Raw genomic sequence first — 57,291 nt, 5'->3', positions numbered from 1 at the left:
ACCGGGGGATCGAGAAGCTCGACGGGCCGCGGCCGATGGGGCACGAGTACGTCGGCGTGGTCGAGGAGGTCGGCCGCGACGTCCGTACGGTGCGGCCGGGGCAGTTCGTGGTCGGCTCGTTCTTCGCCTCCGACAACACCTGCGAGATCTGCCGGTCCGGATACCAGAGCGCGTGTGTCCACCGGGAGGGCGTCGGTGGGGCCCAGGCGCAGTACCTGCGCGTACCCCTGGCCGACGGCACCCTGGTCGCTACCCCGGACATGCCGTCGGACGACCTGGTCCCGAGCCTTCTGACCGCCTCCGACGTCCTGGGGACCGGCTGGTTCGCCGCGGTGGCCGCCGAGGTCGGCCCGGGCCGGACGGTCGCGGTGGTCGGGGACGGCGCCGTCGGGCTGCTCGGCGTCCTGGCGGCCCGGCAGCTCGGCGCCGAGCGGATCATCGCCATGAGCCGGCACGAGCCACGGCAGAAGCTCGCCATCGGGTACGGGGCCACCGACATCGTCACCGAGCGCGGCGCCGACGGGGTGGCGCGGATCAAGGACCTCACCGGCGGCCTGGGAGCGCACTCGGTCATCGAGGCGGTCGGCACCCAGGAGTCGATGATGCAGGCCATCGGCGCCACCCGCCCCGGCGGGCATGTCGGCTACGTCGGCGTCACCCACGACGTGCGGCTGCCCGGCATGGAGCTGTTCTTCTCCCACGTGCACCTGCACGGCGGGCCCGCACCCGTGCGCCGCTTCCTGCCCGAACTGGTCGATCTGATCACGAGCCGGCAGATCGACCCGGGCAAGGTCTTCGACCTCGACCTGCCCCTCGACCGGGCGGCCGAGGCGTACCGGGCCATGGACGAGCGCCGCGCCATCAAGGTGCTGCTACGTCCGTGATCCTTCGCGCCGCCCGACAGCGACGGCGCAACAGCGCGGGAGGGTGCAGGGCGGTCCCACCGTCACCATCGCTGACGCCGGCTGGCACCGCGAGCAGATTCAACACCCGGCTAGAGGGAAGCCAGCCGGTGGCCCCGCAGCTTCCGCACCGGGCTGCGAGGCCATGACGAGCGCCCGCGCCAGCAGGGCGCTGCCTCGCCCCTGGCCGAGCACCACACCGAGGAGCAGTACCTGATCGCGAACCAGCACCACGCCTGACAGCCACCCGCCGGCACCCACGAGGGCACGAGCCGGCGCCACCGACCCCGACGACGAGGAGCAGACCATGACCGCCACGGGCAAGACCGCCGACTACGAGGGCAAGGTCGCCTTCGTCACCGGCGCGGCCAGCGGCATCGGCCGCGCCACCGCACTGGCGTTCGCCCGCGCCGGTGCCAGCGTCACCGCCGCCGACGTCTCCGAGCCAGGCGTCCGGGAAACCGCGCGCATGATCGAGGAACTCGGCGGTCGGGCGCTCGCCGTCCGGTGCGACGTCACCTCGTCCCAGGACGTGACCGCCGCCCTGGCACAGACCGTCGAGACGTTCGGCCGCCTCGACGTCGCCTTCAACAACGCCGGCGTCGAGCAGCCCGTCACGCCCACCGCCGACATCACCGAGGACGACTGGGACCGGACCGTCGCGATCAACCTGCGCGGCGTGTTCCTGTGCATGAAGCACGAGATCCCGCTGCTGCTCCAGCACGGCGGTGGCGCGATCGTGAACACCTCCTCCGGCGCCGGGGTCGTCGGCATCGCGGGACAGGCCGCCTACACCGCCGCCAAGCACGGCGTCGTCGGGCTCACCAGGTCCGCCGCCCTCGACTACGCCCGTTCCGGCGTACGCATCAACGCCGTCTGCCCCGGCATCGTCGCCACCGAGATGATGGACCGCTTCACCGGCGGCACTTCCGAAGGACGCGACCGCGTCATCGCCCAGGAACCGATCGGGCGCATGGGCACCGCCGACGAGATCGCCGCAGCCGTGCTCTGGCTCTGTTCGGACGCCGCGGCCTTCGTCATCGGCCACGCCATGGTCATCGACGGCGGCCAGACCGTCGGACCGGCATGAGCCCGAGGCCATGGCCTTGATGGACCCGCGAGGTGATGACGACCCGCCCCGAGCCGGCGCCGTCCGGCCGCAGCGTTCCCTCCACGGGCGCGGTTCCCGCTCCGTCAGTCATCACCGCCTCGAGCGGCTGGTCCCTAGGAAGCCTGGCGGACGGGCATGTCGGCCCGCCAGACGTCGGCCAGGTCGCTGAGCGGGACGTCGAGCGCCTGACTGAGGCCGACCACGGTGCCGAACGCCGGTGCGGGAAGGCGGCCCGCCTCGATCTTGCGCAGCGTCTCGGGGGAGATGCCGGCTGCCAGGGCCACCTCGACGAGGCTGCGGCCCGCCCGCGCGGCCCGGAGGGCGGCTCCGAGGCGCTGGCCCGCTGCGATCTGTTCGGCGGTGAGTGGTTGGCGAACCATGCCAGCAGGATACCCCCGAAGCATCCCGACCTGGCGTGGTATAAAAATACCGCACAGGGGAGAGGGAGGCTGTCGTGATCGAGCTCAAGTCCGCCGAGGAGATCGACCGGATGGCGGTGACCGGCCAGTTCGTCGGCGAACTGCTCGCCGAACTGCGCGACGTCGCCGCGGTCGGCGTCAACCTGATGGACCTCGAACACCACGCCCGCCGCCGGATCAAGGAACGCGGCGCCGAATCCTGCTACTGGGACTACGCCCCTTCGTTCGGCCGCGGCCCGTTCCGCAACGTGCTGTGTCTGTCGGTCAACGACGCGGTGCTGCACGGCCTGCCGCACGACTATGTCCTGCGCGACGGCGACCTGCTCAGCATCGACATGGCGGTCGGCATCGACGGCTGGGTCGCCGACTCCGCGCTCTCCGTCGTCGTCGGCACCCCCGACCCGGCCGACCTGAAGCTGATCGAGGCCACCGAGGTCGCACTGGAGGCCGCCATCACCGCCGCCCAGCCCGGTGGCCGCCTCGGCGACATCTCCGCCGCGATCGGCGAGGTCGCCCGCTCCTACGGCTACGGCGTCAACGCCGAGTTCGGTGGCCACGGCATCGGCCGCACCATGCACGAGGCCCCGCACGTGTCCAACGACGGCCGCCCCCGCCGCGGCCTGAAGCTCAACCCCGGCCTCACCATCGCCATCGAGCCCTGGTTCTGCCGCTCCACGGACAAGATCAAGTTCGACAAGGACGGCTGGACGATCCGCTCCGCCGACGGCTCCCGCACCGCCCACTCCGAACACACCGTCGCCATCACGGCTTCCGGCCCTCAGGTCCTGACCCGCCGCCTCACTCAGGGTGCCGCCTCGGCCGGCCCCGCCACGAAGTCCGCCACAGCCTCCTGACCCACTGCCCGCCTCGGGCGTGAGCGGATATCGACGGGACGGCGGGCCGGGGCTGCGCCGACGGCTCTCGCGGACGACGGTCCCGCTGACGGCTCTCGCCGACGACGGTCTCGCTGGAAGCTGAGACCTGGTCAGGATTCAGAGCGCCTGACGTTCCGCCGCTCCTGCTGGCCGGCCGGCACCGGGTCGAGCGCTGTCTCATCGGCCCGTCGGGGCGGCTGCCGGTCGTCGGGCGGTTGCGGCGGCGAGATCCAGGTGACCAGCACGACCGAAATGATCATCAAGAGGAACCACGACGTCAGCTTTGTCAGCGAGACCGGATGCCATCCGCCCACTTGGCTCGGGTAGAGCCAGGCGTTCGACCAGGTGGCGATGTTCTCCGCGAGCCAGATAAAGAAGGCGACGAGGAGGAAGGCCAGCAGCAGCGGTATCCGCCACCGCACCCGGAATATGCGGAAGTGCATGACACAGCGCCCGAACACGAGTGCGACGACCGCGACGAGCAGCCACCGCAGGTCCTGCACGTAGTGGTTGGCGAAGAAGTTGAGATAGATCGCAGCCGCCACCACGGCCGTCGACCAGCGCTTCGGGTAGCGCGTGAAGCGCAGGTCGAACAACCGGTTCACCCGGACCATGTAGGAGCCGACCGCGGCGTACATGAAGCCGCTGAACAGGGGCACCCCGCCGAGCCGGAGCACGCCGTCGGGCTCGTAGGTCCACGAACCGATGTGGGTCTTGAACAGCTCCATGAGCGTTCCGACGAGGTGGAACAGGACGATCACTCGTAGCTCGCGCAGGGTCTCGAGGCGCCCGGCCAGCATCGCGACCTGGACGGCGATGGCGGCGACCGTGAGGGCATCGTTGCGGGCGAACGCTGCTTCGTCCGGATACCACAGGTGCGCCGCGCAGATGACCGCGAGCATGGCGGCACCGAACACACATGCCCACGCCTGTTTGAGCCCGAAGGCCAGGAACTCGGTCAGCCAGCCGGCCGGCCCGTGCCGCGGCAGCTGGGCCAGCGCGACGCGCAAGCGGGCATCGATCGCGCGTTCGGCCGAGGTGAGCGAGGCCGGTTCGACGGGGACGTGTCGCATCGCCCGAGGTTAGTGCTCTCGAAACGGCGACATCCGCGCCGGCGGCACGCGGATGGCCCACACGATCGCGACTTGCCGGACGGCGATGACGGCAGCAGCCGGCGGCACTGGAAGACCTACTGTGTTTCGTCGAGTGGGCCGCAGGACGGCGGTTCGTCTGGGTCGACGACGAGATGGCCGACGTCGAACGGACCTGGGTGGCGACGCACGACAACGCTGCCGTTTCCTGCACCGCGTGTATCCCTGGCCGCCGTGACGCGTCAGGCCAGATCAGCCGATGCCGTCGACCGCGGCCCTGAGTGCGTTGATCGACGGATCCCAGCTGAAGTTCAGGACGGGGAGGCCGGAAGCGCCGGCATTGCTGTCGCCACCAAGGACCACCGCCCGCGGCTTGCCGGTGCCCTGGGGGACAACGAGGTACCAGTTGCCCTTCACATTCGCGATGAACACTTCATCTACCTCCTGGTCGGGTGGGTTCGGGTTGGCGACGTCTCCGACGTAGTTCTCGAAATCCACAGTCGCGCGGAAATTCGTCGGACTGCCGGTGTTCAGCCAGAGACTCGTATGCACATGCGGCCCGACACCGCGGTCGCTGCCGTGCGCCGAGGCGCCGGAGTACGCGATCGTCTGGCCTCGCGACACACGTTGCCCGGTCGAGACGGCGATCGTCGACAGGTGCAGGTGCCGGGTGTAGTTGCCATCATCGTGGGCCATCCCCACGACGCGCCCGGTCGCGGTGGAGGTGTCGGTCTTCACGTAACGGATGGTGCCGTTCGCCGCGGCCTTGACGGGAGTGCCGGTTCCGACCGCATAGTCGGTGCCCGGCTCTCCCGAGGGCGGCGTCCGGTTCCGGTGGTCTTGCCACGAGCTCGAGATCCGGACGTTTCCGCACGGCCTCTGATAGCTGCCGGCAGCCTGAGCGGAGCCGGGCAGCAGAGCAAAGGCGGCCGACACCCCGGATGCCGCCAACGCAGCGCCTGTGATGAACCCCCGTCTCGAAAGTCCACGCAGATAGGCGATGCCACCGAGATCCTCGGGCGGCAGATCGTGGCTGACACCCTGAGGAGGGTCAGGGCGAGGCTCCTCGCTGAGGATCATCGATGCAACCTAAGGCTACTTCCGTTGGAGGGCAAGGGTTTCCCTGCGATCGCTTTGGGGCGTCACGCGAGCCCTCTCCGTGATGTAGCCAGGCCAGGGCATGCGTCTTCGTAGGTCACATTGCGCGTCGGTCGCTTCCAGGAAGATCGCCGGGTGGACCGGGCCGGTTGCTGCGTGCTTGGGCGACGCCCAGCCACTCGCTGCGCTGACGGCGGACCCGGCTGCGGCGATACCCGCCGTGCACCGCCCCGGTTGGTGGTGGATCAGACAGCGATCCCGACCCGGGTGCGGCTGTGGCCGGCTTGGTCAAGAACGTCGCGCTCCACTGGGCGACCAACGACTCGGAGGTATGCGGTGCCAGTGGGGTCGCGGCCAGCGCCAGGTGTGGGACCACCCCGTTGTTGCCTGCCTGTGCAGGCGGCGGCGCACGCGAGGATCTTGGCAGCGAGACGCGCCGGTGCGTACGCGGGCGGGATGGCTCGTAGTTGAATGTCGTTGATCTTCGATGAGGTGCGCGGTGTGTGCTCTCCGGCGGGTGCCAACATGGGCGAACCGGTGCCAGTGTGGGTCACCGCTGCCGACCATCGGCCGCAACCGGGTTCGTGTGCTCCGGGTGTAGTCCTGGGCTGGGAGAACGGCGGTCCGAGAAGCGTGGGTGAACGTGGGCCACGCCCTGCCACCCAGGTGAACCCTCAGGTCGCTAGACTAGGCCCTCGCGCCCTCGTAGCTCAGGGGATAGAGCATCGGTTTCCTAAACCGTGTGTCGCAGGTTCGAATCCTGCCGGGGGCACCTCGAAGATCAGCAGAAACGCCATCTGACCAGCGGATACGTCACCGCGTCGATCGGTCGACCTGTGCAGCCGGATGCCACCCTGAGCCGCCGTTTGTAGCCGTCCGTGCAGAGTGCGTGCAATGATCTTGAAGCCCAGAAGCGCCAGTTTCCGCAGGTCGGGTCCTTGAGGCGAGCCTGAAGCCGCGTTCGTAGCCTGCCCCGACCTGCCCTTGATCATCATCGCGCTCAGGCTGCTTCACGCTGGAGACAAGGATGAAGCGGGAGGTCACCTGAGTACCGTGACTGCTCGCGAAGGCTGTCGTGGTGCCGGCGGCACGAGGAAAGAACGCCGCCAGTGGCCCTCTACGCCTTCGGCTTGATCGCATGAACATTCTCCGTCGAGCCACATCTCAAGTCGCTCGTACTCTATGTCCGGGTTCCCCAGATGCAGCTCTACTTTCTCGCCCGACCTAATGTTCCCCGGCTGGACATCGGAGTAGCTGTTGGCCGTGTAGTAGATGCGTGCCCGGTACGTGAACTCCTTCGGGCTCGCATTCCTTACGGTCGCAACGTAGCTTTGGAGGTTCGGAAGACTCTTACTTTCTCGCCGCTCAAGGCTCTCCAGCTCAACTCTGCTTGCTCCGTAGTCGTGGTGATCGCGGCGCGCATCCATTGCAGCCGCCCTCAACCCAGCCTCAGCCGATCGTTGGGCCTCCGCCTTCGCGGCATCAGCGATACGCACCTGTTCTTCAGCGGCATCGGCGGAGCGCTTTGCCTCAGCCCTTGCGCCTTTTGCGATAGCTGTTTGCCTATGGGCATAAAGCACGGCTGAGGCAGCCGCAGCGATGGCCACTATGACGCCCAGGCGATCAACGTTCAGCCAAGCCAACCAGTGGGACATGTGCAGAGCCTCCTTTGGGTCGAGACGGCGGTGATGTCCGTCCGTACTCATACACCACTCGACCGACACCCACTTCTGCATCAAGTGAAGGTGGCCGAGCCAAGCACTGCCTCGATTCGCTCGTTCATCCGGCTACGGTCTCCGTCGAGGCACTTCGCGTACACCTTGAGCAGCACGTCGACCGAGTGCCCGGCCCGCTGCGCGACCTCGGGCGCCGGCAGCCCGGCGTTCAGCCAGAGCGACACCCCGGCGTGCCGCAGGTCGTAGGGACGCCCGGCCAGGGGAGACGCCGCCCGGTCCGGGGTCAGGCTCAGCGTCCGCGCTTCCTCCCAGACCCGGGAGTACGTCGACGACGACACCACATTGCCCCGGTCGCTGCGGAACAACCGCCCGTCGGCGCCGACGCCGAACCGGTCGATGTGCGACCGAAGAATCGCCACCAGTTCCGGCGGGATCGGCACCTCCCGCGCTTCCGTGTCGCCCCGGTGCTTGAGTCCCCGGTCGTCGTGCACCTCGCCGCTGTCGGTGTAGCGCTTCCCGGCCGCCGGCCGTGACTTCTCCACCGTCAGCAGGCCCCAACCGGTTGCCGGAAGATGACAGTCCTGCTCCCGCAGGCCCAGCGCCTCACTCGGCCGCAGAGCCGCGAAGTAGAGGCAGGCGTAGAAGGCGACCAGGCGCTCGCCGCGCCGGCCGTTCTTCCCGCGCTGACCGACGTACGTCACGCCGGTCAGCAGCTCGCGCGCCTGGCGGATGTTGACCACAACGCGGCGGTCCACCTCCCCGGCTACCTTCCGCCGCGATGACCGGACCCGCAGCTTGTCGACCGGGTTGAAGCCCAACAGCTCCAACTCCACTGCGTACTGAAGAACGTTGTAGAAGACCGAGCGACGCCGCCTGGTCGTCGACGCCGCCGCCGGCCGCCCGTCCAACGTCAGCCCGAGGGTGTCCAGCGCCGGACGCACCACCGCGGCTTCCGCCAGCGCCGACAACGGCAGGGACGCCTTGCCGAGCCACCGCAGCGCGGCAGCGATCTCCGCCGGCCGGTCGAGTTGCCGAGACGCGGGCGGAAACTCCCACTCCCGCAACGCCCGCCGCAGCAACGCCGGATCCGGCTGCCCGGCCAGGTCCCGCACCAGCACCGCCGTCACGGTCGCCAGCGCGTCCGTCGTACTCTCCCGGGACTTGGCCGCCGCGCCCGGCCACTTCATGTCGACGTACCGGCGGACGAAGCCGAGCCAGCTCACCGACTCCACCGGCGCCATCAACGACTCAGGCAGCCCGGAGTCGCCGTCGAACGCCTCACCCCGGTTCGCCGCCTGCATCAGGTCCGACCGGAAGTTGTCCGCCAGCGCCCGGGTGCCGAACGTCCGGGACTTCGGCCCCCTGCCCACCACCCAGCGGACGGTGTACGACTTCTTGCGACCGCCCAGGGCGTTGACCTGAATGCCCCGGATCCGCACCTCCCGGGACTTCACGCGGCCTCCCGGTGCTGCTCCAGCCACGACCGCAGGTCGCGCCGCTCGATGCGCAGCTCACCGTTGGGCAGCTTGATGCACTCCGGGGCGATGCCCAACTCACGCCAGCGGTAGAAGGTCCGCCGTGACACACCGTTGAGCACGGCGAGGACTTCTGGAACGGTCAACAGCTCACTTTCCATGAGGGGTTCTTTCCTTCGGATCAAGCAGCAGAGGAGAGGCGAGCAGCGGTTGCCGAAACGGCGGCGGCTGTTCGTAGCCGTGCCGTGTCGAGGTCAGAGCGCCAGCGGATGCGGGCGGAGATCGCGCGCAGGAGCCGGTGTTCCAGCGGTGGCACGTCGGGGTCTTCGGGTCGGGCGAGTTCGAACCGGTATCGCTTCGACCCGTCCGCGTCGTCGGCGGCCTGGTCGTGCTCTTCGGTGTCGGCCATGCCGCCGGCGAGGATGGCGCGGACCCAGGACCGGTTGTCGGCGCGGTGGTCGGCGAGGGTCTTGCCGGACCACTGCCGGGAGACGAGTACGCGTCGGCCGGTGAAGCCGAGGGTGGAGCGTTGGTGGACCTTCCCGGTGCACCGTCCGGGGGTCAAGCCTGCCTTGACCCCGTCGGGCTGGACGCCGTAGAGCAGCCAGTTCGCGCACGTCGGCGAGCACGGCAGGACAGCGAGTTCCGCGTGGAGCCGATCGAAGTGCGCCTTCTGCGCGTCGGAGCGCGGCTTCGCCTGGTCGGTCAGATCCTTGGTGACGTACTTCGTCACGTACCGGATCGACCGCTCCGCATCCTTGGTGCCCTGCTCGATGCCCCGAGCGTCGATACGCCCGAGCCGGGCGACGTAGGCGGGCCGGCTGTCGGGTTCCTCCAGGGCGTCGAGGGCTTCACCCCAGGTGGGCAGCGGCTCGCGCGTCTTCGGGTCGACGTACGCCTGTCGGTCGACGTCCCAGACCGGCGGCTTGTCGACCGGGTAGGCCAGCTCATTGAAGGGCGGCCACCACACCTGGTGATAGGTGGCTGCCGCGATCTGCTTGAGCAGCCGGCGGGGCAGGGTGCCGCGGATGGCGAAGTGCGCGTGTGGGGCGAGGCGGCGTTGCAGCTCGACGGCACCGGCATATTGGACGTTCCAACCGGCGGCGCGGCGGACGTTCTGCCACCACCGGTCGAGGACCCGCGCGAAGTGGATCGCATCCAGGGCCGCGCGCCGGTAGTCGTATGTGGTGGGGTCGACGGGGGTACCGAGCACGTCGTCATACGGGCCGTGCCGTTGGCCGCACTCGCACGGGGCGACGTAGGCGCCGCGCCGCAGGTGGGAGTGCACCGAACCGTGTGAGCCGAGCGTCAGCGTGATGAGCATCGACGGCCGGTGCGTCTTGCCCGCCTTACCGGAGTAGGCGCGGCCGACCGTGCGCGGGTCGACCGGCAGCCGGGGCAGGTCTGGGGAGTCCTGCCGCCGCCTGGTCGAGCGCTTGCGCCGGGGCCGCTCGTCGCGCTCCTTCGGGGTGAGGTGTCCTCGCAGGCTGGTTTCGGCGAGGGCTTCGTCCAGCTCAGCTATCGCAGCATCGATCTCGGCGATCTGCGCGGCCCGCTCGTCGGGGGTCATCGGCTGGTACTGCGCCGCTTCGCGTTCGAACTCCAGGTGTGCCCGGACCCGTACGAGGGCGAGGACGTCTTCGCCGGGTTGGTCGGGGCGAACGGCGGGTTCGTCGGCGAGGTGCCAGCCCTCGCGGATCTGTTGGATGCGCAGCCGCCGGCCCCGCTCCGCGCACGGCTTGCACTTCGCTGCCAAAGTCGCGCCGCAGGGCACCTCGACGACCTCGGTCAGGCCGGTGGCGGTGTCGGTGCGGCGCAGGGCAAGAGGGCGGACGCAGACGCCGTTCTGTTCGGCGAGTTGCTTGAGCGCGTCCTTGGCCAGGGGCTTGCGCATCCGGTCCGCCCGCGACCCCGGCCGAGGCTGCTCGACGGGAGTCGTGGGGACGAGTTCAAGTTGGCTCACCGGTCACGCTCCCCGCCGAAGACGCTGCTGTTGCGGAGCGCGAACGCCGCCGCCGGCACGGGCACCAGCCCCGGCCGCCTCTCCACCGGCACCACGGGAACCGAGCGGAGAGCCGCAGGGCTGCTCGTCGGTGGCCTTCACGGCGACGGGCACCGTCTGGTCCTCGTTGGCGACGGCGAGGGTCACCGCCTGGCCCTCGTCGGCGACGGCGAAGGGCGGCCGGTCGTCGACCGGGTTGTAGCCGGGCGGGACGTCGCTCCACTCGCTGGCGTCTGTCGGCTTGTTGACGGGCACCGCCGCCGGGGCGGCGGGGGTGGTGGAGAAGATGAGCTTGGACAAGCCGAGGAAGGCCAGCGCCGGCACGGCTGACAGCAGCCACCCGGACACGCCCGGCTAGGCCACGGCGAGTTGCGCCGACAGGGACAGGGCGACGGCGCAGACGAGCAGGAACATCGGGTACCGGATCGGGCCGCCGGTGCGGCGGCGCCGGCAACCGGTCTGGCCGCCCGGTGACGACTCGCGCGGCGTAGGACACGCTGGCTCTACAGGCCATCTTGACGTGACGGGCCAGGGTGGCTGCCTGCTTTAGGGAGGCGAGTCGACGGTAGGCGGGATGGTAGAAGCAGCATCTGCTGTTCTCACAAGCCCGCCGAAGCTCGAAGGCCGGTTTAGGCGCGCTACACGTGACGTTTATTCGCGGCTACGGGCGACCTCGCAATGAGCGCCCTGCCGCCGCGACAATAGTTGTCGTGAGGATCCATCCAGCGATTATCAGGACTGAGGTAACCGCCTTGGAAGCACCTGTAGGATCCCACGAATTCTCGTGTCCGAGGTTCACGAGCGGAATAAGAAGATCTGCCGAGTAAAGCCAGGCGTCCCACGTTGGGTGTTCATTAGCCTTAATCGGGCAGAGCGGGAGGTTTTCCATGCCGGGATTACCGCAAGCGAGAGGGGCAAACGTGAACCATAAGACTGAGCCTGTAAGGAGAAGGAAGGATATAAATAATGCCCGGAAAGGCGCGTAGCCGTAGCCCACAACGACATCCTGCATCTTTCCCCATGCGCGAATTAGGGGACGTGTTGCTTCGTAGGAGCGCCGGATAGCAGATAGGCGCACTTGTCTTGCCTCGTCGTCTTGGCCCGAGGCTGAGAGCTGTGATGCAAGTTGCTCGTAAGGATGGGGGGTGTAAGTTGGTGTTGCATGCCGAAGAATTCGTAAGCGATCGTTTATTGTCAGTTCTGTGTCGATGGAAGCGTAACGGAGTGCATCGAGCGAAATAGGAGCTTCTTCGGGCCAGGAATTGGCGTCGTCAATGATCGTTCCAATAGTGGCTGAGGTCAACAATACCGCGCCGGTCGGCCGCGTCTTCAGCTTCAGGCTTAGTATCGTGGCCCGCAGAAACCGTGCGGCTAAGGCGCTGGATTCTTCGCCCTCAAGGCGACTTGAGTCAAGGTAGACTGCTCGCTGCACAGAGGCAGACTCAAGCACCAGAGATTGGGTGAAGCGTGCGCCACGCAGGTTGATGTCACCGCTAACCTTGCTAGCAGTGGCGCGCAGCGAGGCTCCCCGCCAGTCACCTCCACGGAACGGGTCAACTTCGGTTCCCCTCGAAGCCTCTTCCAGTGGGACCCCATTCAGGGTGGCATCTGCGAGGCTCACATCGCCGTCTATGACGGCGGCGGCTAGATCTACAAGGCCGTCAACTTCGATTCGGTTGCAGACGAAGTTGCCAGTGAGCACGAGTCCGGCCGAATTCAGGGCTTTCTTTCTGGGGTTGGCAATCCTTGCGTCACTGAAGTCTATACCTACGGCGACTTTCGCATCAGCCAGGGAAACCATCCCCTGAGCGCTAAATCCACCTGTCGCAAAAATTCCTCCCCGCACATCGGCGCGACGAATATCAAGGGCCACGGAGTTGTTTGCGGCAAGCTTTGCCGACTTAAGGCTGACGAGCCCCATAACCGTTGCGCCCTCAAGATCAAGGTAGCCTTGAAAGTCACAATTATTGCCGTATAGCGTTCCGCCAATCGAGGCGCCATCTAGCGTAAAGGCTGGCCCTTTATCGGTCAATATTCGCGCCTCACTTAACGACAGATTGCACTCAATTTGAGCGCCGTGCATATGCACTAGCCCCTCTGAGCGGAATCCTCCATTCATTGCTGCCGAACCCTCTACTATTATATGGTCGGCCGAAATCGCCTTCTTGTCTCGGCACCTAATTATCTGGGCATTTGAGAATGAGAGCTGGCAGCCGATGCGGGCATGATGCAGGCGTACCGTTCCTTCAAATCTCGCGCGGTCTGCCGTGGCGCCTAGTCTGATCGTTGTATGGTCTAGATCTAGAGCAATGTCATCTGGGCGCACGACTCGGGCACCGGTCAAAATGACCTGACCGTCGACCTTCGCTCCCTCTAGATAGATCGCTCCGTTGCAGCGGAAGTTCTTCGTGAATAAGATGGACCCACCCACGATCATCTGCTTGCCGGAGAGGGCCACAGTGCCAGGGCAGTCCAAGTTGGCGCCCGTAAAGGTAATGTCACCAGATATGGAGGCATTATGAAGGTGAACGGACCGGTTGGCGATTAGCTGATCCAGAGCCAAGTCGCTCGCAATGCGAGCGCCGCCGAGGTCGATCGAAAACAGTTGAGAAGGGGTTTCGAAGCTGGTTTCCCGAAAAAGTACGTCGCCGGCAATATTCGCATCCTCCAGGTCCACCCCCCCTGTGACCCTGCAGTGCGTGACCCAGACGGGCCCACTGCATGTCATGCGCGCGGCGGAGAGTCCGGGGAGTAGGCATCTAACAAAGCCCACGAATTCTGCGGCGGCGTCGTTGAGATTCGGTTCTTCCTCGAAGAGACAATTGATCAGAGAGAAAGGGGCGACTTTGCTGCAGCCGAGGTCGAGCTTGCCAGAGATTCGCGCTCCAGACAGAATTAGCCGATTGGGTCGACCCGGTTCTTGTGAAGGACTATGAAGAAGGAGGCTGGCTAGAACCTCTGCCCGTATTGTCTTATCTGGACCCCAATGGTCGGAGCCGGCGACATTGGTGGTTACGGGGTTGACCCCGTGTAGCTTGAGTTCCTGACCTCGACGAAAGGAGGACCATAGCCGCTGTTCAGGATCTGTCCAATGTTTAGGAGGAGCGAGGTCCGTGGGCTCAGCGGTAGTATTTTTGTCCACTTCGGAGTCCATCACGTGAGTAAGCATACGGTCACGGTTCGACGATAGGCAGCCCCGCTAAGGGGCGAGATTCCTCTGTCCAGAGGTGCGGGCGGCTGTTAAAGCGGCCGGGTCGCTCGTCACGATCGACCGATCGCCTCACGTTGTGCAACCATGCCGCCTGCTCGCACCTGAGAGCCGGACGAGGTGGAGCAGGGCCAAGCGGGAGGCTATGTCGTCGGCAGTTGATCATTTCAAGATCGAAAGCGGGCTGAGGTCGTTTGCCGAAACGATCTCTTTAGGATCAAGGGGCCGCGCAAGCGCGGCCCGCCCGCCGCACTCGGCCTGCTGGCGGCCTCCGGCCGGCATCGGCCGGCGCGGCGGGCCATCGTCCCCGAAGACAGTTCGAGAAGTCGCTACCAGTAGATCCGGCGGCACCCTGCTCCTGACGTGGACCTGAAGACGGCGGTGGAGACTGTCACGATGCAGTCGACGATCCGGCGCCACCGCGAGCTGTTCGCATCCGTGCACAAGCGGCCCCTGATGTACCTGATTCGGCCTGACTTCAGCTCAGCCACCGCGTTCGTGCTCGGGTGCCACGTCGCCGACGAGGCGATCCTGACGGGCTTCCAAGAATGGCTGGTCACGCGGGTGGGATGCGGGTCGAACGTCTTCTGGCCACACCTCGTCCTCAGGCTCACCGAGCCAGTCGGTCCGAAGAACGCACGCGAGCTGGACCCCGAGACTGATCGCAGAGCCTTCGACGCGCTGTTCTCCCTGTTGGACGAGTTCCTTGCGCTTCGAGAGGAACACGACAGCCTGCGCAGGGTCTATCGAGCTTACGAAGAGTGGCAGGAGCTGCGCGACGACAACGGATGCCTTGAGACCGAGGCTCCGGAATGCCCTGTCGTGGATTGGCCGCGTCCCGCGTCAATCGGCTGAACTGGGGCCGTGACGATCGCCCAGGTGGTCGGGCACCGCCGAGGGCGGGGCGATCGCTGCCGCGACGCTTCGCGGCTTGCCATCGGAGATCGGGGGTCCAGGCGCGCGGAGAGCCGGGGACACGGCAAGCCGCCCCCGGCCCGACGGCCGGGGGCGGTAAGCCGTACGCCGCCGGACAGCTGCGCGCTCACCGGGCAGCCGTGCCAGCCACGTGCCAGTAGCCGGTGTCCCAGACGGTCAGCAGCGGTCATGATCGGACCGCCGCTGACCAGGCACTCCGGACAGATCACGACAGCCGAGAGCGATTTTCCAAACTGGCGGTGCGCGGATCTCTCTTGTCCTGACTGTGCCGGCGCGCCACCGTCGCAGTATGGGCAAGAGCAGGAAACAGAAGCGCCTGGCGGAAGTTGAGCGGCGCATGCAGAAAGAGCGCGACGAAGACGGGGTGTCGCTGGCCTGGTCCGAGGATCAGGCCGCCGTAGTGGCTGAGGCGTGGAGTCGCTTGGCTGACCCTGGCGTTGATCTACCGCCGCGGCCGACTCGCCGAGATCTCTGGGCCGCCGGCATCGCAGACACGGACATCAGGATCGATCACTTCTACCTCGGTCCAGACTGCACGACCCAACTCAGTGTGCGTAGGGCGGCGCTGGATTCCGCGCGGCGTAGACCGTGATCGAGCACTCGGGCCGGTCGCAGTCGGGGCCGTCGACGGAGTTGCCGAAAGTCCGGACGGTGCAGAGTACGTGCAATGATCTTTGGTGACCGTGCAGGTGACCGTGCAGGTGACCGTGCAGGTGACCGTGCAGGTGATCGAGCCATTCGGCCAGGTCAAGGCCGTGTGAGCCCTCCCGTCTGAGTCGCCTTCCTAAACCGTGTGTCGCAGGTTCGAATCCTGCCGGGGGCACCAGGTCACAGCCATGATCATCGTTCGTTCTTCCACCTGTGCCGTCGGAGAGGCTGGCGCGGTCCACGAGCCCGATGAAGAGTCCCACTCTCATCGACCGAGGAACCGTACGATGTCATCGCGCAGCCGTCGATCGGGGTCGCGAGGATCGAGGTCGGGGCCGGACACCGGTGGCCTGGCGACGAGTTCAGCCAGGACGGATGCCAGCCGGTTCCGTTCCGCGCGTAGGTCCGACCATGCAGAGTCGGGTAGCTGGAGCACGCTGGACAGCAGGTCGCCCGGGTAGCGGTCGCCCGCAGCCAACGGATCGTCGAGCAGCACCCGTACCGCGCGGGGCAGCAGGGCGGGCACGCCAATCTCCTGCTCGAGCATGACGCGCAGGTCTTCGACCGTGAACTCAGCCAACGGCTTGCGTCGCAGACCCGTGCAACGCCTGACGAGAGAGGTGGCGTCCGGGCCGGCGTCCGGCCAGACGTTCCGTTCGAGCTGCTCGATCATCGTCACGGCGGTCAGGGTAGTTCCCGCCGCGATCACGGGGCTTCAGGAAGGCGACGCGCCCAGCCGCGCCGCGACCTGGCCGACGGTCAGGCCGTCGGCGTCGGTGGCATCAGGCATGCTCCGCATTGTCGCCGCGAACGGCGGCCGGCGGGGTGATCCCCATGGCTTCCAGGTTGCGCGCCTCCTGACTGGCCGGGTCGAAGGGCTTCGCCGCGGTGAAGACGATCCGTGCCTTCTCGGGGGTGACCACCTCGATGTCGCGGGTGTTCCAGGGCATGTCCCGTGGGCCGTCGACGCAGTCCGGGTCCAGCGCACGGCAGGCCTCGACCAGGGGGTCGATCTGGCTGAGCACGCACGCGAAGCTGATGCTCATCGCCGGGGCCTGCGCCGGGACGTCCGCCGACGGGACGAGGAGCACGTCCTGGAACGCCCACCGGCGCAGGTGCACAACGCTGCCGGGGACGCTGAAAAGCTCGAAGAACCCCAGCCCACGGGTCCAGAAGTCCACCGACGCCGCCAGGTCGCCCGTGGGGATCGTCGCGAACGCGGGCATTCCGTAGATGCCCCGGAACGGCTCCGGGGCGACCGCGTCCGGGCCGGGAACGGGCACGGGGCTCATCTCGAAGGCGTCGTAGTAGTCGCTCATGTGCCCAGCCTGTGGCCTGACGCGGCGTAAGGGTCAAGCCCGCCGTGGGACGGACCCGCGCGACGACGGACGCCGCCCGAGGTGCGGCTACGCGGCGGACGCCGCATGGGGCGACGCTACGCGGCGGACGCCCGTTGACGGTCCGCTACGCGGCCGACACCGCCGGGGGCACCGGCGCGATCGACCGGTACGACCCGTGGAGATAGAGCAGCGGCGCCTTCGCCGGATTCAGTGGGCCGTACGAGACCGCCTCCCCGATGACCACCGAGTGGTCGCCCTGGTCGGAGAGGTCGCGTACGCGGCAGTCGAAGTAGGCCAGTCCCTCGCTGAACACGAGGCAGCCGGTGGCCGGTGCCCGGTGCACCCGGACGCCGGCGAACGCGGCCGCGCCGGAGGGCCGCCGGGCGTCGGCGAACCAACGGGCGACGTCCCGTTGGTCCGCCGCCAGCACGGTGACCGCGAAGATGCCTGAGTCGCGGATCTGGGCGAGCAGTCGACTCCGGTGCTTCAGGCAGGTCAGGACCAGGGTGGGGTGCAGCGAGACGGTGGTGAACGAGTTGACCGTCATCGCCAGCGGGATGTCGTCGTACACGCTGCTGACGATGCCGACGCCGGTGGCGAACGCCCCGGCGGTACGGCGGAACTCCACTGCCCGGTCCTGGTTGGTCATGGCGTCAGTCCTGACCCCAGACCAGGCAGAACGGGTGTCCCACCGGGTCGGCGTAGACCCGGAAGCCGTGGTTGCGGCTGCCGCCGCCGCGCAGCCGGGTGGCGCCCAGCCGCAGCACCGCCTCCTCGGCCTCCTGGATGTCGTCCACCTCCACGTCGAGGTGGGCCTGCTGCGGGAAGGCCGGATCCGGCCACTGCGGCGGCTGGTAGTCGGAGACGCTCTGGAGGCAGAGGCGGGGATGCCCGTCCGCGCCCTTCAACGTCACCCAGTACCCGTCGCTGTCGGCCCACTCCAGGCCGGTCAGCTCGACGTAGAACTCCGCCAACTTCTCGGCGTCCGGACAGTCCAGCACCACCGAGTGCAGTCGACCGATCATCCGACCTCTCCCGTCATCGTCGTACGCGCGATGACCGGCGCCCCCGGTCACCGTGTCAGTGAAGGTACTCGCCGAAGGTGGTGAAGTAGTCGATGGCGCGCACGGGTGGCCCGGTCTCGGTGGAGACCTGGAGCAGCACCACCCCGCGGTCGTCGCCGTCGCCCGGTCCGCCGCTGGCGACGACCACACCGCCGTAGTCGGCCTTGACGATCCGGCCGGGCGTGCCGCCGTGCGCCCGGGTCGGCCGGGTGGCGGCCTTGACCCACAGCCGGAACCCCCGGTGCGTCGTCCACGCGTTGACGAACGGGTCCGACTGGCCGCGCACCAGGTCGCAGATGGTGGTGGCGCTGTCCCGCCAGTCGATGCGGGTGTCCTCGACCCCGATCCGGTGGTAGAACGACGCGCCCTCGGGCGGCTGCGGCTCGCCCCGGTGGCCCTCGGCGACCCGCTCCAACGCCTCGAGCGTGACCGGCACGTACTCCGCGAGGAGGCGCTCCAGGATCTGGCCGGCGGTGTCGTGCGGGCCGATCTTCACGCGGGCCTGGGTGATGACCGGGCCGGTGTCCAGCTCCTCCGCCATGTAGTGCACGGTGAGGCCGGTCTCCTCCTCGCCGTTGCGGATGGCCCAGTTGACGGCCCCGAACCCGGCGTACGCGGGCAGCAGCGCATCGTGCGTGTTGACCGCGCCGCGTTCCGGGATCCGCAGCACCTCCGCCGGCACCCGGGTCCGCCAGTTGGTGGAGACGATGAGTTCCGGTGCGAGGTCGCGCAGCTGCTCGTGCAGGTCGGGCTCGCGGGCGGTGGCCGAGTAGCGCACCGGCAGTCCCAGCTCCGCCGCGGCCAGCTCCACGTCCGGCTCGCCGAGCCCGCTGAACTCGGCCCGGTGGGTGAGCACCAGCAGCACCTCGTGGTGCGGTGCGATGCCCCGCAGCACGGTCGCGCCGAGCTCGCCGTACCCGAAGAAGACGATCCTCACGGCTTCGCCGCCCGGGTGGCCCGCCCGGCCCGGAAGCGGACGGTGTTGACCCGCAGCCAGCCGGAGGAGTCGCGCTGGTCGAACACGTCGTCCGCCTCGAAGGTGGCGAACGCGGTGTCGTAGCGGCTGTGCGGGGAGCGGCGGCCGATCACCTGGACGGTGCCCCGGTGCACCCGCAGGATCGCGTCGCCGGTGACGTCCTGCTGGCTGAAGTCGATGGCGGTCTGCAACATCAGCCGCTCGGGGGCGAACCACAGGCCCCGGTAGACCAGGGCGGTGTACTTCGGCATCAGCTCCTCCTTGAGCTGCGCCACCTCCGGGTCGAGCACCAGCGACTCCACCGCCCGGTGGGCGTGCCAGAGCAGGCTGCCCGACGGGGCCTCGTAGATGTTGCGGGTCTTCATGCCGAAGATCCGGTTCTCCACGATGTCGAGCCGGCCGATGCCGTGCCGGCGGCCGATCTCGTCGAGCGCCTCCAGCACGGCGCTGGCGGACAGGGGAGTCCCGTTGACGCCGACCGGGTTGCCGCCCTGGAAGTGGATCTCGACGGTCTCGGGCTCGTCGGGGGTGTCGGCGATGTCGCGCACCCGGAACAGCAGCCCCTCGGGCGCGGGCTGCGCCGGGTCCTCCAGCGCCTCGCCCTCGTACGAGGTGTGCAGCAGGTTGCTGTCGATGGAGTACGGCCGTTCGCCGCTGCTCAGGTCCAGCTCGATGCCGTGCCTGCCGGCGTACGCGAGCAGGTCGCTGCGGGAGGCCAGGTCCCACTCCCGCCACGGGCTGATCACCGTGAGGTCGGGGCGCAGCGCGGCGAACGTCATCTCGAAGCGGATCTGGTCGTTGCCCTTGCCGGTGGCCCCGTGCGCCACGGCGTCGGCGCCGACCTCCTCGGCCACCCGCACCTGCGCGGCGGCGATCAGCGGCCGGCCGATGGAGGACCCCATCAGGTACTGCCCCTCGTAGAGGGCGTTGGCCCGGTACATGGGGAAGGCGTAGTCCCGGGCGAACTCCTCGCGCAGGTCGACCACCCGCACCTCGTCGGCGCCGAGCTTCTCGGCCTTGCGGGCGGCCGTGTCCAGCTCCTCGCCCTGCCCGAGGTCCGCGATGAACGCGGTCAGCCGGCAGCGGTACCGCTCCTTGAGCCAGACCAGGGCCACCGACGTGTCGAGCCCGCCGGAGAAGGCGAGCACGATGTGCTGGGGGGCGATGTTGTTCCGAGTCGACATGATGGTCACACCTCTCCGGCGGGCACGGTCGCCCACAGCTGGTCCATGGTTTCGTGGGTGAAGTCGCGGGTCAGGTCGGACGTCGAGGCGTACCCCATGTTGATGATCTTGCGGCGGCCCTGGCGGACCGGGGCGACCCGGTGCAGCGTGGTGTTGGTCCGCATGAGGTACAGGTCGCCGGGGAACAGCTCCATCGAGTAGATCGGACGGCTGACCAGCGCCCGGTTGATCTCCGGACGCTCCTTGTTCCAGACGGTGTTGGGCACGCACTGGACGAAGCCGCCGTGCTCCACCGGCGGGCACTCGACCACCCAGACCAGCGCGAAGGTGAAGTCGTCCCAGTGCCAGCCGTGGGTGTCGCCGTCCTTCTCCAGGCAGGTGATGACGAACTGCTCCGGCTCGTACGGGCAGGGGTGCACCGGCTCGCCGGCCACCTCCGACAACACCCGCAGGATCGGCTCCGCGGTGTAGATCCCGTTGATGACGGTGCCCAGTTCGGCGATCTCGGCCCGGGTCACGTTGCGCATCCGGCGGGGCGTGTAGTCGGTCTCGGCGAACCGCAGGTCCCGGCGCGTACCGGCCTTGTCGATCAGCTCGTTGACCTCGTCGGCGACGGCCTTCTTGACGCTGTCGGGGGCGACGAAGGAGACCTTCGCGTGCCCCAGGTAGGAGAAGTCGCGGCGGGCCGTGGCGATGTCGTCCGGCGCCACGTCGCGCTCCACGTGCTCCCGCAGTTCCTGGTACAAGACTCTCGAGTCGAACACGGATCCTCCTTGGTTAACCTCGCGCCGCCGCGACGCGCGCGAAATCGATGACGGCCGCCGCCACCTGCGTCACGGCGGCGGAATGCAACACTCCGAAGTGGTCGGTGCCGATCCGCTGGGACCGGGCCGCCCCGACCCGCGCCGTCCACTGGGCGAGCTGCGCGTCGAGCAGGTCCGCGCCGATCACCAGCGCGGGAGTGTCGACCGGGCCGTCGTGGACGTACTCGGCGCTGGCCCGGACGTGGCGCTCGTAGCTGCGCCACCGGTGCGCCAGCAGCGCCGTGGGGACGGGCTGCTGGACGGCGGCCAGGCTGGCCGCGAGCGCGCCGAGGGCCAGCCGCTCGTCGAAGCCGGCCGGCTCCGGGCCACCCGTCACCCGGGGCCTCGGGGCGTCCGGCTCCAGGTCGAGGGCCCGGTGGATGTTCTCGGTGAAGGTGTCGAAGCGGTCCCGGACCTCGTCGGCCGGTAGCTCGTACCCGACGGGCGGAGCGGAGTCCAGCAGCACCAGCGCCGAGCGCCGTCCGGCCTGGTCGGCGGCCATCTGGTAGGCGACCTGACCGCCGAAGGACCACCCGCCGAGCAGGTCCGGGACCAGCCCCGCCGCGTCCAGGTCGGCCCGGTACCGGCGGGCCAGCGCCGCCACCGTCGGCAGCTCCGCGCTGTCGCGGGAGGCGGTCACCCGCCAGTGCTCCGGCAGCTCCGCCAGCAGGTCCTGGTAGTCCTGCGGGCTGCCCCCGGCGCCGTGCACGAGGTGCAGGTGCGGCCCCGGGCCCGCCCGCAACTCCACAAGCGTCGACTCCGCCGTCACCGGCTGCGACCCGTTGCCCAGCAGGTCGGCCAACCGGCGGGGGGTCGGCTCGCCCAGCCACCGCACGACGTCCACCGCCGGTCGCCCGTCGGCCGTCAGCGCGTCCACGAGGCGCAGGGCGCTCAGCGAGTTGCCGCCGGCGGCGAAGAAGTCGACGTCCGCGTCGGCCGGCGGGCCGCCGAGCACGTCGGTCCAGGCGGCGACGACGTGCTGCCAGTCCGCCGACTCGGGCAGCGGGCCGGTCGCCCGGTCGCGGTCCGCGGTGGCCGGGGCCGCGCGGCCGGCCCGGGCGCGGGTGGCGACGTCGAACGAGCCGACCGTACGCTGCGGCTCGGCGCCGCCATCGGCCAGCACCTCGTCCAGGTCGTGCAGCAGGGCCAGCACGCTGCTCTCCCGGTAGCGCCCGGTGTGGTACTCGATCTCGGCGAGGTAGCCGCCGTCGGCCTCCCAGACGGACATCGCCAGGTCGGCCCGGGCGGCCCGGTTCGGGCTGGGCAGCAGCGTCGCCGGGACCGGGCCGAGCCGCAGGTCGGTGCCGATCGGGCCGAGGTAGCTCAGCAGCAGCGGCGCGGGATCGCCCAGCGCGCTCCGGGTCGCCTCGGGCAGCGCCCCGAACACCACCGGGTACGGCACCGCCTGGTGGGTCAGCATCTGCCACATCCCGTCCCGGGCGGCACCCACCACCCCCGCGACGGTGTCCGCCCCGTCGACCGTGGCCCGGGCCACGCAGAGGTTGGCGGTGTACCCGAGCAGCGCCTGGTCGCGGGCGGTCATCCGGTTCGCGGTCACCACGCCCACCGCCACGTCCGGCCCGGCGCCGGCCCGGGCGAGCACGATCTGCGCCGCGCCGAGGATGACCGCGAACGGGGTGGCGAAGGTGGCCTTCGCCAGGGCGGCGATCCCGGCGCCCGCCTCGGCGCTGAAGCCGTAGCGCAGGATCGCGCCGGGCGCGCCGCTGGCCACCTCGCCCGGCAGGTCGGGTTCCAGGACGGCGGAGGTGGCGCCCGCGAGCGCGTCGCGCCAGTACGCCAGGCTCTTGTCCCACCGGCCGTCCGTGCGGGCCGCGGCCTGCTCCCGCGCGTACGTGCTGAACGGCACCGGGTCGGCCGGGAAGCTGACGGCACGTCCCTCCCGAGTCGCCGCGTACGCCTCGGACAGCTCGCCGACGAGCAGTTGGACCGCCCAGCCGTCGAGCACCACGTGGTGCACGGTCAGCAGCACCTCGTGCCGGTCGCCGACCCGGACCAGGGTGATCCGGGCCAGTGGCGCCGCCTCCGGTTCCATCGGCCCGGCGTGCACCTCCTCGGCGACGAGCCGCAGCAGGGTGCCCGGGTCGGCGGGCCCCGGGTCGTCCACCTCCACCCGGTGCAGGCCCACGACGATCCGGGGCGCCACCACCAGCGTGACGGCGTCCGCCTGCCGTACGACCGAGGTCCGCAACGCCTCGTGCCGGTCGACCATCGCCTGCCAGGCGACGGCCAGCGCCGCCTCGTCGAGCGGCTCATCGACCGCGAGCCGCCAGGTGAGGTGGTAGACGGACCGGTTCCGGGCCCGCTGGTGCACCCACCACAGGGCCTCCTGCATGCCGGTGGCCGGGACCGGGCCCGGGGCCGCCCCGGCGTGCTGCTCAGCCACGGGTGGCGAGCAGCTCGGAGGTCAACCGCTTGCGGTCGACCTTGTCCACCTCGGTCAGCGGGATCTCCGCCCGGTGGTGGAACGCCCGCGGCCGCATGTACGGGGGCAGGTGTCCCACCAGGTGGGTGAGGTCGTCGTCGGCGAGCGCGGCGCCGGTGTAGACGGCGTGCAGGTCCAGCTCCCCGTCGGAGCCGGCCACGGTGAGCACCACGGCCTCCACCACGTCCGCGTGGGCGCGCAGGGCGGCCTCGATCTCGGCCAGCTCGACGCGGTTGCCGCGCACCTTCACCTGGTGGTCGATGCGGCCCTGGTGCACCAGCTCGCCGAACTCGCGACGGACCCGGTCGCCGGTGCGGTACCAGTGCGCGGCGGTCAACGGCCCGGTGCCGTCGTAGAGCCGGGCCCGGTCGCCGTCGAAGGAGACGAACCGGCCCGCGTTCTCCGTCGGGTCCAGGTAGCCGGGGAAGCGCTGCTCACCACGGACGCACAGCTCGCCGTCGTCGCACGGGCGCAGGTCCTCGTCGAGCAGCACGTAGTCGAGGTGCGGGTAGATGTCCCCGATCGGCACCGACCGGTTCGACGACTCGATCCGGGCGGCCGGGTCGGCGGGCACCTCGTACGCGGTGACGATGACCGTGGTCTCGGTGGGGCCGTAGCAGTTGATCACGGCGGTGTTCGGCGCGGCGGCCGTCCAGTCGTTGACCTGCTCGATGGTCAGCGGCTCCCCGCCGAAGGAACTCAGCCGCAGCGTCGGCATGCTCTCCGGCGCCAGCGCCCGCAACCGCTTGGCGAACGAGATCAGCGACGGTACGGACAGCCAGTGCGTGAGCCGCTTCGTGTTGATGAAGCGCACCGGCGTCAGCACGTCGCCGCGCTGCGCCACGCACAGGGTGGCGCCGGTGCCCCACGCGCCGAACATCGCCAGGATCGAGCCGTCGAAGCACATCTCGAAGGTCTGCGAGACCCGCGACTCGGGTCGGAACCGGTACCGCTTGGTCACCTCGGTCAGGAACGAGTCGACGTTGGCGTGGGTCGCCGGCACGCCCTTGGGCTTCCCGGTGGTGCCGCTGGTGAAGATGATGTACGCGAAGTCGTCGCGGCCCCGCTCCACCTCCGGCGGGATCTCCGCCGCGTCGCCCGGGGCGAGGAACCGGCGCCAGCCCTCACCGGTCAGGTCGAGGACCGTGACGGTGGTCTGCGCGCGGAACTCGGCCAGCCCGTCGCCGGAGGTGTCGTCGACCATGACGAGGTCGAGCCCCGCCTCGTCGGAGATGGCGAGGTTCCGGGCCGCCGGATTGGCGGGGTTGAGCGGCACCACCGTCGCACCCAGCCGCAGGGCGGCCAGGTAGGCGATGTAGCCGACGAGGCTGCGGGAGGTGAGCAGCCCGACCCGTCGGGGTGGCCGTCCCGGCGCGCGCTGCATGGCGGCCGACAACCGCTCGGCCGCGGCCCGCAACTCGGCGTAGGTCAGTGCGTCCGAGGCGACCTCGATCGCCACGTTGTCCGGGTACTGCCGGGCTGACGTACGGAACCAGTCGTAGAGGGTACGGGTCTGCATCGCACATCCTTCACAAGGTCTGCCGGTGCGGGCGTTCCGCCGCCGGCGCTGGGGTGGTCGACCGGTCTCGTTCCAGGTGCCGCAGGTGGTCGAAGGTGGTCCGCACCAGCGCGGACCGGGGGCGTCCCCGGCGGGCCGACTCCACCGCGAAGCGCAGGGCCCGGGGCAGGTCCGCCCAGGCCCGCACGGCCTCGTCGTCGCCGAGGTGGCGGTACCGGAACGTCCGGTGCTGCGCGACGGCCCAGAGGTCGTCCAGGTGCGCCCCGGCGGCCTCCGGGTGCGTGACGACGTGGTCGCGGAGGAACTCCAGGGCCGCGTCCTCGTCCAGCAGCCAGTCGCCGGGCAGCTCCGGCTCGTCCCCGGCGCTGCCCGTACGGACCAGCCAGTGCGGGTGCCCGCCGGCTGGCGGGGGCATCCAGAAGCCGAAGGCCAGCGCGTTGCGCCGGTCCTGTTCCGGGCGCCACGCGGGCGGCGGGGTCATCGCGGCGAGCAGCCCGGCGGTGCCGAGCCAGCCGGCGTACGGCTCCTGTTCGCCGGCGGGCAGCAGCCCGCTGAACCCGTCGACCACGTGCCAGTCGTCGCCGCGCCGGTCGTCGACCAGCAGCCAGTGCGGCGCGTGGGCCGTGCCGCCGGTCGAGGGGGACCAGGGCAGCGCCACGTTGTCGGTGACCACCAGCACCCGGCCGTGGCGCCGCAGCTCCGCGTCGACGGACTCGACGATGCCGTCGACCGGGGCGGTGGCCCACGCCAGTCGGGTGCCGTCCGGCAGCCGGTCGAGCGGCACCCGGTGGTGGGAGAAGGCGAGCTGCCCCTCCGGCAGGTCCGTGCGCACCGCGACGCGTACCGAGTCGGCGAACCGGTCGGGGGTGTCGGCGAACTCGCCGGCCCGGTAGCCGGCCAGGTTGGCGGTGTAGCAGCTCAGCCCGGCGAAGCGGGGGTCGGGGGCGGTCATCGCGTACCCACCACGTGCGCCACGCTCGCCGGCACCCGGCTGTGCCCGCGCAGGCTCACCCACCGCAGGTCGGCCCACCGGCCCGTCCGCCGTCCCGCCGGCACTGGAATGGCCCAGGGCCGGCCGGCGAGGCCCGCCCCGGTCGCCTTCACGCACGCCTCCTGCACCGTCCAGATCCAGGCGAACTCGCGGTCCCGGGCCGGTGCGGGCAGCCGGTCCAGGGCGGCGCGGACCGCCGGGGCACAGCAGCGGCGCAGCAGGGCCGGCGGCGCGGGCACGGGCACCTGGACGTCGACGCCGACCGGCACGCCCCGGCCGAGCGCGGCGGCCACCGTCCCGGCGTCGTGGGACAGGCTGACGCTGATCCCCGGCCACTCGGGCAGGTGGGGCTGGCCGCCGTCGCGGGCGGCGATCGGCGTGGCGCCGGCCGCCCGGCCCAGCTCGGCGGCGAGCAGCAGGCGCAGCAGCGCCCGCGCGGCCAGCCGTTCGGCGCGCGGGCCGGCGGGGAGGTCACCGACGGTCGCCAGGTCCGCCGGGGCCGGCGGAAGGTGGGCGAGCAGTCGCTGCTCGGCCACGGCCACCCGCACCCGGGCGCCCAGCCGCAGCCGGACGATGCCCCGGTGGCGGCCCGTCGGGTCCCGGCGCGGCCGTGCCCGGCAGGCCAGCGCCGTCCGCTGCCGGGCCGTCACCACGGCCGGTCCCGCAGCAGGTCCGGCACGTGCTCGGCGATCCCGGCGAGCATCGCGCCGGTGGCGCCGCCGGCCGTGGCGAACATACCGGCGGCGGCCCGCAGCTGCGCCAGCCCGCCCTCGGCGTACGCCTCCGCGCCGAGCAGGGCGGCGCACTCGCCGAGCACCACGTCCAGGCCCTGCGCCACCGAGGTCTTCAGCAGCATGCTGGTCACCAGGGGCTCGGTGCTTCTCCGGTGGGCGTCGCAGGCCGCCCCGATCCGCCAGGCCTCCACCACGCACCGGGCGAACCGCTCCCGGATCGCCGCGTTGTCCCAGGCCCGGCCGTCGCCGAGGGGACGCTCGACGAGCCGGCGGTGGGTGTCGGCGAGCACCCGCCGGCACATCGCGGCGGCCCACACGCCGCCCGCGAAGCGTTCCGTGGCGATGTGCCGGGCGAAGCTGACCATGCCCCGGCCGGGCCGGCCGACCAGGTACGACCGGTCCAGGCACACCTGGTCGAAGTGCAGGTCGCCCAGGCCGGCGCCGCTCAGCGGGGTGCCCCGGGTCGCGGACACCCGCACGCCGGGGGCGTCGGTGGGCACCAGTACCCACACGAAGCTGGTGAAGTGCCGCTGCGGGCGGTGCCGGGCCAGCACGAGCGCGTGGCCGGCGGTGCGGGCGTTGGTGATCCACCGCTTCCCGCCGTCGAGCACCAGCGACCGGTCGTCGAGGCGTACCGTCGTGCCCAGCTCCATCAGGTCGGAGCCGGCGCCGTCGCGGTCCGTCGCGGCCAGCGCGAGCGTCGCGCGACCGGCGACCGCGTCGAGGTACGCGGCCCGCACCGGCCCGTCCGCCGGCTCCGCGTCGACCTGTTCGCGCAGGACGGGCAGCGCGCTGGCGACCTGGACGCAGACCGACAGCACCACCCCGACCGGGCAGTACGCGTCGAGGGTGCCGAGCAGCCCCGGCAGCTCGGCCGGCCCGAGGTCGCGCAGCAGGCCGTGCTCGCCGAGCGCCCGCCACACCGCGCGGGCGTCGGCGGGGGTGGCCAGCCCGCGCAGCGCCGCCTCGGTACGCGCGGCCACGTCGGCGCCGGGATCGGGTGCCGCCGGGACGGGCGCCGTGGGGGCCGTCGTCGGTGCCGTCCGCAGCTCAGGCAAGGTGCACCTGCCGGTCGCGCAGTGTCAGCGCCCCGTTGACGAGCAGCAGCCGGTCGTTGGCGTAGTTCAGCGAGGCCGAGCGGAGGTCCCGGAAGACGCGCTCCAGGTACAGCGGCGACGACCTGAGGTAGCCGTGCCGCAGGCCCACCAGCTCCACCATCTCGTCGGCGGCGGCGAAGCACTGCTCGGCGGCGTGCACCTTCAGGGAGTTGACCAGCAGCTGGGTCGACGGGTCGGCCACGTCCGGGGTGCCCTCCACGGCGGCGACGGTGTGCCGCAGCAGGGCGTTGACCAGGTCGAGCCGGCCCCGGACCCGGGCCAGCCGGGTCAGCAGCAGCTCCGAGGAGGGATCGAACTGGCCCCGGCCGGCGTCGCGGATGTGGTGCAGGATCCGCGACAGCGCGCCGGTCGCCGCGCCGAGCCACGCCGCCGACCAGCCGATGTGTGCCAGCGGCCCGAAGGTGGGGGCGACGATCTCGCGGAACTTCCCGGGTGCGCCGATCACCTGGTCGGCCGGCACCCGCCCGGTCAGCCGCATCGGCACGCTCTGGGTGGCCCGCATCCCGAGCGGCTGCCAGCCGCCGCGCACCTCCAGGGTCAGCTGGTCGCGGCGGGCGTACACCAGGGAGACCTGGCTGGGCGAGGTGGCGTCCGGCGCCAGCGTGGTGATGAGGTACGCGTCGGCGTGCTGGCCGCCCGTCACGATCGGGGCGTCCCGGTCGATCGTCAACGTCCCGGCGTCCTGCCGGACCGTCGACTCCGAGCTGAGCAGGTGTCCGCCCTTGCCGCGTTCGGTGGTCACCGAGGCGAGGTAGACGTCGCCCTTGCCGAGCTCCGGCAGGAGCCGCGCGGCGAGGGGCCCGTCGGCGTGCCGGACCACCGCCACCACCTGCTGGCAGTGCATCGCGAAGATCAACGCGACGGACATGTCCACCCGGGCCAGCCGCAGCGTCACGTCGACGAGGTCGCCGAGCCCGCCGCCCCCGCCGCCGTGCTCCGCCGGCACGAGCAGGCCGAGCAGGCCGGTCGCCCGCATCGCGTCCAGCGCCGCGACGGGGAACTCCGCCGCCTCGTCCGCCTGCTCCGCGTGCGCGGCGGCGGCGGCCAGCACCTGCTCCAGCGCGGCCTCGTGGCGGGTCGCGGTGCTCACGCCGCCCGCCCCCGCAGCGACTCGATGGTGTTCCACAGGCTGCCGGCGGTGGCGAAGGTGCTGTCGGTCAGCAGCTCGTCGGGCATGGACACGCCGTAGGTGTCCTCGATGGTGAACAGCAGCTCGATCGCGCGCATCGAGTCCAGGCCCAGCTCGTTGAGCGAGGCCTCGGCGGTGATGGGCTGCGTTCCCGCGTACTTGAGGAACGGCTTGAGCAGGTCCGGAAAAGCGGCGTCCATTGTCAGATCAACCCCTGTCGCTGCCGATGACGGTGTGCCGGGTGAGCTCCAGCCGGGTCACGCCGGTGATCCGGCCCCCGGCGACGGTGACCTCGACCGGCATGGGATGCGCGAGGAAGGCCACCAGGCTGGCGTAGAGGCCGTACGCGCCCACGTTGGGCACGGCGACCAGCTGGCCCGGGACCAGCGGCGGGAGGGCCGCGGCGCGGGCCCACGTGTCCAGCGGCGTGCACAGCGGACCGGTGACGATGGTCCCGGGCACCGGCGCGCCGGCCGCCGCGTCCACGGTGACCAGGTCCGGCACGATCGGCGGCAGCCGGCGCAGCCCGGACATCCCGCCGAGGTGGTGGATGCCCGACTCCAGCACCACCACGGTGGCGCCCTGCGACCGCTTCACGTCCAGGACCCGGGTGACCAGCGTGCCGCAGGTGCCGACCAGGTACCGGCCGGACTCGAAGGCCACGCCCGGCCCGCGCTCCGGCCAGCCCGGGAAGGCGTCGCCCAGCAACGCCGTCAGCCGGTCCGCCAGCTTCGGCAGCTCCGGTCGGTCGCCGGCCCGCGCGAAGGGCGCCCCGAAGCCACCGCCCAGGTCGATCAGCTCCGGCTGCGTCCCGGTCGCCGCCGCCAGCCGCCGTACGGTGTCGACGGACTGGGTGAACTGGGCGAGCAGGGCGTCCTCGCCGTCGACGTTGCTGCCCATGTAGAGGTGGAACCCGACCGGGGACACGTTCCGGCGCGGCCCGAACAGCTCGGGCCGGTCCAGCACCCAGCGCACGTCCGCGCCGAACTGCGAGGCGACGCCGGTCATGGTGAGGCCCTGCCCGGGGGCCGGGGTGTCGTCGTTGATGCGCACCAGCGTGCGGACCTCGACGTCGTGCTCGCGGGCCACCCGGTCGAGCTGGTCCAGCCCGTACGGCGAGTCGACGGAGAAGAGCCCCACCCCGGCCCGTACGGCCTCGACCAGGTCGACGTCCCGCTTGCCGGGGCCGGTGTAGAGGATCTCGGCTGGGTCGCAGCCGGCCGCCAGCGCGACGCGCAGCTCGCCGGGGGAGCAGACCTCCGCCCGACAGCCCGCGGCGGTGAGGTCGGCGACCACCGTCGGGTGCGGGTTGGCCTTGAGCGAGTAGAACAGCTCGGCGGGCCCGGGCAGGGCGGCCCGCAGCGCGGCGTACGAGCGGGCCAGCTCGTCGGTGTCGTAGAGGTACGCCGGGGTCTGCGGCGCGTCCGGCCGGTCGAAGAGTTCCGCGAGCTCAGACACGGGCGCGCTCCGACCACATCCGGTACAGCTCCGCCCGGTCGACCTTGCCGTTGCGGGTCAGCGGGATCTCCGGCACGACCAGGCAGGTCCGGGGCGTCTTGATCTCGTCGAGTTCGGTGCGCAGCGCGGCGAGCACCTCCGGCGCGGTCAGCTCGGTCACCGCGAACAGGGTGGCCGAGTCGCCGCCGTCCTCGGCGCGGGGCGGCAGCACGGCGGCGGCCTGCATCTGCGGTATCCGGTGCGCCGCCGCCTCGACCTCGGTGACGCTGACGCGGATGCCGCGTTCCTTGTAGATGTCGTCGCGCCGGCCGACGAAGTAGAGGTAGCCGTCGGCGTCGAGCCAGCCGTGGTCGCCCGTGCGCAGCTGGGGGAAGAGCCCCTCGGCGCGGGGGAAGCGCTGCGCGGTGAGCTCCGGGCGACGCCAGTAGCCGGCCATCACGTGCGGGCCCCGGACCACGATCTCGCCGACGGTGCCGGGCGGCACCGCCGCGCCGTCCGCGTCCACGATCAGGATCTCGGTGCCGGGCAGGGCCCGCCCGGAGGCGCCGGGCCGGCGCAGGTCCTCGTCCACCGGCATGATCGCGGCCCGCTTGCACTCGGTGAGCCCGAACATCAGCTGTACGCGCAGCGTGGGGATGCGGGCGCGCAGGTCGCGCAGCACCTCGGGCGGCATCGCCGCGCCGGTGTTGGTGAGCAGGCGCAGCGCCGGCACGGCCGTGCCCGGGCGGGACAGCATCCGGGCCAGGCCACGGGCGAGGGCGGGCACGGCGGGCAGCACGGTCGCGCCGCTGTTCACCAGGTGCCGGGGCAGCGTCGGGCCGGTGTCGGCGGGGGAGGCCAGGTGCAGCCGGGCGCCGGCCAGCGTGCTGAGGAAGATCTGGTACATGCCGTAGTCGAAGGAGAGCGGCAGGGCGCACCACACGACGTCGTCGGCCCGGTAGCCGAGCTGGGCGGCGATGGCCCCGGCGGCGAAGACCACCTGCGCGTGGGTGGACACCACCGCCTTCGGCATGCCGGTGCTGCCGGAGGTGTAGATGAGGCAGACCGGATCGACGGCCAGCGGGGCCGCCGCCGGCTCGGCGTCCGGGCCGTCGCGCACGATCCGGCGCAGCTCCGCCGAGCCGACGGCCGGCACCCCGTGCTCGGCGGCCACGGCGAGCGCCCGGGGGCTGTCGCTGACGAGCAGCGCCGGCTCGGCGTCGGTCAGCACGTGGGCCAGGGCGATCGCGGGGGACTGGTCGTTGACGACGCTGAACACGGCGCCCGCCCGGGAACAGGCGTACAGCAGGGCGGGCAGCAGCGGGTCGGTGGGCAGGCAGACCACCACCCGTTCGCCCCGGCGCACACCCCGCCCGGCGAGCCAGCCGGCGAGCCGCCGGCTGGCGGCGTCCAGCTCGCCGTAGCTCTGGACCAGGTCGCCGTGCGCGATCGCCGGTGCGTCCGGCCGGGCGGCCGCGGTGCGGTCCAGCAGTTCGTGCAGCAGCCCGCTCACCGGCCCGACACCCCCTGCGTCGCCGGCCGGGCCCGCTCGAACACGGCGCCCAGCGAGTCGAGGTCGTGCAGGGCCGTCCCGGTGAGGTCGTCCGGGTCCAGCTCCACCCCCAGCCGGGTCTCCGCCCGCTCGATCACCTCGACCAGCCGGAACGAGTTGAAGCCCGACAGCGTCCGCAGCGGACGCCCGTCGACCGGCACCTCCGGGCCCACACCGAGGACGCCACGCACCTCGTCGGCCAGCACCTCGCGGATCCGGCCCGGGTCGGCGGTCGGCCCGCCCCTCGGCGGTGGCACCGGCCCGGCGTCGGCGAGCCGTCCGGCGAGCGCCACGTCGTCGCGCAGCAGGCCGGCGAGCTGGTCGAGGACGGGGGCGGGGAAGACGCCGCCCCGGCGGACCCGGCGCATCGCCACGTAGCTCTGCCCGGCGAGCGCGAGCCAGGCGTCGGCGCGACCGGCGGCCTCCCGTGCCGCGTCGGCGGCGTCCGGGTCGCCGGCCAGCCAGGCGGCGTGCAGGGCCCGGGACCGGCCGAGCAGCCACACGTCGAGCACCAGTTGGGCCGCCACCTCCGCCTCGCCCGCCCGCCGTCGGACGGCCGCCAGGTAGTCCTCGATCCGGTCGGCCTCGGCGCGCAACGCGGCGGCGTTGTCCCGCAGCACCGCCGCCCGGTCGAGCACCGGGGCGCCGTCGGCGACGACGGTCATCGCGGTCGCTCGGGGCACCGCCGCGTCGAAGTCGGCGGCCGACATCCGCCACGTCCCCGGTCGCGCGTCACCCCACTGGGTGGAGTTGTGGTAGCCGTCGACCACGACGCAGTGCTCACCGGCGTCGACCAGCAGGAAGCTGTGCTCCATGTGCTGGTTTCCGGCGTACGGCAGCCAGCTCATGGTGAACGTGTCGGCGACCACGTAGAGCGGCGAATGCTCCGCCACCAGCTCGCGCAGCCGCGCGCCCGGCACGTCGTCCCAGCGTCGGGCGACCCGCAGGCCGAGCAGGTCGGCCGCCTCGGCCAGCCGCTGGTCCACCGAGGCGGTCACCGCCGGCGTCCCGGCCGGCCCCTCGGCGGTGTGGAAGCGCAGGGTGGCCCCGAGCGCCAGGTGCGCGCCGGGCCCGTAGGCCCGGTCGGCCAGCGCGGCCAGGTTCACCTGTACGCAGTCCAGCACGTCGGCGCGGAGACCGGTCAGCACCGGCGTCCACTCCCGGCTGCGCGTCGGCACCGCAGGCACAGCGACCATGTCACGCCCTTCAGATCTCGTGGACCGCGCGGAGCGACGCCGTCGCCGCCCGCAACGCGTCCGCGTCGGCCGGCCGGTCCTCGGGCAGACCGGCGAGGAGCTTGTCGTACGCGGCCAGGTCGAGCAGGCCGTGCCCGCTGACGCAGACCAGCACCCCGTGCCGCGCCGGGTGCCCGGACTCCCGCCCGGTCGCCACGCGGGCGGCGGCGGCCAGCGCGTGACCCGACTCCGGCGCGGGCAGCACCAGCTCGGTCAGGGCGAACGTCCGGCCGGCGGTCAGCGCCTCCCGCTGGCCCACCGCCAGCGCCGAGATCTGCTCCCGGTGCCGCATGGCGGAGATCAGCTTCGCCGCGCCGTGGAAGCGCAGCCCGGCCGAGTGCGACGCGGGGATCGCGTACCCGCTGCCGATCGTGTACATCGGCTCCATCGGGCCGGTGCCGGTGGAGTCGGTGTGGTCGTAGGCGTACACCCCACGGGTCAGCTTCGGGGTGGCGCTGGACTCGACCGCGATCAGGTCGGCGGGCACGTCCAGCTCGCCGGCCCGCCAGGCGGCGAAGAACGGCAGGGCCAGGCCGCCGAAGTTGCTGCCGGCGCCCACGCAGCCGATCACCGCGTCCACGGTGGCGTCGACGGCGGCGAGCTGGTCGATCGCCTCCAGGCCGATCACCGACTGGTGCAGGATGCTGTACGTCTCGCCGCTGCCGATGCAGAACGCCCGCTTGGGATCCGCCCGGGCGTACTCGACGGCCTCGCCGATGGCCAGCGCGAGGCTGTTGCCCTGCCCCGGCTGCTCGGCGGCGGCGCGTCCCACCCCGGTCAGCGGGCTGGGACTGGCGTGCAGCTCCGCGCCGTAGAGCCGCATCAGGCTGCCCCGGTACGGCTTGTCGCGCAGGCTCCCGCCGACCATGAAGACGGTGCAGGCCATGCCGAACGCGGCGCAGGCGGCGGCGAGGGCGCTGCCCCACTGCCCGGCGCCGGTGCCGGTGACCAGCTCCCGGAAGCCCGCCCGGTGGTAGTAGTGGGCCTGCGCCAGGGCGGTGTTGAACTTGTGGCTGCCGGAGATGTTCCCGCCCTCGTACTTGACGTAGATCGGGACGGTGGCCCCGATCTCGGCCTCGAAGCGGCGGGCCCGCCACAGCGGCGCCGGCCGGTAGGCCCGGTAACGCTCGGCCACCGGCTCCGGGATCGGCCAGAACTCCCGGGCCGACACGCTCTGCCGGATCAGCTCCAGGGGCAGGGTGGCGGTCACCGGGCCGTCGGTGTCCTCCGGCGTCACGTCCGCGGGCAGTTCGTAGCCGAGGTGCGGCAGGACGCTGCGCCAGGCCGGGGGCGTCTCGGTCACGACTCCTCCTTCACCACGTCGGCGACGACGTCGACCAGGTCCGCGACGGTCGTGAAGACCCGCCCGGCGAAGATGTCGTCCGGCAGCGTCACGTCCAGCTCGTCCTCCAGCCGGACGAGCATGCCGAGGAAACCGAGCGAGTTGACCCGCAGCAGGTCGCCGTTGAGGGGCTCGTGGTCGTCGACCGTGCCGGGGTCGACCGCGAGCCGGGACTCGCGTACGACCAGCCGTTTCACCGCCTCGTTGATCAGGGACCGGTCCGTCATGCCGCCTCCGTCCCGTCGCCGCGCAGCCTGCCCCCGGCGTCGACGACCCAGCTCCAGGTCAGCAGGGCGGACAGGTCGACGGGCCCGCGTACGTGCAGCCGGCCCGTGCTGATGGACAGCTCCGGTCCCAGTGCCATCGTCGGACCGTCGTGCAGGCGCAGGGAGCCGTTGACCACCAGCGCGGCGGCGTCCACCCTGGCCAGGAACCCGTCCACGACCGCCGGGTCGGTGGCCACCACGCCCTCGGTGTGCCGGGAACCGAAGCGGCGGATGTGGGCCGCCGCCTCGTCGAGGCCGGCGACGGGCCGGATGCCGACCGCGCGTTCCAGGAACTCGCGGCCGTCGTCGGCGGCGGTCAGCTCGGCCACCGGCGCCCCGGCGGGCACGGCGGCGGTCAGCCGGGGGTCGACCCGCAGCAGCCACGGCTCGGTCAGCCCGGCGCCGGCCCGCAGCAGGGCCCGGGTCAGCTCCTCGGCCACGTCGGCGTGGGCCAGCACCAGTTCGAGGGTGTTGCACGCGGTGGGCTCGCCCAGCTTGCTGTCGAGCGCGATCCGGGCGGCCAGTTCCAGGTCGGCGCTGCGGTCGACGTAGAGGTGGTTGACCCCGCCGCCGCTGGCGATCACCGGGATGGTGGAGCTGGTCTGGCAGTAGTCGATCAGCGTCGGGCTGCCCCGGGGGATCAGCACGTCGACCGCGTCGTGCCGCTTCAGCAGGGCCCGCACCAGCCGGCGGTCGGGGTCGGTGACGATCCGTACGGTGCCGTCGGGCAGCCCCGCGTCCGCCAGCGCCTGCCCGACGACGACGGCGAGGGCCCGGTTGGTGGCCGCGATCTCCGACCCGCCGCGCAGGACGGCCACGTTGCCGACCGCCACCGGGAGCAGGGCGCCCTCCACCGTCACCGTCGGCCGCGCCTCGAAGATCATCAGAACCACGCCGAGCGGCTTGGGCAGCCGGCGTACGGTGGCGCCGTTGCCGGCCCGGTGTCCGGCGCTCGGCGCGGTCACCGTCGGCAGCGCTGCACGGGTCCGCGCGATCAGGTCGACCAGCGCGTCGAGGTGGCGCTTGCCGAGCGCCAGGCGGTCCACCAGCTCGGGGCCGAGGCCCGCCTCGGTGCCCCGGGCCACGTCGGTGGCGTTCGCCGCCAGGACGTCGGCCCAGCCGGCGGCGAGCCGGTCGGCGAGCGCCGCGCAGTACCGGTCGTAGCGCCCGTCGCCGGGCGGGGGCAGCTCGGCCCGGGCCCGCGTCGCGCCGTCCAGGATCTCGTCCACATCGGTCACCACATGAACTGCCCACCGTCCACGATCAGCTTCTGCCCGGTCAGGTATCCACTCGCCGGCCCGACGAGGAACTCCAGGGCGTCGGCGATCTCCTCGGTGGTGCCGATGCGGCCCCGGGGGATCTCCGCGACCACCGCCGCCCGGGCGGCCGGGTCGTCCAGCCGGAACCGGGTCACCAGCTCGTCGGTCTCGGTCATGCCCGGGATCAGGCAGTTGACCCTGATCCGGGGCGCCAGCTCCAGCGCCAGGCACTTGGTGAGCTGGAGCAGGCCGGCCTTGCTGGCGCAGTAGTTCACGCCGTTGCGGCGGGGGCGGATGCCGGTGGTGGCCCCCACGTTGACGATCACGCCGTCGCGCCCGGCCGCCAGCATCGCGGGCGCGAACGCCCGGGTGAGGTGGAAGACGCCGGAGAGGTTGGTGTCGAGCACCCGCCGCCAGTCCTCGGTCGACATCTCCAGGAACGGCCGGTCGATGTTGATGCCCGCGTTGTTGACCAGCACGGTCGGCGGGCCGTGCTCCGCGAGGACCGTCTCCACGGCGGCGCCGACCGCGTCGGCGTCGCCGACGTCGAGCCGGACCGGGTGGAACGCGGCGCCGAGCTCGGCCGCCGCCGACGCCGCCGCGACGGCGTCACCCCGGTACGGCGCGACCACCCGGTGCCCCAGCTTCACCAGCCGGCGGCTGAAGGTGAGCCCGATGCCCCGGGTGCCGCCGCTGACGACCGCGAGCGGGCTCATCGCAGCACCGCACCGGAGGCCCGGCCGAGGAACGGCGTCACCTCGTCGACGAGCTGCGGCAGGCGCTCGGGGGCGAAGACGTCGAAGTGCCCCGCGTCGAGCCGCCCGGCGCTGAGCTCCGGCGCCAGTTCCCGCCACCGGGCCTCGGCCTCGGCGCGGAACCCGAACTCCTCGTCGGTGCACATCAGCATCAGCACCCGGCCGGCGTACGACCGTTCGGCCCGGTAGTCGGCGAGGGCGGCGACCTGGGTGTCGAAGACCCGCCGGACCCGCTCGACGGTCGCCGGGGCGGGGCGCGGCCCGAGCATCCCGACGACGGTCTCGCGGACCCGGGCGTCCTCCTCGGCCGTGGCGCGGCGCGGCAGCGGCGTCGCGTCCACCAGCACCAGGTCGGGCAGGTGTCCCCGCTCGGCCAGCCGGACGCACAGCTCCCAGGCGACCGAGCCGCCGAGGGACCAGCCGAGGACGGCCGCCGGGACCGTGCCGTCCGCGTCCAGCGCCTGCGCCGCCGCGTCGGCCATCTCGGCGATGCTGAGTTCCGGCTCCTCGTCGGGCAGCAGGCCGGCCGCGCGTACCGCCGCGACGTTGTGGGTCTTGCCGATGGCCGCGGCGAGCCGCAGGTAGGGGTGCAGCCCGCCGCCGGCGCCCGGCAGCAGTACGCACGCCGGTCGGGCGCCCCGCCGCAGCAGGGGGACCAGCCGGCCGGGCAGCCTGGTCGTCACGGCGTCACCGCCGCATCGTCGCCGCCCCGCCCCGCGCGGACGAGCCCCGCCAGGGTGGCCACGGTGGGCGCGGCGAAGAAGTCGACAAGCGGCACCGCCACCCCGTAGCGCTCCTGCACCTCGGCGAGGGTGGTGAAGATGTTCAGCGAGTGTGCGCCGTACTCGATGAGCGGGCGGTCCGGCCGGATGCCCTCGACGTCGAGCACCCCGCCCCACAGCCCGGCCAGCTCCCGCTCCAGGTCGTCGGCGTACGCGACCTCGGCGGTGTCGGCGCTCTGCTGCTCGACCAGCAGCTCGTCGGCGAGCCGCAGCAGGGCGTCGCGGTCGGTCTTGCCGGTCGGCGTGGTCGGGACCCGGTCGACCGGGAAGATCCACAGGGGACGCATGTAGACCGGCAGCGCCGTGGTCAGCCGTTGGCGGACCTGTTCCGGGTCGACGGTCGAGTCCGCGTCGGGACGGACGAACAGCCCGAGTTCCCGGTCGGACCCGGAGCCCCGGACCACGGCCACCGACTGTCGGACGCCGTCGACCTGGTTCGCGACCGCCTCGATCTCGCCCAGCTCGATCCGGTACCCCCGGATTTTGACCTGGGTGTCCATCCGGCCCAGGAAGACCAGGTCGCCCCGGTCGTCGCGGACCACGAGGTCCCCGGTGCGGTACATGGTCGCGTCGGGCGCACCGGAGAACCGGTCGGGCACGAACCGTTCGGCCGTGATCTCCGGGTCGTTGATGTAGCCGTCGGCGGGGCAGTCCCCGCCCAGGAGCAACTCGCCGGCGACGCCGGGCGGGGCGAGGTGGCCGGTGGCGTCGACCACGTACGCGCTCACCCGCGGGTACGGCTGGCCGATCGGCACGTGGGTCGGCCACACCGCGTCCCGGTACGACAGCCGGTGCGAGGTGACCGCGTGGGTCTCGGTGGGGCCGTACAGGTTGACCAGGGTGCAGTGCGGGTGGGCGAGGAAGAAGTCGCGGATCTCGTCGTCGACGATGAGCTGCTCGCCGGAGACGCACAGGTAGCGCAGCGCGGGCAACCGGGTGCCCCGGCTCGCGGCGGTCTGCACCAGGGGGCGCAGCGCCGCGACCGGCAGGTAGACGTGGGTCACCTCGGTCCTGGCGATCCGGCTGAGGACGGCGGTGAACATCCGCCGGTCGGCCGGCTCGCGGGAGACCACCGTCCCGCCCGCCGCCAGGGTCGGCAGGATCTCCTGGAAGGAGACGTCGAAGCCGAGCGGGGCGTACTGGAGGAAGCGGGTCTCGGCGTCCATGCCGAGGGCCGCGATCTGCCAGCTGGTGAGGTTGGCCAGGGGGCGGTGTCCCATCTGGACGCCCTTGGGCTGCCCGGTGGAGCCCGACGTGTACATCACGTAGATCGGGGCGTCGGGATCGGCCAGCGGGTCGGGCACCGGCTCCGTCGTGGCGGCCAGGTCCGCCACCGCGACCGTGGGCACGTCGGGCACCAGGGCCTCACCGACGACGAACTCGCAGCCGGCCCGCCGGACCATGTACTCCAGCCGCTCGGCGGGCAGGCCCGGATCCAGGGGGAGGTACGCCGCGCCCCGGCGGAGGATGGCCAGGATGGCGGTCACCGTGTCGCAGAGCGTCGTCGCGGCGAGGCCCACCACGGCCCGGGGGCCCACGCCGTGCGCGGCGAGCCCGGCGCTGATCCGCTCGGCCTCGGCCAGCAACTGGCGGTAGTCGAGCCGGCGGGTCGGGTCCTCGATCGCGGGGGCGTCGGGTCGCTGCCGGGCCGCCGCCGTCACCCAGTCCCACGGCGTGTCGCCGGTCAGCGGGCTGGTCCAGCCGTCGGAGCGGACGCTGGCCGTGGCGGAGGCGTCGGCGAAGAGGTCACCGAGCCGTTGCGAGCCGTCCCGGACCGTTCCGCGTACGGCGTCGCGCAGCGAGGTGAGCAGCCCGTCGGCGACGACGGGTGCGATGAGCTGCCGGTCGTACTCGAGTTCGAGCAGCCAGCGGCCGTCGACGGGGGTGGCGCCCAGCCAGAGGTCGAACTTGGCGGTGCCGTTGCCGGGCTCCAGGACCCGCAGCACGGCCCCGCCCGGTTCGGGTGTGAAGGTGTCCTGCATGGCGAGCATCGCCGAGAACAGCGGGTTGCGGTTGCTGGACCGGTCGGGCCGTACGTCGGCGACGAGCCGGTTGAAGGTGACGTCGACGTTCGCGCGGCAGAAGTCGATGGACTCCCGGACCACCTTGCCGAGATGCTCGTCGACGGTGCGGCTCCACTCCACGTCGACGGTGACCGGCAGCGTGTTGACGAAGAAGCCGCCCAGGTCGAAGGCGCCGATCGTGCGGCGGGCCATGAACGGGCTGCCGACCAGGACGCTGGACACGTTGCCGTGCCGGGCCAGCACGGTGCCGTAGATGCCGGAGAAGAAGACGAAGGGGGAGATCTCCAGCCGCCGGCAGGTCTCCGACAGCGCGGCCGTCTCGGCCTGGCTGAGGTACCAGCTGACCCGGTCGCCGGTGAACTCCGTCTGCGCGGCGCGGCCGGGCAGGGGGGTCAGCACCAGGGGCGGGACCTCCCGCAACCGGGCCGCCCACTCCCGGGACCGGTCGACGACGCGGTCGGAGGTGGCGGTGCGGTTCTGCGCCGCCAGCTCCTTGACGAAGGCCTTCTCGCGGGCGGCGCGCCGCTGCTCGACCTCCGCGCCGGCGAGGCGGCCGGACAGTGCCTCCTGGAGGTCCCGCACCAGGGGCCCCATCGACACGCCGTCGAGGATGATGTGGTGGTCGCAGAGGAGGACGGCCACCCGGGGCTCGTCGACGCAGCGGACGACGGCGAAGCGGTACGCGGGGCCGTTGGCCAGGTCGAACTCGGGTCGGCCGATCCGCCGCTGCGCCGCGCCGACGGCCTCCTCGAAGTCGCGCAGCCGAGCCGTGACCCGTTCGAGCGGGAAGTCCTCCGGACCCGGCGGCGGGGTGAGCCGCGCGTGCATCTCCGGGAGCAGCCCGAAGACCTGGCGCATCGCCGGCTGGACGGCGACCACCGTGGCCAGCGCGCGTTCGATCGTCTCGTCGGGGATCGACGGGTCGATGTCGAAGCGGACGAGCTGGTTGTAGACGGCGCGGCCGGGCGAGCGTTCGTTGACGACCAGCAGCCCCTTCTGCGACTCGGTGATCGGCAGTCGCACCGGCCCGGTGTCCGTCGCGGGTTCCGTCCCGGCCGTCGTGGTCACCGTGCGCCCCCGGTCTCGGCGCCCACGGCGCTCAGCTCGCGTAGCCACTGCTTGAGGTCACCGACGGTGCGGAGGTCCACCAGGCGGGTGGCGTCGATCTCCGCGTCGTCGTCGTCGGCCAGCTCGACGGCGAGCCGCAGCAGGGACAGCGATTCGAGGCCGGCCTCCAGCAGGGGGGTCGAGTCGTCGAAGGCCACCGACGCGTACTTCGCGATCGTCGTGTCGAGGTCAGCTGGAGTCGTCATCCCTGCTTCCCGTTCACCTGAGGTCGGCCGCGCCGCAATGATCGGAAACCGGGCGAGGAGCCGGGCCGCCGATCGAGGTGGGGGTCGACTGAATTTGCGCTTGAAAGTTCTACGGGTCCGAGCATCCCGGCGCCGATGTTCTCTCGATGTTCCCGGGATGGAATGTCGTTGGTCGCTGATTCGGGTGGCATCCCGGAGCCCGTCCGGTACCGGGCGGAGGCGGCGTAAAAGGGGCGCTGGCCAGTGGCGCGAGCCTGGAGGCGGGGCCCGGCGGGGCGGCAATGCCGCCGTAATCGCCTCAGATGCGGCACCGGGCGACAGAAACCCCCGTACGTATTATTCGGGTCCCGGTGGGCTGCCGTGGCCGCCGCCGGAAGGGCCGGCCGACGCACTGACGTGAGGATGGACACGTTCCCCCGGATGACCTATGGTGCAACCAGCGCAACGCAGAGTATTCCCATAAGGTGCGAAAAGGACTTTCCGCGATTGTTGGAGCCGCCTGCCGATACCCGTACGACCACCCTGTCAACGCGCGGACCCCGATGACCTGCGACTCCGTTCAGCCCCGGCGACCGGTCCGATCGGAATTGCCGGCGATGGCCGGGGCGGAAGTGCGGGATCGGTCCCCGACCCGCCCGGCATTGCGTGTCAGCTAATTGACAAGCACGGTCGGGTAAATGGTCCCTTATCGTTTGTCCGGGTGCTGTGCGAACTCCGCGGCGGAGTTCTGATTCACTTCTCCCAATTCAAGACCGTGCGAGGGATTGTCGTGGCCACAGCTCAAACCACAGCGCAGGCGGATCCGCCCGGAGCCAGGCGAAACGAATGGATTCTGGTCATCTTCACGGGCACTACCAACATCGCCGACGCGGTGGCCCGGATCGCCCTCCCGCTGCTCGCCGCCCAGATCAGTCGATCACCCGTCGTCGTCACCGCCGTCGCGGCCATCATGAGCCTGCCGTGGTTGGTGGCCGCGCTGCACGTCGGCGTCTTCGTCGACCGGATGGACCGGCGGGCCCTGCTGATGGGCGCCGAGATCGCCCGGATGGTCGCCGTCGGCGCGCTCCTCGTCGCCGTGCTCGCCGCGAGCCCCACCCTGGCGCTGATCTACGCCGCCGCCCTGGTCATCGGCCTGGCCGACGTGGTGGCCGGGATCGCCGGAGTCTCCATCGTCCCGTCGGCCGTGCCGAAACACCGCTGGGAGACCGCCAACGCGCGGATCACGGCCCTGGAATACCTGTTCAACGGCTTCGCCGGGCAGCCGATCGGCGGCTTCCTGGTGGCGGTCGGGTTCGGGCTCGCGCTCAGCGTCACCGGGTTCGCCTACGTGGCCGGCGCGGTCCTGCTGCTCCTGTTGGTCGGCAACTTCAAGGTCGCGGCCCCCGAGCGCAAGCGCTCGGTCAACGAGGACATCCGCGAGGGCCTCCGGTTCCTCTGGCAGCACCGGCTGCTCCGGACGATGGCGCTGCTCATCGCGATCATGGCCGGCTGCTGGGCGGCGTGGCTCGCCCTCATCCCGGTCTACGCCGTCGGCGGCCCGCTCGGCCTCGACGAACGGCAGTACGGCTTCCTGCTCACCGGCCTCGGCGCGGGCGGGGTGATCGGCACCGTCATCGTCGGGCCGGTCAACCGGTGGATCGGCCGACGCTGGTCCATGTTCACCGACATCGTCGGCGCCTTCGCCCTCGTCGCGGCCCCGGCGCTGCTGCCCGCCGCGCCGTCCAGCGCCTGGGCCATCGGCGCCGCGGCGTTCCTCGCCGGCGCCGGCGGCACGATGTGGACGGTCAACTCCCGGTTCATCACGCAGTCCCTGGTGCCGGCCGACATGCTCGGTCGGTTCAGCGCCGCGAGCCGCCTCGTGGCCTGGGGCATGACCCCGGTCGCCGCGATCCTCGCCGGCATCCTCGCCGAGTTCTTCTCCTACCAGGTGGCGTTCGGCTTCTTCGCGGTGCTCTGCGTACTGCTGATCTACCCGTTCTTCAAGGTGGTCACCCGGGAGCGCATGGCTGAGGTCGACGGCCCGGCCGCCGCCCCGGCGTCCGGCGACCCGGACGACAGCGGGGGCGCCGGCACCGCCGACGACGGTGGGGACCTGCCGGAGGCGGCGACCACCGGCGGCTCCCGGTGAGCGCGGGCGGCCCGACGCTCTTCCAGGGGTTCACCGACACGGTCCGCCGCCATCCCGACGCCCCGGCGCTGCGCGTCGCCGGGCACGAGCTGACGTACGCCGAACTCCTGGACCGGGTCGAGCGGCTGGCCACCCGGCTGGTCGCCCTGCACGGCCGCCCGCCCCGGGTCGTCGGGCTCTGCGCGTCGCGCAGCCTCGCGGCGTACGTCGGCTATCTCGCCACCCTGCGGCTGGCCGCGACCGTCGTGCCGCTCGGCCCCGACGCGCCGGCGGAACGGATCCGGCGGACCTGCGCCCACGCCGGAGTGGACGCCCTGCTCGCCGACGACGCGGGCGGCCGGGTGGCCGACGAGGCGGCCGGGCCGGTCGGCGTCCTGCACCTGCCCGACACCCCGCAGCAGCGCTGGTACGACGTGCCGGCCGAGCGGTGGACCGACGCGTACGCCGGCGGCCCCGACGACGTCGCGTACACCCTGTTCACCTCCGGGTCCACCGGCACGCCCAAGGGGGTGCCGATCCGGCACCGCAACCTCGCCCCCTACCTCGCGCACTGCGTGCAGGCCTACCAGGTGGGGCCGGGGTCGCGGCTGTCGCAGACCTTCGAGCTGACCTTCGACCCGTCGGTGTTCGACATGTTCGTCGCCTGGTCGTCCGGCGCGCTGCTGGTGGTCGCCGCGCCCGGCGACACCCTGGCCCCCGTCCGCTACGTGAACGACAACCAGATCACCCACTGGTTCTCCGTACCGTCGGTGATCTCCCTGGCCCGCCGCCTGCGCACCCTGCGTCCCGGCAGCATGCCGGGCCTGCGGTGGAGCCTCTTCGCCGGTGAGCAGCTCACCCTGGCCCAGGCGCGGGCGTGGGCGGACGCCGCGCCGGGCAGCACCCTGGAGAACCTGTACGGGCCCACCGAACTCACCGTCACCTGCACCCGCTACCAGCTCCCCGCCGATCCGGCGCGGTGGCCCCGCACCAGCAACGACACCGTGCCGATCGGGCGGATCCATCCGCACCTGGAGGGGGTCCTGCTGGCGGCCGACGGGGTCGCCGGGGACGACGGCGAGCTCTGCGTGCGGGGCGGCCAGCGGTTCGACGGCTACCTCGACCCCGCGCAGAACCCCGGCCGGTTCGTCGACCACGACGGCCGCCGGACGACGCCGGTCGACGGCCCGCCCGGCCCGGCGAGCTGGTACCGGACGGGGGACCGGGTCCGACGGGAGGACGGTGAGCTGGTCCACCTGGGGCGGCTCGACGACCAGGTCAAGATCCACGGCTACCGCATCGAGCTGGGCGAGATCGAGTCCGTCCTGCGCCGGCACCCGGGGGTGCACGACGTCGTCGTCCTGGCGCTGCCCGGTGCCGGAGCGGTCGAGCTGCACGCGCTCTACACCTGCGACACCGTGGCGGAGGCGGCCCTGGCGGAACTGGTGGCCGACCACCTGCCGCCCTACATGGCGCCGGCGCGGTACCACCGGGTCGAGTTCTTCCCGGTCAACGCCAACGGCAAGGTCGACCGCCGGCGGCTGGCAGCGGACGTCGGACTGGTCTGAGCGGCGCCGACTCCCACCACGCTCACGAATCGAGAGCAGAGATGCCCATCCCGCGGCAAGCACCACCCGCCCGCCTGCGTTTCCGGTTGATGGGGCCGGTGGAGTTCCACGACGGCGTCCAGTGGCGGGGGATCGGCTCGGCGAAACAGCGCGCGTTGCTGGCGATGCTGCTGCTCAAGGCCGACCAGGTGGTGTCGCTCGAACAACTGGTGGCCGAACTCTGGGACGACAACCCGCCGGCCTCGGCCAGCGGCCTCGTCGCCGGGTACGCGTGGCGGCTGCGCCGCGCCCTGAACGACCGCGACGGCCGCGTCCTGACCACCCGCAGTCCCGGCTACCGCCTGGTGGTCGCCGCGGAGACGATCGACATCGGCGAGTGCGAGCGGCTGATCAGGCAGGCCCACGCCGATCTCGCGGCCGGCCTGCCGGACGCCGCCGTCGAGGGGTTCGACGCGGCGCTGGCGCTGTGGCGCGGCGCCCCGCTGGCCGACGTCCGGCCGACCCCGCTGGTGATGGCCGAGGTGGCCCGCCTGGAGGAGACCCGGATCGCGACGGTCGAGGCCCGCATCGGCGCCGAGCTGGAGCTGGGCCGGCACGGCATGCTGCTGCCGGAACTCAAGGTGCTCGTCAGCCAGCATCCCCTGCGGGAGCGCCTGCACGCCCACCTGATGACCGCCCTGTACCGCGACGGCCAGCAGGCGGTCGCCCTGGGCGCGTACCGCGACCTGCGGCGGTTGCTGGTCGACGAGCTGGGCATCGAGCCCAGCGAGTCCCTGCGCGACCTGGAACAGCGGATCCTGCGCAACGATCCGGCGCTGCGGCTGCACCACCCCGGGGCCCGCCCACCCGTGCGGGTGGTCACGCCGAGCCCGCCGGCCTCCCGGTTCCCCGCCGACCCGGTGGCCCTGCACGGGCGGGGGGTCGAGCTGGGCCGGCTGGTCAAGGGAGTGCGGTCCGGGCGGCCGGGCGTGGTCCAGGGGCTGGCCGGCGCCGGCAAGACCGCCCTGGCGGTGCGCGCCGCGCACGAGCTGGCCGCGGAGCACCCGGGCGGGTCGGTGTTCGTGCCCATGGGCGGGGGGACACCCGAGGGGCCGGCGGAGGCCGCCCGGGCGGTGCGGGTCCTGGCCGAGTCGCTCGGGTTGTCGTCGCCGACGGGCGACGACCCCGCGTCGGGCTGGTCCGCCCTGTTGACCGGCCGTCGGGTCGTGGTCGTCCTCGACGACGTGGCGACCGCCGCCCAGGTACGCGTCCTCGGGCCGGTGCCCGTCGGATGCGCCCTGATCGTCACCTCACGCTCCGGGATGACCACCCTCGACGGGGCCACCCGGGTCTCCGTCGGCGCCCTGGACACGGACGACGCGCTCGACGTGCTCCGGTACCACCTCGGCGCCGAGCGGGTGGACGCCGAGCCCGAGGCGGCGCGGACGCTCGTGGAGCGCTGCGACGCACTGCCCCTGGCCCTGCGGATCGTGGCCGCCCGGCTGGCGACGCGGCAGAACTGGTCGCTCGCCGCCTTCGCCGCCCGGCTGGCCGATCCCGCCGCCCGGCTCGACGCCCTGGTCTGCGAGTCGATGTCGATCCGGGACTGCCTCGCCGGCGCGGTACGGGTGCTGACCCGGTACGGCGACGGCGACGATGTGGCGCTGCGGGCCCTGCGGCTGCTGAGTCGACTGGACCGGGGCCTGGTCGGCGTGTCGAACCTCGCCGCGCTGTCGGGCCAGCCGATGGCCGCCGCCGAGGTCGCCGCCGAACGCCTGGTCGACGCGGGGCTCGCCGAGGCGCTGCCCGACGGCCGCTACCGGATCCCCGAGCTCGTCCGTGCCCACGTACGCGAACTGGGCCGCAGCCCGGAGTGCGACCAGGTCGTGGCCCTGCGCGGTCAGCATCCCACCACGACTGCCCGACCGCGCCGGTGAGCCGGCCCGGACGGGCACGCGGCACGGCGGCCCGGCTGCCGGCGGGTGATCGTCGCCGGGTCGGCCGTCGGACGGGCCGGTCAGGCGACGGCGATCGCCTCGATCTCGATGATCCACTCCGGGTCGAAGATTCCGGTGACGATCACCGTCAGGGCGGGGCGGTGTGCGCCGAGCACCTCGTTGCGGACCTTGGTGTTGACGTCGGCGTGCCGGCGGTCGGCCAGGAACGTGGTCACCTTGACCAGATTGTCGACGTCCATGCCGGCGTCGGCGAGGACGGCCCGGATGTTGTCCCAGACCAGCCGGCACTGCGCCTCGGGGGTGGCCGGGACGTGGCCGTCCCGGGACTGGGGGATCTGCCCGCTGATGAACAGCATCCGCCCGGCGGTCTGGACCTCCAGCGCGTTGTGGTAACCGCCCGTGGCCTCCGGCACCGACTCGGGGTTGATCGGCCTCATCTGCATGGTCTCGATCACGTGTAGTCCTTCCGATTGTCCGGGGGAATCCGGATTACGGACTGTGACCTTAGTCTAAAGGTCGTCCCGGGGGACCGAATCCCGGACGGACCGGAACCGCGTCTCGTCCGGGTGTCTTCTGGTACCCGGATCGGGGTCCGACCCAACCTTTCCGAGGGGTGTCTTCGGCGTGGGAACGTCAGTTACGGGCGGGAGGCCCCTCGGGGCTCGTCGGCGGTGTGCCTCATCGCGGCGGCGCGGCCCGGCGTGTAGCCGTACTCCCGGGCGAAGGCGGCGATGAAGGCGGACGGGCTGGCGTAGCCGATGCGGTGGGCGACCTCCCCGACGGGCCGGGTCTCCAGCAGCGCCAGCGAGGCACGCAGGCGCAGCTTCGTCCGCCACTGCGAGTACGACATGCCGAACTCGCGGGTGAAGTCGCGTTGCAGGGTCTTGACGCTGACGTGCAGGCGTTCGGCCCACTCGGCGAGGCCGGTGGTGTCACCGGGGTCGTGTGCCAGCGCCATGGCGACCGTCACCGCGACGCCGGGCCGGCCGGCCTGCCGGTCGTCGGCCGGGTGGGACGGGACGCCGATGCCGGCCATGATGCGGCCGCGGGCCTCGGGGGCGTCCCGCTCGTCGTACCCGGGGTCGGTGAGCGCGAGGACGAGCCGTGCCGCCTCGGCGTCGATGGCGGCGACGCCGGCCCGCAGCCCGTCGAGGGCGGCGGGCACCTCGCGCAGGCAGATCCGGTAGACGGTCTGCCGGTCCGCCGCCTGCACCTCGTGGGTCACCGCCCGGTGGGCCCAGAACACCTCGTCGGGGCCGATGAAGCTGGTGTGCCGGCCGTGCCGGGCGGAGAGCAGGCCGTCGGGCGACCAGTAGAGCTGGTGCAGGAAGTCCTGCCGGTTCTCGCCGAACGCCAGGCGGGTCACCGAGCGGTATCTCAGGACGAGGATGCCGTCGGGTTGGCCGAGGCCGTAGCCGAACTCCTCGCAGCTGACGGGATCCGCCGCGAGGGACTCCGTGACGGTGACGCTCTGACCTCTCCCCGACATGGGTTGACCTCTCGTCGACATCCCGGAACCTTTGGTAAGGCTAGCCTAAGCTTTGCAGCCCAGCGGGGCTGCCACCCCCTTGCAGCCCCTCGAAGGATCAGTAGATGTCCGTACGACAGCACTGGCGTCTGGCCGCCGCCGCCCTGGCGCTCGCCGTGGTCACCGGTTGCGGCTCCGACGGCGCCGAATCCGCCGCGACGTCCGACGGCTCCGCCGGGACCCGCGTCTTCTCCGCCGACAACGGCGAGATCACCATCCCGGTCGACCCTGAGCGCGTCGTCGCCACCGGATACGCGGTGCCGGTCCTCATCGAGGCGGACGCCGCCCTGGTGGGGATCTCCACCTGGAAGCGCGGCCTGGCGATGATGACCGCGCAGGACCGGGCCACCTACGACCGGCTGCCCAAGGTGGCCGGCGAGGCGGCCGCCGAGACCAACTACGAGGCCATCGCCGCCGCCAAGCCGGACCTCATCGTGATCGGCGTGCCGAAGCCCGTCCTCGGCGACATCGACATGAAGCGGCTCGAGAGCATCGCGCCCGTCGTGGCGATCGGCCCGACGGTCCCCGACGCCTGGCGCGAGCTGTCCCGCCGCCAGTCCGACGCCGCCGGGCGCACCACGCACTTCCAGGCGGCCAAGGACGCGTACGAGAAGAAGGCGGGGGAGCTGAAGGCCAAGTACGGCGACGCCCTCGCCAGCCTCAAGTTCGGGCACGTCGGCGCGTACGGCGACATCTCCAAGGGCACGTTCCACCGCGAGTTCGCCAAGTCGTGGGGCACCAACATCGCCCAGGACGTGGGCGTGACCTACTACGGCGAGGTCAAGGAGAAGGGCGGGGGCGGGCTCGACGTCACCGAGTACCCGGCGATCGAGGAACTGCCGGAGAGCCTCGGCGCGGCCGACGCGATCACGTACACGCTCCAGCCCGACGGCACCCCCGCCGAGGCGGTGAAGCAGGTGCTCGACTCCGCACTGTGGAAGAACCTGCCCGCGGTCAAGGCCGGCCGGGTGTTCCCGTTGCAGTACACGGAGGCGGCGACGTACGAGTCTGCCCTCAGGACCCTCGACTCCGTCGACAAGGCGTTCGCGCCGCTGCTCGCGTCATGACCGTCGACCGCCACGATCCGGCCGGCCGGGTCGCCGCCCACCACCGCGCCGGCAGCGGTACGGCCCGGATCGGCTACCCGATCGGGGTGCGCGGCGTCCGGGTCGTCGCCCGGCGGCAGCTGACCCCGCGCATGCTGCGGCTGACCCTCGGCGGCCCGGCCCTCGCCGACTTCCACACCTACCAGGCGGACGACCACGTCAAGATCGTCTTCCCCGACCCGGACGGCACCCGCCGCGACCCCGTCCCGGACGGCCGGGGCATGCTCGACTGGCCACGCCCGCTGCCGACCACCCGCAAGTACACGGTGCGCCGGTACGACCCCGCCACCAACGAACTCGACCTGGACTTCGTGCTGCACGACGGCGGCGTCGCCTCGACGTGGGCGGCCACGGCGGCCGTGGGCGACGAGGTGACGATCGCGGGCCCGCCCGGAGCGAAGGCGTTCCCGCACACCTACGACCACTACGTCCTCGCCGTCGACGCCACCGCCCTGCCGGCCGTCGCGCGGTGGCTGGAGGAATCGCCGGCCGACGTGTCGGCGCACCTGGTGGCCGAGGTCGACGACGCCGCCGAACGGGGCTACCCGCTGGCGCCGCGCGACCGGGTGGCCGTGACGTGGCTGGTGCGCGAGGGCACCGGCTCGACGCTGGCGGAGGAGGTGCGGTCGCTGCGCCTGCCGGCCGGGCGTACGTTCCTCTTCGCGGCCGGCGAGGCGACCGACATCAGGCCCCTGCGCGCCTGGAGCCGGGACCGCCTGGACTCGCTGATCACCGGGTACTGGAAACGCGGGATCGCCGGGCTTGAAGACTGACCTGCCCCGACGGGCGACGCTCCTGCTCGTGTCCGCCGCGCTGCTCGTCGTCGCGGCGGGCACGAGCATGGTCGTGGGGGCGCGCCCCGTCGCGCCGGCCGAGGTGTGGCGGGCGCTCACCGACTTCGCGGGCACCACCGACCACCTCGTCGTACGCGACATCCGGCTGCCCCGCACGATCCTCGGCGTCTGCGTCGGCGCCGCCCTCGGCGCGGCCGGCGTGCTGATCCAGACCCTGACCCGCAACCCGCTGGCCGAGCCCGGGATCCTCGGCGTGACCGCCGGGGCCGGTTTCGCGATCAACCTGGGTGTCCTGGCGGGCGTCGCCGGGTCACAGGCCGGTCAGCTCGGTCTCGCGGTGGCCGGTGCCGTCGCCGCGGCGGTCGCGGTCCACGCCGTCGGGCGCTCCTCGCCGCTGCGGCTGGTCCTCGCCGGCGTCGCGCTGAGCTGGGTCCTGATGGGCGTCTCGCTCGGCCTGCGGCTGACCTTCCCCGACGTCTTCGACCGGTACCGGTTCTGGTCGGTGGGGGCGATGGCCGGTACCGAGCAGACCCCGTTGGCGCTGCCCGTGCTGGTGACCGTGGCCGGCCTGGTCGCCGCGATGGTCGCGGCCCGGCCGTTGAACGCGCTGGCGCTCGGCGAGCACGTCGCCCATGCGCTCGGCGCCCACGTGACGCGGATCCGGGTCACCGTCCTGGTGCTCGTCACGCTGCTCACCGGAGTCGCCACGGCCGTCGCCGGGCCGATCGCGTTCGTCGGCCTCATGGTGCCGCACCTGGCGCGGCGGCTCGCCGTCGACTCGATTCCCTGGATCATGGCGTACTCGATGCTGCTCGGCCCGTTCCTGCTGCTCGCCGCCGACGTCGGGTCGCGGATCCTGCTGCCCACGGGCGAGGTGCCGGTGTCGATCGTCACGGCGTTCCTGGGCGGCCCGGTGCTGATCTGGGCCGTCCGTCGCTACGGCACGGCGGCGCTGTGAGCACGCTGACGCTGCGGGCTGGGCCGGTGATGGTCGAGGTCGAACGGCGTACCGCCGTCGTGACGTCGGCGCTCGTCGCGGTCGCCGCAGCCCTCGCCCTGCTGGGGCTCTGCCAGGGGCAGGACTGGGCCAGCCCGGCGGAGGTGCTCACCGCACTGACCCGGGGCGGCGAGTCCGCCTTCGTGATCCGGGAGTGGCGGCTGCCCCGGGTGGCCGCGGCGCTGGTCTTCGGCGCCTCCCTCGGGCTCGCCGGGGCGGTCTTCCAGAACCTGACCCGCAACGCGCTGGGCAGCCCGGACGTCATCGGCCTCGACGCGGGCGCGTACACCGGGGCGCTGGTGGCGATCACGGTGCTGAACGGCACCGCCGGGCAGCTCGCGGCGGGCTCGGTGGCCGGCGGACTGCTGGCCGCCGCGGTCATCTACGTGCTGTCGCTGGACTCCGGGCTCAGCGGCCTCCGGCTGATCGTCGTCGGAATCGCCGTCAACGCGATGCTGACGGCGCTCAACTCCTGGATCGTCCTGCGGGCCGAGATCGACGTGGCGCTCGCCGCGACCGGGTGGAGCGCCGGCTCGCTCAACGGCGTCGACTGGGCCGAGGTCCGTCTCCCGTTCGCCGTCATCGGGCTGTTCGTGCTGCTGCTCGTCGTGATCTCCCACGCCATGCACCAGGCGGCGCTGGGCGACCAGGTCGCCCGCACCACCGGCGTACGCCTGGGCCGGCTCCGGCTGCTGATGGTCCTGGCCGGCGTCGGCTGCACCGCGACCGTGACCGCGATCGCCGGGCCGGTGGTGTTCATCGCCCTCGCCGCGCCCCAGATCGGTCGGCGGCTCGTGCGGGCTGCCGGGGTGCCCCTGGTGCCGGCGGCGCTGACCGGCGGGGTGCTGCTGCTGGCCGCCGACCTCGTCGCGCAGGTGCTGCTGGCGCCGGTCGCGCTGCCGGTCGGCGTGGTCACGACGGCCATCGGCGGCTGCTATCTCATCTGGCTGCTCGGCATGGAGGTGAAACGACGGTGACCAGCCGCCTGACCGCGGAGGACGTCACGCTCGGCTACGGCGAGCGGGTGGTGTCGACGCGGGTGAGCCTGGCCGTGCCGGACGGCACGTTCACGGCGATAGTCGGGCCCAACGCGTGCGGGAAGTCGACGTTGCTGAAGGCGTTCGTCCGGCTGCTCACGCCCTCGTCGGGCACGATCCGCCTCGACGGCCGGGACGTCGCCGAGCACCGGCCGAAGCGGTTCGCGCGTCAGGTCGGCTTCCTGCCCCAGGGCCTCGTCGCCCCGGAGGACATCGTCGTCCGGCGGCTCGTCGCCCGGGGCCGGTACCCGCACCAGTCCCTGCTCGCCACCGGGTCGGCCGCCGACGAGGAGGCCGTCCGGTCGGCCATGGCGGTGGCCGGCGTCACGGACCTCGCCGAGCGGCCCGTCGAGGAGCTCTCCGGGGGCCAGCGGCAACGGGTCTGGATCGCGATGGTGCTGGCCCAGGAGACGCCGTACCTGCTGCTCGACGAGCCCACCACCTTCCTCGACATCACCCACCAGTACGAGCTGCTGGCGCTCTTCGCGCGGCTGCGCGACGAGGGGCGCACGATCGTCGCCGTCCTGCACGACATCAACCAGGCGTGCCGGTTCGCCGACCACATCGTGGCGATGAAGGACGGCCGGGTGGTCGCGCAGGGGCCGCCGGCCGACGTGGTGGACGCCGCCCTCATGCGCGAGGTGTTCGGCCTGCCGAGCCTGGTGATGCCGAACCCGGCGACGGGGACCCCGATGGTGGTGCCGACCGTCTGACTCCGGGGTTGACCTGAAGCGGGATTGAGGTTGTCGGATGGGGACATGCGTGCCATTCGGCTTCACGAGTTCGGTCCCCCCGGAAACCTGGTGCTCGACGACCTGCCCGACCTGACACCCGGCCCCGGCCAGGTCCGGATCGCGGTGTCGGCCAGCGGCGTGCACCTGCTCGACACGACCCTGCGCCGGGGCGAGGCCGGCGGCCCGCTCCCGCTGCCCGACCTGCCCACCATCCCCGGCCGGGAGGTCGCCGGCGTCGTCGACGAGCTGGGCGAGGGCGTGGACGGGGCGTGGCGCGGGCGGCGGGTCGTCGCGCACCTGGGCATGGTGCCGGGCGGGTACGCCGAGCAGGCGGTCACCGACGTCGGCTCCCTGTACGCCGTACCGCCGGGGCTGACCGACGCCGAGGCGGTGGCCGCGGTGGGCACGGGCCGTACGACACTCGGGATCTTCGACCTGGAGCCGCCGACGGCGGACGACGTCGTCTTCGTGCCGTCGGCGGCCGGCGGGGTCGGCTGGCTGCTGGCGCAGGCCGCGCGGACGACCGGCGCCACCGTGGTGGCGGCGGCGCGCGGCGCCGACCGGACGGCGAAGCTGCGCGAGCTGGGCGCGGACCTCGTGGTGGACTACGGCCACCCGGACTGGGTCGGGACGGTGCGGGACCGGGTCGGCGGCCTGAGCCTGGTGTACGACGGGGTGGGCGGCGCCGTGGGCCGGGCCGCCCTGGAGCTGACGCGGCCGGGCGGCCGGTTCATGATGTTCGGCTGGTCGGCCGGCGAGGCGACCCGGATCGACACCGGCGACGTCGTCGGTCGGGGCCTGACCGTGGGCTGGCTGGGTCAGCGGCTCCGCGCCCTGCCCGGCGGCATCCCGGTGCTGGCCGCCCGGTCGCTGGAGCTGACCGGGCAGGGCTGGTGGCGACCGCTGGTCTCGACCTACCCGCTGGCCGACGCCGCCACCGCGCACGCCGACCTGGAGGGACGCCGGGCGCTCGGCAAGGTGGTGCTCACCGTCGCACGCTGACCCGGCGCCTCAGCCGGCCGGCCGGCGGGCCACCAGGTACGCCTGCGGCGTGCGCTCCGGCTGGCTCCCGAAGGCTTCGGGCTCGCGCACCAGCCGGACGCGGACGTCCAGCCCCGCGTCGGTCAGCAGCTCGGCGACCCGGTCTGGTCGGCGGCGCCGGAATTCCAGCGAGACCGGGTGGCCGAGCGCCTCGGTCAGGTGCAGCGGCTCGTCGCCGACCTGGAACGCCAGGACCAGGTGACCGCCAGGCGTCAACGTCCGGTGGAAGTCCGCGAAGGTGGCCGGGAGCAGGTCGTCCGGGACGTGGATGGTCGAGTACCAGGCCACGACGCCGCTGAGGGAGGCGTCGGGCAGCCCCAGATCGGGCATCGCGCCCACGTCGAAGCGCAGGTCGGGGTGGACCCGGCGGGCGACCTCGACCATCCGCGGGGAGAGGTCGATGCCGAACGCGTCGAGCCCGAGCCCGTGCAGGTACCCGGTGAGCCGGCCGGGGCCGCAGCCGACGTCGGCGACGGGTCCGTTCCCGGCGGCGCGCACGAGGTCGGCGAAGGCGGTGAGGACCGCCCGCTCCCACGGGTTGGCGACCAGCTCGTCCTGGAACCGCTCGGCGTAGTCGACGGCCAAGGCGTCGTAGGACGATCGGGTGTCATGCGGGTGCTCGGATTCGATCACGCCCAGGCACGCTACCGGTCCTGCGCGCCGAACGGCGAACACCTGCGCTACGCGGCGTAGGCGGACGTAACGAGATTCGTGCACAAGACGCTGCGCCGGCAGTCCGCGCGGATTCCCACTGGCGGGAATAGGCTCCGTCGTATCGGCGGCCAGCACGGCGATGGCCATCGCGTACCGGAGGTCGGACGCGGATCGAGGGGGCGCGTCCGGCGCCGGTGTCGCTGCCTCCCGTCGCGGCCCGGCTCCGTCAGCTCCCCGGGAGTTGCTCGGCCTTCGTGACCACCCGGTCGATCAGGCCGTACTCGCGGGCCTGCTCGGCGGTGAACCACCGGTCGCGGTCCCAGTCGCGCTGGATCTCCTCCAGGCTGCGCCCGCTGTGCCGGGCGATCAGCTCCTGCATTGTCTGCTTCACGTGCAGCATGTTCTCCGCCTGGATCGTGATGTCCGCGGCGGTGCCGCCCATCCCGCCGGACGGCTGGTGCATCATGATCCGTGAGTGGGGCAGCGCGTAACGCTTGCCGGCCGTGCCCGCGCAGAGCAGGAACTGCCCCATCGAGCCGGCGAAGCCGAGCGCCACCGTCGCCACGTCGTTGCGGACGAACCGCATCGTGTCGTAGACGGCCATGCCCGCGCTGACCGAGCCACCCGGCGAGTTGATGTAGAGCACGATGTCCCGCCCCGGATCCTCGGCGGCGAGCAGCAGCATCTGGGCGCAGATCTGGTTCGCCGAGGCGTCGGTGACCTCGGTGCCGAGGAAGATGATCCGCTCCTTCAGCAGCCGGTCGAACACCTGGTCGCCGAAGGACGGCTGCCCACCGTCAAACATCCGTACGTCGAGACCGATCATCGCGTCCGCCCTTCCAGCACTGCCGGCGGGCGACCGGAGGGGCGCCCGGGGGACCGGCACCTCCAGCCTGCGCGGAACAGGACGCGCGGGGCCAGCCATTCTGCCGGCGGCAGATCAGCCGACGGCAGAACCGGCCGGCCTAGACGACGGTCAATGTCCGCGCGCCCGCCCGTGTCCGCCCGCAGCCCAGCGCGACGCGGGTACGCGGACCGGAGCGCCCGCCCACGGCGGAGGTGGGCCGCCCGACCCGTAGGGTCGTGCCGCCCGAACGCGGAGCCAGGTGGAGCAGGGGGCCGCCGGCCCGGGGAGCGACCCGCACGGCCGGGGCGGCGGCGTCGGGCCGGCCGACCTCCGCCCGCTCCAGCCGGGCCAGGCCGGCCCGGGGTGCGGACGGGATGCGCGGCTCGACCCGACGCAGGTCGTCGCGCGCCTCCTCCAACAGGTCGGACAGGTGGATGCCGAGCGCCCGGCAGATCGCCGCGAGCACCTCCGAGGAGGCCTCCTTGCGACCGCGTTCGACCTCGGAAAGGTAGGGCACCGACACTCCGGCGGCCTCGGCCACCTCGCGCAGCGTGCGGCCCTGCCGCAGCCGGAGCCGGCGCAGCACCCCGCCGATCACTCGTCGCAGCAACGACATGCGGGCCTCACTCTCGGGCTCGTCGTCCGGGACACCCCCATCATGCCCCCTGTCGGGCGCGCGGGTCGTCCCGTCGTGCCGCGCGTCGTGGGGTGAGCCGTGGGGTGAGCCGTGGTGACCCGGGTCGACGACCCCGCCGTGCGAGATCCGCGCTGGCCGCTATGTTGTGGTCGTGCAGGCGACGACAGGGCCGGGACAGGCCCTCACGTGATCCACTTTCCGGCCCAGCGACGGGGCCCCCTGAGCGCGCTGAGTCTCCGACTGGCCGCCGCCATCGGCCTGGTCTTCGCCACCGTCGCCGTGGTCTACCTCGACCGGGACGGCTACCGCGACGTCAACGAGGACGCGCTGACCCTCCTCGACTGCTTCTACTACGCGGTGGTCACCCTCTCGACCACCGGCTACGGGGACATCACCCCGGTCAGCCAGACGGCCCGGCTGATCAACGTCGTCTACATCACGCCCGCCCGGGTGATCTTCCTGATCATCCTGGTCGGCACCACCCTGGAAGTGCTGACCGAGCAGTACCGCACCGGGCGTCGCCTGTCGCGGTGGAGGAGAGCCGTGAAGGACCACGTCATCATCTGCGGCTACGGCACGAAGGGCCGCAGCGCGGTCTCCGCCCTGATGGAGAACGGGCTCGACAAGTCCCGGATCGTGGTGGTGGAACGCAGCGGTCCGGCGCTGCGGCAGGCCACCTCGGCCGGCCTGGTGGCGATCGAGGGCTCGGCGACCCGCTCGTCGGTGCTCAACGAGGCGCACGTACGCAACGCCAAGGCGGTGATCATCGCGACCGACAGCGACGACGCCTCGGTCCTGGTGGCGTTGACCGTACGGCAGCTCACCGCCGGGCAGGTGCGGATCATCGCCGCCGCCCGGGAGGCGGAGAACGCCCCGCTGCTCAAGCAGAGCGGCGCCCACCACGTGATCGTCTCCTCGGCCACCGCCGGCCGGCTGCTGGGCCTGTCCACCTCGGCCCCGCCGCTGATCGACGTGGTGGAGGACCTGCTCACCCCCGGCCAGGGCATGGCGCTGGCGATGCGCTCCGCCGAGCGCTCCGAGGTGGGCCGCTCGCCCCGGGAGCTGGAATCGCTGGTAATCGCCCTGGTTCGGCGGGGCAAGGTGGTCACCCTGGCCGACAAGGCCGGCGCGGTCATCGAGACCGGCGACATGCTGGTGCACGTACGCGACGACCGCCCGCAAGCGACAGCCGCCCCCTGATCCGTGGTCGCCCTTGATCGGTCGGGCGTTGGTGGCGGGCCGCGGACGTCCGATCCGTGGGTCCGAGCCGGCACCGCTCTTCGCATGGTCAACGGACCCGTCTGTGGTCACGTTCGGTAACAACTCGTCATCCGAGCGCCACTGCAGTCCGTGCCCTTTGCTCTGCATCCATATACGCGCCAGCTTCAAAGCCGACGTCGCTGTCACTGAACGTAGTGAATCGCGAGGAGGCGAGTCCTGTCACTCAACGTGACGCGGCGATGCGGCCCCGGCTCTCGGGTTCCGGCAACCGCGAGAAGGGTGCGCCCCCGGGGGGGGGCGGCCCCAGGTGCGGGGGATTGGCCCGTGGGCGGGCCGCCGCCCCGGCGGGGAGGGGCGGGGGGGGCGGCCGCGCCGG

52 protein-coding genes, 1 tRNA gene and 1 pseudogene (1 of these 54 only partly in view) are annotated in these 57,291 nt (G+C 72.0%); 16 read left to right on the top strand and 38 right to left on the bottom strand.

The annotated features are described in order from the left end of the window. Positions 1–884, top strand: the 3' portion of a protein-coding gene (locus ACLQ20_RS03275; RefSeq protein WP_358114899.1) for a zinc-dependent alcohol dehydrogenase family protein. Its footprint begins 133 nt before the window's first position; 884 of the gene's 1,017 nt are visible here — the last part of the coding sequence; the start codon falls outside the window, past its left edge; the stop codon is at positions 882–884. 325 nt (positions 885–1,209) lie between these two features. Further along, positions 1,210–1,992: an SDR family oxidoreductase gene (locus tag ACLQ20_RS03270; protein ID WP_358114902.1), complete on the top strand. Its 783-nt coding sequence runs from the start codon at positions 1,210–1,212 to the stop codon at positions 1,990–1,992. A gap of 134 nt (positions 1,993–2,126) precedes the next feature. Here ACLQ20_RS03270 and ACLQ20_RS03265 read toward each other — a convergent pair whose 3' ends face one another. Then, complete coding sequence (locus ACLQ20_RS03265) at positions 2,127–2,393, bottom strand: helix-turn-helix domain-containing protein (RefSeq protein ID WP_132231774.1); 267 nt, start codon at positions 2,391–2,393, stop codon at positions 2,127–2,129. Positions 2,394–2,467: 74 nt separating this feature from the next. On the opposite strand from ACLQ20_RS03265, the gene map reads away from it, so the two are divergent. Beyond that, positions 2,468–3,286, top strand: coding sequence for a type I methionyl aminopeptidase (gene map / locus ACLQ20_RS03260; protein ID WP_327030371.1), 819 nt, complete (start codon positions 2,468–2,470; stop codon positions 3,284–3,286). Between the two features lie 131 nt (positions 3,287–3,417). Here the strand turns inward: map and ACLQ20_RS03255 are convergent, their stop codons facing one another. Together ACLQ20_RS03255 and ACLQ20_RS03250 are read right to left on the bottom strand one after the other, a co-directional pair. Beyond that, positions 3,418–4,380: a DUF817 domain-containing protein gene (locus tag ACLQ20_RS03255; RefSeq protein ID WP_425854090.1), complete on the bottom strand. Its 963-nt coding sequence runs from the start codon at positions 4,378–4,380 to the stop codon at positions 3,418–3,420. A gap of 270 nt (positions 4,381–4,650) precedes the next feature. Next, a complete protein-coding gene (locus tag ACLQ20_RS03250) occupies positions 4,651–5,478 on the bottom strand; it encodes a M23 family metallopeptidase (RefSeq protein ID WP_425854089.1) in 828 nt (275 codons plus the stop codon). A 717-nt stretch (positions 5,479–6,195) separates the two neighbouring features. Here ACLQ20_RS03250 and ACLQ20_RS03245 point away from each other — a divergent pair. After that, positions 6,196–6,268: transfer RNA gene (locus ACLQ20_RS03245), tRNA-Arg, on the top strand. Between the two features lie 268 nt (positions 6,269–6,536). Here the strand turns inward: ACLQ20_RS03245 and ACLQ20_RS03240 are convergent. The 6 genes from ACLQ20_RS03240 to ACLQ20_RS03215 all read right to left on the bottom strand — a co-directional run bounded on the left by ACLQ20_RS03240 (position 6,537) and on the right by ACLQ20_RS03215 (position 13,326). Continuing rightward, positions 6,537–7,232, bottom strand: a complete 696-nt coding sequence (locus tag ACLQ20_RS03240) for a hypothetical protein (RefSeq protein ID WP_425854087.1) — start codon at positions 7,230–7,232, stop codon at positions 6,537–6,539. Next, positions 7,232–8,626: a tyrosine-type recombinase/integrase gene (locus tag ACLQ20_RS03235; RefSeq protein WP_425854086.1), complete on the bottom strand. Its 1,395-nt coding sequence runs from the start codon at positions 8,624–8,626 to the stop codon at positions 7,232–7,234. Before ACLQ20_RS03235 ends, ACLQ20_RS03240 begins: the two co-directional genes overlap by 1 nt. Next, complete coding sequence (locus ACLQ20_RS03230) at positions 8,623–8,808, bottom strand: helix-turn-helix transcriptional regulator (protein WP_334604778.1); 186 nt, start codon at positions 8,806–8,808, stop codon at positions 8,623–8,625. The genes ACLQ20_RS03235 and ACLQ20_RS03230 overlap by 4 nt, the downstream gene beginning before the upstream one ends. A gap of 20 nt (positions 8,809–8,828) precedes the next feature. Further along, positions 8,829–10,610, bottom strand: a complete 1,782-nt coding sequence (locus ACLQ20_RS03225; RefSeq protein WP_425854084.1) for a replication initiator — start codon at positions 10,608–10,610, stop codon at positions 8,829–8,831. 3 nt (positions 10,611–10,613) lie between these two features. Further along, on the bottom strand, positions 10,614–10,997 hold the full coding sequence (locus tag ACLQ20_RS03220) for a hypothetical protein (RefSeq protein ID WP_425854082.1): 384 nt from the start codon (positions 10,995–10,997) through the stop codon (positions 10,614–10,616). A gap of 313 nt (positions 10,998–11,310) precedes the next feature. Further along, the gene (locus ACLQ20_RS03215; RefSeq protein ID WP_425854081.1) at positions 11,311–13,326 is read right to left on the bottom strand and encodes a hypothetical protein; all 2,016 of its coding nucleotides are present in this window, start codon (positions 13,324–13,326) and stop codon (positions 11,311–11,313) included. Between the two features lie 894 nt (positions 13,327–14,220). On the opposite strand from ACLQ20_RS03215, the gene ACLQ20_RS03210 reads away from it, so the two are divergent. Next, positions 14,221–14,712, top strand: coding sequence for a hypothetical protein (locus ACLQ20_RS03210; protein ID WP_425854080.1), 492 nt, complete (start codon positions 14,221–14,223; stop codon positions 14,710–14,712). Positions 14,713–15,082: 370 nt separating this feature from the next. After that, positions 15,083–15,385, top strand: coding sequence for a hypothetical protein (locus ACLQ20_RS03205; RefSeq protein WP_425854078.1), 303 nt, complete (start codon positions 15,083–15,085; stop codon positions 15,383–15,385). Positions 15,386–15,706: 321 nt separating this feature from the next. Here ACLQ20_RS03205 and ACLQ20_RS03200 read toward each other — a convergent pair whose 3' ends face one another. The 24 genes from ACLQ20_RS03200 to ACLQ20_RS03085 form a co-directional block, all read right to left on the bottom strand. After that, positions 15,707–16,114, bottom strand: coding sequence for a contact-dependent growth inhibition system immunity protein (locus ACLQ20_RS03200; protein ID WP_425854247.1), 408 nt, complete (start codon positions 16,112–16,114; stop codon positions 15,707–15,709). A 109-nt stretch (positions 16,115–16,223) separates the two neighbouring features. Further along, positions 16,224–16,760 carry a VOC family protein gene (locus ACLQ20_RS03195; RefSeq protein WP_425854077.1) on the bottom strand — a complete coding sequence of 179 codons (537 nt, stop codon included), beginning with the start codon at positions 16,758–16,760 and terminating at the stop codon, positions 16,224–16,226. Between the two features lie 145 nt (positions 16,761–16,905). Then, positions 16,906–17,430 carry a flavin reductase family protein gene (locus ACLQ20_RS03190; RefSeq protein WP_151453746.1) on the bottom strand — a complete coding sequence of 175 codons (525 nt, stop codon included), beginning with the start codon at positions 17,428–17,430 and terminating at the stop codon, positions 16,906–16,908. A gap of 4 nt (positions 17,431–17,434) precedes the next feature. Beyond that, positions 17,435–17,806, bottom strand: coding sequence for a VOC family protein (locus tag ACLQ20_RS03185; protein WP_358115138.1), 372 nt, complete (start codon positions 17,804–17,806; stop codon positions 17,435–17,437). Positions 17,807–17,861: 55 nt separating this feature from the next. Continuing rightward, entirely contained in the window at positions 17,862–18,782 is a 921-nt protein-coding gene (locus ACLQ20_RS03180) for a methionyl-tRNA formyltransferase (RefSeq protein WP_358115141.1), read from the bottom strand. Next, positions 18,779–20,005 (bottom strand): argininosuccinate synthase, encoded by a 1,227-nt coding sequence (locus tag ACLQ20_RS03175; RefSeq protein WP_151453748.1) that lies wholly within the window; start codon positions 20,003–20,005, stop codon positions 18,779–18,781. Before ACLQ20_RS03175 ends, ACLQ20_RS03180 begins: the two co-directional genes overlap by 4 nt. A gap of 5 nt (positions 20,006–20,010) precedes the next feature. After that, complete coding sequence (locus ACLQ20_RS03170; RefSeq protein ID WP_151453749.1) at positions 20,011–20,769, bottom strand: HalD/BesD family halogenase; 759 nt, start codon at positions 20,767–20,769, stop codon at positions 20,011–20,013. Positions 20,770–20,782: 13 nt separating this feature from the next. After that, positions 20,783–23,212 carry a condensation domain-containing protein gene (locus ACLQ20_RS03165; protein ID WP_425854073.1) on the bottom strand — a complete coding sequence of 810 codons (2,430 nt, stop codon included), beginning with the start codon at positions 23,210–23,212 and terminating at the stop codon, positions 20,783–20,785. Then, positions 23,205–24,770, bottom strand: coding sequence for an amino acid adenylation domain-containing protein (locus tag ACLQ20_RS03160; RefSeq protein WP_425854071.1), 1,566 nt, complete (start codon positions 24,768–24,770; stop codon positions 23,205–23,207). Before ACLQ20_RS03160 ends, ACLQ20_RS03165 begins: the two co-directional genes overlap by 8 nt. A gap of 10 nt (positions 24,771–24,780) precedes the next feature. Next, positions 24,781–25,722, bottom strand: coding sequence for a hypothetical protein (locus ACLQ20_RS03155; RefSeq protein WP_425854070.1), 942 nt, complete (start codon positions 25,720–25,722; stop codon positions 24,781–24,783). Further along, positions 25,719–26,414 carry a 4'-phosphopantetheinyl transferase family protein gene (locus ACLQ20_RS03150; RefSeq protein WP_327030379.1) on the bottom strand — a complete coding sequence of 232 codons (696 nt, stop codon included), beginning with the start codon at positions 26,412–26,414 and terminating at the stop codon, positions 25,719–25,721. Before ACLQ20_RS03150 ends, ACLQ20_RS03155 begins: the two co-directional genes overlap by 4 nt. Further along, complete coding sequence (locus ACLQ20_RS03145) at positions 26,408–27,544, bottom strand: acyl-CoA dehydrogenase family protein (RefSeq protein ID WP_370518920.1); 1,137 nt, start codon at positions 27,542–27,544, stop codon at positions 26,408–26,410. The genes ACLQ20_RS03150 and ACLQ20_RS03145 overlap by 7 nt, the downstream gene beginning before the upstream one ends. A gap of 1 nt (position 27,545) precedes the next feature. Continuing rightward, positions 27,546–28,703 (bottom strand): acyl-CoA dehydrogenase family protein, encoded by a 1,158-nt coding sequence (locus tag ACLQ20_RS03140; protein ID WP_425854067.1) that lies wholly within the window; start codon positions 28,701–28,703, stop codon positions 27,546–27,548. Beyond that, positions 28,700–28,942 carry a phosphopantetheine-binding protein gene (locus ACLQ20_RS03135; protein ID WP_089002193.1) on the bottom strand — a complete coding sequence of 81 codons (243 nt, stop codon included), beginning with the start codon at positions 28,940–28,942 and terminating at the stop codon, positions 28,700–28,702. Before ACLQ20_RS03135 ends, ACLQ20_RS03140 begins: the two co-directional genes overlap by 4 nt. 7 nt (positions 28,943–28,949) lie before the next feature. Next, positions 28,950–30,200: a type III PLP-dependent enzyme gene (locus ACLQ20_RS03130; RefSeq protein WP_358115155.1), complete on the bottom strand. Its 1,251-nt coding sequence runs from the start codon at positions 30,198–30,200 to the stop codon at positions 28,950–28,952. Next, positions 30,193–31,692, bottom strand: coding sequence for a class I adenylate-forming enzyme family protein (locus ACLQ20_RS03125; protein WP_425854065.1), 1,500 nt, complete (start codon positions 31,690–31,692; stop codon positions 30,193–30,195). The genes ACLQ20_RS03130 and ACLQ20_RS03125 overlap by 8 nt, the downstream gene beginning before the upstream one ends. Beyond that, positions 31,689–32,927 (bottom strand): phosphopantetheine-binding protein, encoded by a 1,239-nt coding sequence (locus ACLQ20_RS03120; RefSeq protein WP_425854064.1) that lies wholly within the window; start codon positions 32,925–32,927, stop codon positions 31,689–31,691. Before ACLQ20_RS03120 ends, ACLQ20_RS03125 begins: the two co-directional genes overlap by 4 nt. Before the next feature lie 10 nt (positions 32,928–32,937). Next, a complete protein-coding gene (locus ACLQ20_RS03115) occupies positions 32,938–34,269 on the bottom strand; it encodes a TrpB-like pyridoxal phosphate-dependent enzyme (RefSeq protein ID WP_151453758.1) in 1,332 nt (443 codons plus the stop codon). Next, positions 34,266–34,535, bottom strand: a complete 270-nt coding sequence (locus tag ACLQ20_RS03110) for an acyl carrier protein (protein WP_151453759.1) — start codon at positions 34,533–34,535, stop codon at positions 34,266–34,268. The genes ACLQ20_RS03115 and ACLQ20_RS03110 overlap by 4 nt, the downstream gene beginning before the upstream one ends. After that, positions 34,532–35,812 (bottom strand): glutamate-5-semialdehyde dehydrogenase, encoded by a 1,281-nt coding sequence (locus ACLQ20_RS03105; protein WP_425854062.1) that lies wholly within the window; start codon positions 35,810–35,812, stop codon positions 34,532–34,534. The genes ACLQ20_RS03110 and ACLQ20_RS03105 overlap by 4 nt, the downstream gene beginning before the upstream one ends. Next, positions 35,809–36,549 (bottom strand): SDR family NAD(P)-dependent oxidoreductase, encoded by a 741-nt coding sequence (locus ACLQ20_RS03100; RefSeq protein ID WP_311410618.1) that lies wholly within the window; start codon positions 36,547–36,549, stop codon positions 35,809–35,811. The genes ACLQ20_RS03105 and ACLQ20_RS03100 overlap by 4 nt, the downstream gene beginning before the upstream one ends. After that, a complete protein-coding gene (locus ACLQ20_RS03095) occupies positions 36,546–37,271 on the bottom strand; it encodes an alpha/beta fold hydrolase (protein ID WP_425854061.1) in 726 nt (241 codons plus the stop codon). The genes ACLQ20_RS03100 and ACLQ20_RS03095 overlap by 4 nt, the downstream gene beginning before the upstream one ends. Further along, positions 37,268–40,417 carry a non-ribosomal peptide synthetase gene (locus ACLQ20_RS03090; RefSeq protein WP_425854059.1) on the bottom strand — a complete coding sequence of 1,050 codons (3,150 nt, stop codon included), beginning with the start codon at positions 40,415–40,417 and terminating at the stop codon, positions 37,268–37,270. The genes ACLQ20_RS03095 and ACLQ20_RS03090 overlap by 4 nt, the downstream gene beginning before the upstream one ends. A 41-nt stretch (positions 40,418–40,458) precedes the next feature. Next, positions 40,459–40,707 carry a phosphopantetheine-binding protein gene (locus ACLQ20_RS03085; RefSeq protein ID WP_151453764.1) on the bottom strand — a complete coding sequence of 83 codons (249 nt, stop codon included), beginning with the start codon at positions 40,705–40,707 and terminating at the stop codon, positions 40,459–40,461. A gap of 754 nt (positions 40,708–41,461) precedes the next feature. Here ACLQ20_RS03085 and ACLQ20_RS03080 point away from each other — a divergent pair. From ACLQ20_RS03080 to ACLQ20_RS03070, 3 genes are read left to right on the top strand one after another with little or no spacing between them, the layout of a single operon-like run. Next, entirely contained in the window at positions 41,462–42,835 is a 1,374-nt protein-coding gene (locus ACLQ20_RS03080) for an MFS transporter (protein ID WP_425854057.1), read from the top strand. Continuing rightward, a complete protein-coding gene (locus ACLQ20_RS03075; protein WP_425854055.1) occupies positions 42,832–44,382 on the top strand; it encodes an amino acid adenylation domain-containing protein in 1,551 nt (516 codons plus the stop codon). Before ACLQ20_RS03080 ends, ACLQ20_RS03075 begins: the two co-directional genes overlap by 4 nt. A 41-nt stretch (positions 44,383–44,423) precedes the next feature. Continuing rightward, on the top strand, positions 44,424–46,298 hold the full coding sequence (locus ACLQ20_RS03070) for a BTAD domain-containing putative transcriptional regulator (RefSeq protein WP_425854053.1): 1,875 nt from the start codon (positions 44,424–44,426) through the stop codon (positions 46,296–46,298). A gap of 80 nt (positions 46,299–46,378) precedes the next feature. Here the strand turns inward: ACLQ20_RS03070 and ACLQ20_RS03065 are convergent, their stop codons facing one another. Both ACLQ20_RS03065 and ACLQ20_RS03060 read right to left on the bottom strand, forming a co-directional pair. Next, entirely contained in the window at positions 46,379–46,774 is a 396-nt protein-coding gene (locus ACLQ20_RS03065; protein WP_151455537.1) for a RidA family protein, read from the bottom strand. Between the two features lie 182 nt (positions 46,775–46,956). After that, entirely contained in the window at positions 46,957–47,808 is an 852-nt protein-coding gene (locus tag ACLQ20_RS03060; RefSeq protein WP_425854052.1) for a helix-turn-helix transcriptional regulator, read from the bottom strand. 104 nt (positions 47,809–47,912) lie between these two features. On the opposite strand from ACLQ20_RS03060, the gene ACLQ20_RS03055 reads away from it, so the two are divergent. From ACLQ20_RS03055 to ACLQ20_RS03030, 6 genes are read left to right on the top strand one after another with little or no spacing between them, the layout of a single operon-like run. After that, positions 47,913–48,914 (top strand): ABC transporter substrate-binding protein, encoded by a 1,002-nt coding sequence (locus ACLQ20_RS03055; protein ID WP_425854050.1) that lies wholly within the window; start codon positions 47,913–47,915, stop codon positions 48,912–48,914. After that, entirely contained in the window at positions 48,911–49,726 is an 816-nt protein-coding gene (locus ACLQ20_RS03050) for a siderophore-interacting protein (protein WP_358115194.1), read from the top strand. The genes ACLQ20_RS03055 and ACLQ20_RS03050 overlap by 4 nt, the downstream gene beginning before the upstream one ends. After that, a complete protein-coding gene (locus ACLQ20_RS03045; protein ID WP_425854047.1) occupies positions 49,716–50,705 on the top strand; it encodes a FecCD family ABC transporter permease in 990 nt (329 codons plus the stop codon). Before ACLQ20_RS03050 ends, ACLQ20_RS03045 begins: the two co-directional genes overlap by 11 nt. Continuing rightward, the gene (locus tag ACLQ20_RS03040) at positions 50,702–51,721 is read left to right on the top strand and encodes a FecCD family ABC transporter permease (protein WP_327030393.1); all 1,020 of its coding nucleotides are present in this window, start codon (positions 50,702–50,704) and stop codon (positions 51,719–51,721) included. Before ACLQ20_RS03045 ends, ACLQ20_RS03040 begins: the two co-directional genes overlap by 4 nt. After that, a complete protein-coding gene (locus tag ACLQ20_RS03035) occupies positions 51,718–52,494 on the top strand; it encodes an ABC transporter ATP-binding protein (RefSeq protein WP_327030394.1) in 777 nt (258 codons plus the stop codon). Before ACLQ20_RS03040 ends, ACLQ20_RS03035 begins: the two co-directional genes overlap by 4 nt. Before the next feature lie 45 nt (positions 52,495–52,539). Continuing rightward, positions 52,540–53,517, top strand: a complete 978-nt coding sequence (locus ACLQ20_RS03030; RefSeq protein WP_425854045.1) for a zinc-binding dehydrogenase — start codon at positions 52,540–52,542, stop codon at positions 53,515–53,517. A 9-nt stretch (positions 53,518–53,526) separates the two neighbouring features. Here ACLQ20_RS03030 and ACLQ20_RS03025 read toward each other — a convergent pair whose 3' ends face one another. The 3 genes and pseudogenes from ACLQ20_RS03025 to ACLQ20_RS03015 all read right to left on the bottom strand — a co-directional run. Next, complete coding sequence (locus tag ACLQ20_RS03025) at positions 53,527–54,189, bottom strand: class I SAM-dependent DNA methyltransferase (protein ID WP_225852290.1); 663 nt, start codon at positions 54,187–54,189, stop codon at positions 53,527–53,529. A gap of 247 nt (positions 54,190–54,436) precedes the next feature. Further along, positions 54,437–55,036, bottom strand: a complete 600-nt coding sequence (locus tag ACLQ20_RS03020) for a ClpP family protease (protein WP_425854043.1) — start codon at positions 55,034–55,036, stop codon at positions 54,437–54,439. 205 nt (positions 55,037–55,241) lie between these two features. After that, positions 55,242–55,673 (bottom strand): annotated as a pseudogene (locus ACLQ20_RS03015) (helix-turn-helix domain-containing protein); the annotation flags it as partial. 207 nt (positions 55,674–55,880) lie between these two features. Between ACLQ20_RS03015 and ACLQ20_RS03010 the strand changes: the two are divergent. Continuing rightward, the gene (locus tag ACLQ20_RS03010; RefSeq protein WP_425854041.1) at positions 55,881–56,894 is read left to right on the top strand and encodes a potassium channel family protein; all 1,014 of its coding nucleotides are present in this window, start codon (positions 55,881–55,883) and stop codon (positions 56,892–56,894) included. Positions 56,895–57,291 lie beyond the last annotated feature (397 nt).

The organism is Micromonospora sp. DT46, from assembly GCF_049841735.1.
Classification (GTDB): domain Bacteria; phylum Actinomycetota; class Actinomycetes; order Mycobacteriales; family Micromonosporaceae; genus Micromonospora; species Micromonospora reichwaldensis.
This window is presented reverse-complemented; position numbering and strand designations above follow the sequence as displayed.

Coding starts and splice junctions, on each gene's coding strand:
- ACLQ20_RS03205 (WP_425854078.1), top strand. CDS start 15,083: ATGGGCAAGAGCAGGAAACAGAAGCGCCTGGCGGAAGTTGAGCGGCGC.
- ACLQ20_RS03190 (WP_151453746.1), bottom strand. CDS start 17,430: ATGACCAACCAGGACCGGGCAGTGGAGTTCCGCCGTACCGCCGGGGCG.
- ACLQ20_RS03175 (WP_151453748.1), bottom strand. CDS start 20,005: ATGTCGACTCGGAACAACATCGCCCCCCAGCACATCGTGCTCGCCTTC.
- ACLQ20_RS03255 (WP_425854090.1), bottom strand. CDS start 4,380: ATGCGACACGTCCCCGTCGAACCGGCCTCGCTCACCTCGGCCGAACGC.
- ACLQ20_RS03135 (WP_089002193.1), bottom strand. CDS start 28,942: ATGGACGCCGCTTTTCCGGACCTGCTCAAGCCGTTCCTCAAGTACGCG.
- ACLQ20_RS03200 (WP_425854247.1), bottom strand. CDS start 16,114: ATGATCGAGCAGCTCGAACGGAACGTCTGGCCGGACGCCGGCCCGGAC.
- ACLQ20_RS03100 (WP_311410618.1), bottom strand. CDS start 36,549: ATGAGCCCGCTCGCGGTCGTCAGCGGCGGCACCCGGGGCATCGGGCTC.
- ACLQ20_RS03240 (WP_425854087.1), bottom strand. CDS start 7,232: ATGCAGAAGTGGGTGTCGGTCGAGTGGTGTATGAGTACGGACGGACAT.
- ACLQ20_RS03160 (WP_425854071.1), bottom strand. CDS start 24,770: ATGCAGACCCGTACCCTCTACGACTGGTTCCGTACGTCAGCCCGGCAG.
- ACLQ20_RS03110 (WP_151453759.1), bottom strand. CDS start 34,535: ATGACGGACCGGTCCCTGATCAACGAGGCGGTGAAACGGCTGGTCGTA.
- ACLQ20_RS03020 (WP_425854043.1), bottom strand. CDS start 55,036: ATGATCGGTCTCGACGTACGGATGTTTGACGGTGGGCAGCCGTCCTTC.
- ACLQ20_RS03155 (WP_425854070.1), bottom strand. CDS start 25,722: ATGACCGCCCCCGACCCCCGCTTCGCCGGGCTGAGCTGCTACACCGCC.
- ACLQ20_RS03055 (WP_425854050.1), top strand. CDS start 47,913: ATGTCCGTACGACAGCACTGGCGTCTGGCCGCCGCCGCCCTGGCGCTC.
- ACLQ20_RS03270 (WP_358114902.1), top strand. CDS start 1,210: ATGACCGCCACGGGCAAGACCGCCGACTACGAGGGCAAGGTCGCCTTC.
- ACLQ20_RS03120 (WP_425854064.1), bottom strand. CDS start 32,927: ATGGTCGCTGTGCCTGCGGTGCCGACGCGCAGCCGGGAGTGGACGCCG.
- ACLQ20_RS03265 (WP_132231774.1), bottom strand. CDS start 2,393: ATGGTTCGCCAACCACTCACCGCCGAACAGATCGCAGCGGGCCAGCGC.
- ACLQ20_RS03185 (WP_358115138.1), bottom strand. CDS start 17,806: ATGATCGGTCGACTGCACTCGGTGGTGCTGGACTGTCCGGACGCCGAG.
- ACLQ20_RS03070 (WP_425854053.1), top strand. CDS start 44,424: ATGCCCATCCCGCGGCAAGCACCACCCGCCCGCCTGCGTTTCCGGTTG.
- ACLQ20_RS03050 (WP_358115194.1), top strand. CDS start 48,911: ATGACCGTCGACCGCCACGATCCGGCCGGCCGGGTCGCCGCCCACCAC.
- ACLQ20_RS03250 (WP_425854089.1), bottom strand. CDS start 5,478: ATGATCCTCAGCGAGGAGCCTCGCCCTGACCCTCCTCAGGGTGTCAGC.
- ACLQ20_RS03060 (WP_425854052.1), bottom strand. CDS start 47,808: ATGTCGGGGAGAGGTCAGAGCGTCACCGTCACGGAGTCCCTCGCGGCG.
- ACLQ20_RS03195 (WP_425854077.1), bottom strand. CDS start 16,760: ATGAGCGACTACTACGACGCCTTCGAGATGAGCCCCGTGCCCGTTCCC.
- ACLQ20_RS03230 (WP_334604778.1), bottom strand. CDS start 8,808: ATGGAAAGTGAGCTGTTGACCGTTCCAGAAGTCCTCGCCGTGCTCAAC.
- ACLQ20_RS03030 (WP_425854045.1), top strand. CDS start 52,540: ATGCGTGCCATTCGGCTTCACGAGTTCGGTCCCCCCGGAAACCTGGTG.
- ACLQ20_RS03085 (WP_151453764.1), bottom strand. CDS start 40,707: ATGACGACTCCAGCTGACCTCGACACGACGATCGCGAAGTACGCGTCG.